40 protein-coding genes and 2 pseudogenes (1 of these 42 running past the window's edge) are annotated in these 57,671 nt (G+C 41.9%); 25 read left to right on the forward strand and 17 right to left on the reverse strand.

What is annotated here, in order from left to right:
- Positions 1–1,078: 1,078 nt before the first annotated feature.
- Complete coding sequence (locus tag ACE1AT_RS17155; RefSeq protein WP_374870414.1) at positions 1,079–1,204, reverse strand: hypothetical protein; 126 nt, start codon at positions 1,202–1,204, stop codon at positions 1,079–1,081.
- Positions 1,205–1,889: 685 nt separating this feature from the next.
- Here ACE1AT_RS17155 and ACE1AT_RS17160 point away from each other — a divergent pair.
- Both ACE1AT_RS17160 and ACE1AT_RS17165 read left to right on the forward strand, forming a co-directional pair.
- Positions 1,890–2,738, forward strand: coding sequence for a hypothetical protein (locus tag ACE1AT_RS17160; RefSeq protein ID WP_374870416.1), 849 nt, complete (start codon positions 1,890–1,892; stop codon positions 2,736–2,738).
- A 90-nt stretch (positions 2,739–2,828) separates the two neighbouring features.
- A complete protein-coding gene (locus tag ACE1AT_RS17165; RefSeq protein ID WP_374870418.1) occupies positions 2,829–3,098 on the forward strand; it encodes a hypothetical protein in 270 nt (89 codons plus the stop codon).
- A 413-nt stretch (positions 3,099–3,511) separates the two neighbouring features.
- On the opposite strand, the gene ACE1AT_RS17170 is transcribed toward ACE1AT_RS17165, so the two are convergent.
- The 15 genes and pseudogenes from ACE1AT_RS17170 to ACE1AT_RS17240 form a co-directional block, all read right to left on the reverse strand.
- Complete coding sequence (locus ACE1AT_RS17170) at positions 3,512–7,093, reverse strand: NB-ARC domain-containing protein (protein ID WP_374870420.1); 3,582 nt, start codon at positions 7,091–7,093, stop codon at positions 3,512–3,514.
- Positions 7,094–8,099: 1,006 nt separating this feature from the next.
- Positions 8,100–8,444: a hypothetical protein gene (locus tag ACE1AT_RS17175; protein WP_374870422.1), complete on the reverse strand. Its 345-nt coding sequence runs from the start codon at positions 8,442–8,444 to the stop codon at positions 8,100–8,102.
- Between the two features lie 295 nt (positions 8,445–8,739).
- Positions 8,740–9,930, reverse strand: coding sequence for an MFS transporter (locus ACE1AT_RS17180; protein WP_374870424.1), 1,191 nt, complete (start codon positions 9,928–9,930; stop codon positions 8,740–8,742).
- Positions 9,931–10,031: 101 nt separating this feature from the next.
- The gene (locus tag ACE1AT_RS17185) at positions 10,032–12,725 is read right to left on the reverse strand and encodes a glucosidase (RefSeq protein ID WP_374870426.1); all 2,694 of its coding nucleotides are present in this window, start codon (positions 12,723–12,725) and stop codon (positions 10,032–10,034) included.
- Positions 12,726–12,852: 127 nt separating this feature from the next.
- Positions 12,853–13,620, reverse strand: a complete 768-nt coding sequence (locus ACE1AT_RS17190; protein ID WP_374870428.1) for a glucose 1-dehydrogenase — start codon at positions 13,618–13,620, stop codon at positions 12,853–12,855.
- Between the two features lie 301 nt (positions 13,621–13,921).
- Entirely contained in the window at positions 13,922–14,503 is a 582-nt protein-coding gene (locus tag ACE1AT_RS17195) for a flavodoxin domain-containing protein (protein ID WP_374870430.1), read from the reverse strand.
- 34 nt (positions 14,504–14,537) lie between these two features.
- A complete protein-coding gene (locus tag ACE1AT_RS17200; protein WP_374870432.1) occupies positions 14,538–15,458 on the reverse strand; it encodes a class I fructose-bisphosphate aldolase in 921 nt (306 codons plus the stop codon).
- Positions 15,458–16,387 carry a Cof-type HAD-IIB family hydrolase gene (locus ACE1AT_RS17205; protein ID WP_374870434.1) on the reverse strand — a complete coding sequence of 310 codons (930 nt, stop codon included), beginning with the start codon at positions 16,385–16,387 and terminating at the stop codon, positions 15,458–15,460. Before ACE1AT_RS17205 ends, ACE1AT_RS17200 begins: the two co-directional genes overlap by 1 nt.
- Before the next feature lie 61 nt (positions 16,388–16,448).
- Positions 16,449–17,966 carry a glucose-6-phosphate dehydrogenase gene (gene zwf / locus ACE1AT_RS17210; RefSeq protein ID WP_374870512.1) on the reverse strand — a complete coding sequence of 506 codons (1,518 nt, stop codon included), beginning with the start codon at positions 17,964–17,966 and terminating at the stop codon, positions 16,449–16,451.
- A 254-nt stretch (positions 17,967–18,220) separates the two neighbouring features.
- Positions 18,221–19,204 (reverse strand): phosphogluconate dehydrogenase (NAD(+)-dependent, decarboxylating), encoded by a 984-nt coding sequence (gnd, locus tag ACE1AT_RS17215; RefSeq protein ID WP_374870436.1) that lies wholly within the window; start codon positions 19,202–19,204, stop codon positions 18,221–18,223.
- Positions 19,205–19,228: 24 nt separating this feature from the next.
- Positions 19,229–22,084 carry a bifunctional transaldolase/phosoglucose isomerase gene (locus ACE1AT_RS17220; protein ID WP_374870438.1) on the reverse strand — a complete coding sequence of 952 codons (2,856 nt, stop codon included), beginning with the start codon at positions 22,082–22,084 and terminating at the stop codon, positions 19,229–19,231.
- A 258-nt stretch (positions 22,085–22,342) separates the two neighbouring features.
- Positions 22,343–23,383, reverse strand: coding sequence for a hypothetical protein (locus ACE1AT_RS17225; protein ID WP_374870440.1), 1,041 nt, complete (start codon positions 23,381–23,383; stop codon positions 22,343–22,345).
- Positions 23,384–23,441: 58 nt separating this feature from the next.
- Positions 23,442–24,272 (reverse strand): multicopper oxidase domain-containing protein, encoded by an 831-nt coding sequence (locus tag ACE1AT_RS17230; protein ID WP_374870514.1) that lies wholly within the window; start codon positions 24,270–24,272, stop codon positions 23,442–23,444.
- Positions 24,273–24,602: 330 nt separating this feature from the next.
- A pseudogene (locus ACE1AT_RS17235) lies at positions 24,603–25,166 on the reverse strand (multicopper oxidase domain-containing protein); the annotation flags it as partial.
- Between the two features lie 50 nt (positions 25,167–25,216).
- Positions 25,217–25,498 (reverse strand): hypothetical protein, encoded by a 282-nt coding sequence (locus ACE1AT_RS17240; RefSeq protein ID WP_374870442.1) that lies wholly within the window; start codon positions 25,496–25,498, stop codon positions 25,217–25,219.
- A 1,523-nt stretch (positions 25,499–27,021) separates the two neighbouring features.
- Here ACE1AT_RS17240 and ACE1AT_RS17245 point away from each other — a divergent pair.
- The 14 genes and pseudogenes from ACE1AT_RS17245 (at position 27,022) to ACE1AT_RS17310 (ending at position 45,026) form a co-directional block, all read left to right on the forward strand.
- On the forward strand, positions 27,022–27,414 hold the full coding sequence (locus ACE1AT_RS17245) for a carboxymuconolactone decarboxylase family protein (RefSeq protein ID WP_374870444.1): 393 nt from the start codon (positions 27,022–27,024) through the stop codon (positions 27,412–27,414).
- 313 nt (positions 27,415–27,727) lie between these two features.
- Positions 27,728–28,294, forward strand: coding sequence for a hypothetical protein (locus tag ACE1AT_RS17250; RefSeq protein WP_374870446.1), 567 nt, complete (start codon positions 27,728–27,730; stop codon positions 28,292–28,294).
- 69 nt (positions 28,295–28,363) lie between these two features.
- Entirely contained in the window at positions 28,364–28,993 is a 630-nt protein-coding gene (locus ACE1AT_RS17255; protein WP_374870448.1) for a DJ-1/PfpI family protein, read from the forward strand.
- A 133-nt stretch (positions 28,994–29,126) separates the two neighbouring features.
- Positions 29,127–29,378, forward strand: a pseudogene (locus ACE1AT_RS17260) (DUF1830 domain-containing protein); the annotation flags it as partial.
- Between the two features lie 87 nt (positions 29,379–29,465).
- Entirely contained in the window at positions 29,466–31,586 is a 2,121-nt protein-coding gene (gene glgX, locus ACE1AT_RS17265) for a glycogen debranching protein GlgX (RefSeq protein ID WP_374870450.1), read from the forward strand.
- A gap of 37 nt (positions 31,587–31,623) precedes the next feature.
- Positions 31,624–33,795, forward strand: coding sequence for an AGE family epimerase/isomerase (locus ACE1AT_RS17270; RefSeq protein WP_374870452.1), 2,172 nt, complete (start codon positions 31,624–31,626; stop codon positions 33,793–33,795).
- Between the two features lie 385 nt (positions 33,796–34,180).
- A complete protein-coding gene (locus tag ACE1AT_RS17275) occupies positions 34,181–35,839 on the forward strand; it encodes an FAD-dependent oxidoreductase (RefSeq protein ID WP_374870454.1) in 1,659 nt (552 codons plus the stop codon).
- A 20-nt stretch (positions 35,840–35,859) separates the two neighbouring features.
- Positions 35,860–37,284, forward strand: coding sequence for an ATP-binding protein (locus ACE1AT_RS17280; protein ID WP_374870456.1), 1,425 nt, complete (start codon positions 35,860–35,862; stop codon positions 37,282–37,284).
- Positions 37,285–37,306: 22 nt separating this feature from the next.
- The gene (locus ACE1AT_RS17285; protein WP_374870458.1) at positions 37,307–37,594 is read left to right on the forward strand and encodes a ubiquitin carboxyl-terminal hydrolase 14; all 288 of its coding nucleotides are present in this window, start codon (positions 37,307–37,309) and stop codon (positions 37,592–37,594) included.
- Positions 37,595–37,636: 42 nt separating this feature from the next.
- Entirely contained in the window at positions 37,637–38,803 is a 1,167-nt protein-coding gene (locus ACE1AT_RS17290) for a low temperature requirement protein A (RefSeq protein WP_374870460.1), read from the forward strand.
- A gap of 60 nt (positions 38,804–38,863) precedes the next feature.
- Positions 38,864–39,460 (forward strand): 6-phospho-3-hexuloisomerase, encoded by a 597-nt coding sequence (gene hxlB, locus ACE1AT_RS17295; RefSeq protein ID WP_374870462.1) that lies wholly within the window; start codon positions 38,864–38,866, stop codon positions 39,458–39,460.
- A gap of 55 nt (positions 39,461–39,515) precedes the next feature.
- On the forward strand, positions 39,516–40,184 hold the full coding sequence (hxlA, locus tag ACE1AT_RS17300) for a 3-hexulose-6-phosphate synthase (protein WP_374870464.1): 669 nt from the start codon (positions 39,516–39,518) through the stop codon (positions 40,182–40,184).
- 195 nt (positions 40,185–40,379) lie between these two features.
- Positions 40,380–44,291 carry an amino acid adenylation domain-containing protein gene (locus ACE1AT_RS17305; protein WP_374870466.1) on the forward strand — a complete coding sequence of 1,304 codons (3,912 nt, stop codon included), beginning with the start codon at positions 40,380–40,382 and terminating at the stop codon, positions 44,289–44,291.
- 276 nt (positions 44,292–44,567) lie between these two features.
- Positions 44,568–45,026 (forward strand): DMT family transporter, encoded by a 459-nt coding sequence (locus ACE1AT_RS17310; protein ID WP_374870468.1) that lies wholly within the window; start codon positions 44,568–44,570, stop codon positions 45,024–45,026.
- A 481-nt stretch (positions 45,027–45,507) separates the two neighbouring features.
- On the opposite strand, the gene ACE1AT_RS17315 is transcribed toward ACE1AT_RS17310, so the two are convergent.
- A complete protein-coding gene (locus ACE1AT_RS17315) occupies positions 45,508–47,577 on the reverse strand; it encodes a cytochrome-c peroxidase (protein WP_374870470.1) in 2,070 nt (689 codons plus the stop codon).
- Positions 47,578–49,096: 1,519 nt separating this feature from the next.
- Between ACE1AT_RS17315 and ACE1AT_RS17320 the strand changes: the two genes are divergently transcribed.
- From ACE1AT_RS17320 to ACE1AT_RS17360, 9 genes are all read left to right on the forward strand, one after another.
- Complete coding sequence (locus tag ACE1AT_RS17320) at positions 49,097–50,014, forward strand: helix-turn-helix domain-containing protein (RefSeq protein WP_374870472.1); 918 nt, start codon at positions 49,097–49,099, stop codon at positions 50,012–50,014.
- 315 nt (positions 50,015–50,329) lie between these two features.
- Positions 50,330–50,416: a hypothetical protein gene (locus ACE1AT_RS17325; protein WP_374870516.1), complete on the forward strand. Its 87-nt coding sequence runs from the start codon at positions 50,330–50,332 to the stop codon at positions 50,414–50,416.
- Entirely contained in the window at positions 50,417–50,551 is a 135-nt protein-coding gene (locus ACE1AT_RS17330; protein ID WP_374870474.1) for a hypothetical protein, read from the forward strand.
- Between the two features lie 56 nt (positions 50,552–50,607).
- The gene (locus tag ACE1AT_RS17335; RefSeq protein WP_374870476.1) at positions 50,608–52,806 is read left to right on the forward strand and encodes an anthranilate synthase; all 2,199 of its coding nucleotides are present in this window, start codon (positions 50,608–50,610) and stop codon (positions 52,804–52,806) included.
- 45 nt (positions 52,807–52,851) lie between these two features.
- A complete protein-coding gene (gene trpC / locus ACE1AT_RS17340) occupies positions 52,852–53,742 on the forward strand; it encodes an indole-3-glycerol phosphate synthase TrpC (RefSeq protein WP_374870478.1) in 891 nt (296 codons plus the stop codon).
- A 95-nt stretch (positions 53,743–53,837) separates the two neighbouring features.
- Positions 53,838–54,662, forward strand: a complete 825-nt coding sequence (trpA, locus tag ACE1AT_RS17345; RefSeq protein ID WP_374870480.1) for a tryptophan synthase subunit alpha — start codon at positions 53,838–53,840, stop codon at positions 54,660–54,662.
- Positions 54,663–54,813: 151 nt separating this feature from the next.
- Positions 54,814–56,085, forward strand: a complete 1,272-nt coding sequence (gene trpB / locus ACE1AT_RS17350; protein ID WP_374870482.1) for a tryptophan synthase subunit beta — start codon at positions 54,814–54,816, stop codon at positions 56,083–56,085.
- A gap of 85 nt (positions 56,086–56,170) precedes the next feature.
- A complete protein-coding gene (gene trpD / locus ACE1AT_RS17355; protein ID WP_374870484.1) occupies positions 56,171–57,274 on the forward strand; it encodes an anthranilate phosphoribosyltransferase in 1,104 nt (367 codons plus the stop codon).
- Positions 57,275–57,325: 51 nt separating this feature from the next.
- Positions 57,326–57,671: the 5' portion of a flavin monoamine oxidase family protein gene (locus tag ACE1AT_RS17360; RefSeq protein WP_374870486.1), read on the forward strand. 1,259 nt of this gene lie beyond the right edge of the window; only the first 346 of its 1,605 coding nucleotides appear in the window; its start codon is at positions 57,326–57,328; its stop codon lies beyond the right edge, outside the window.

Consider the following 57,671-nt stretch of genomic DNA (forward strand, 5'->3'; position numbering starts at 1 on the left):
ATTGTGGATTGTTACTTTCTGATAGAGCTTTCTGTAAACTTTCTTTCTGTGATTGATTCAAGTATCCTTGAGCAGGCATAGTAGTAGCTTCACGAGTTTATCCAGTTTACATTTTATGCAAATTAGGTGTGGAACAGCTTACCAATTCTCTGTAAAAATGAGCTTAGTAATTACAGTAAGTGTTTGGTGTTGATCTCACTCGAAGATAGAGAGTACAGCATCTGTGACAAGTTAGAACCCCGTGTTACCAATCGCACAGATAGGGAATGAGAATACTAATCCTCATATACCCTTAAACCCTTGAATCTCTACACCCAGACATATAGTTTCTGATATAGTTCACTAACTTTGTGCTTAAGTTATCGATCTTAATTAGACAATTTTTCATTGATTCTTAGAGAATCATTTATGACAGTAAGTCCAAACTAACTAAATTAACCAAGTTAGTTGCCATGTATTCAAGAGTTATTGTCAAACTATCTCTAAAAGCACTTTGGTTTGATTTCAACAACTTCCAACTTGACACTATGAGTTATCTAGCCAGATACATCTCACTTGTCTAAACTTTTTCTATCTCCCATTATATTTGCATTTCCGTGACTTGAATCTACTCTAGTCTAAGATAGTTTACAAATTAAAATACTTTTTTAATTTGTAATTCTAAATATAAATTGATTTGACAGGAGTGATACTCATCTGAAGAGTTAACTCTTGTACAAAAAATCTGGAACAAGAACGAACGATGCGTATCAATATTACGTATCTTCTGGTCAAAATGCTCGAAAATTGCATTTCTAATCCAATTTTCCGCAATATTTCCAGTACTATTGCTTCTTGAGCAATGCTACATGACCTGAATCTCTGACAAATGGTAGATGTCAAAATCGGAAAAGTTGCTGAATATAAATTTAATTAATATTAAGCAACAAAACGCAAAATAGTGTAATATTAGTTATAAATAGATGAAAAACACAATACTTAACACAGTTTTTCATTCTATTTCCCTAGCTACCTTCTTTTTTGGTTAGTTTACTTTAACTCTGGTTAGCTTATGAAGCATCTGTTATGCGTGTATCAATCAACGGTTAGCAAAACAATTAAATAAGGTAGTAGCTGTTGAACTAATAGTACCTGCTCCAGTCATCCGATTGTAGATATTAGATTTTGGATTGGTGTCATGAATCAACATAGGGGCTTGTACCATGAGGAATTATCGCTAAAAGTAATCCTTGATACAAAGACAACGCTGACAGATATAATACCAAATCGGTTCTACTACCAAAACTTTAGAACCCAATATGCATGAGAGCATTGGCTAAATGCAGTTTTGAGAGCATTGGCTAAAACTTTAAGAATTTATTAGCAAACTCTTACGGGTTGTGACACACCCTAATGAGTAATAATCGACTCTTAATAAGTGCTTTGGTACTTTTAGACTAATAGACTTTAGTAAAAAAGTTCTTTGGTACTTATAGACTAATAAATCTTAAATGCATATATCCAAGTACAGCGTTGCTAGTAGTCCGCCACACCAACTTTGCAGTGTTCGTAGTGAGCGCTTAAGCGCTCATAAAGGACTAAAGTCCTCACTACAAACCCTTTAAAGTTAGCTTGCCAAATCACTAGGAATAAATTGCATATAGAATTTGGGAGCAAAACATTAGCGAAGACCACTTTACTTTCCAAGTTGCTATGAACACACAACATACAGTTGACAAGATACGCCGCTTTTGGGATTTGAGACAGAAATCTTTGGGAATAACGCACAGATCCCAAGGTATGAGGTGTTTGATGTGACTATGCATGATGGTAGTTATCTCAGCCTAGCTACAGGTGGAGTTGAGTAATCAACTTATGAGCAACAAATTTATTAGCAATGGAAGTAAATTATGAAGTTTTCAATGAATCCTATTGCACCTTTTTTAACTGATATTAAATCAGCGCAGATTGCACCTGAGAAGGTAGATATTGCAATTACCAAACCTATTCCCGACGCTGATCCCCATGCGGGAAACTTGGTTAGTGCAGATAGCATAGCTCAAACTCAGAAGTTTTTAGATAGGGCAATAGTATTAGCCTGGAAGCATGTAAAGTCGAACCGCAGACCACCAGCCCTGACCCGCACACGTTGGGTATGGCGACTTGCAGGTGCATACCATTCCAGCCGCCATACCACACGACTGATGGAAGAAGCCGCTCGACGCTTTGCTGCATCTGGTCGTAATATTTTAGCACAGTGGGCTGCACAGAAAGCTAGAGAGGAAGCAGGTCACGACCGACTCGCTCTGCTTGATATTCAATCAATGGGATATGACGCAGAGGCTGTGGTAAAAGCGCTTGTTCCATCTCCTATACAGGCTTTGATAGATTACTTTATCCAAACTGTCCAGACGAGCTATCCAATTGCTTGTGTTGGTTTTTTCTATACAGCCGAACGCTTAGGGACATTTATAGGGGAAGAGTACATCCAGAATGTAGAGGCTTTGCTACCGTCTGGTACTCATGCCACACGGTGGCTACGGATACACAGTGGTGTTGGTGCTGAAGTCAAGCACGTAGAGGAGACAGTAGAGGTTGTTGCAATGCTTACTCATCAGGAACGTAACCGTGTAGCGAGAGCTTGTTATGAAACTTCATTGTTGCGTTTTACTCCACCCAAAGAGGAGTATATATCAGACGAGGAGCTTCAGAGTATATTGAAACCGCTAGAGTTGAATACTTGCTACGAGTGTAACTGATTTTCAGAAGCTCAATCAATGACTTGGTAAGCAAGAAGAGCTTTTTTCTGACAGTCTTAACTGTAATTTTTATTCTACAAGGAGATAAAAATGCTATTTCGCATCTTAGATTTTGCATTTTCGATTTTAGTATCGCTAGGGTCGGGTTTCGCCAATGAAGCTGTTTCTTCAAAGATCCTTCCTAATGGAATGACGACTGCAACTATCGAACAGCAGTCTTTGGAGGAGGATCTGACCAGCAACCTCCTTGAGATCAGTTTCGATGTATTGAATGACATTGAACTTGATGATTTAAAAAGTATCGTGACCAATGAGTTCGCGCAAGGATTACCAAGCGATACCGAATTTAGTACTATGTAATTCGGCTTATAAAGCAATACGGTTCAGATAAACCCACAATCCTTTGTGAAGACGCAAAATTTCGCGTCTTTACAGATCAATTTCTCCTAAAAAAAATCCTTAACCTGAAGTTCCCCTTAGCAAAAAGCACTGATACTTACGTAGAGCGGCTTTCAAAAATTTTTTGTTCTGCTTTGGTGGGTACAAATTGTCAAAGGGGCTTGCGTTGGTGCAGCGTATCGCTTTGCGACTCAGCGAGTTTGAGGTATTAAACCCCGCTCTTCTAGTGTACCACAGATATGCAACTAAATCGATATTATACATGGGTACAGCAGTTGAAATTAAAAGCCTGGATTTATTGTACAGCAAAGCCTACAAGCTTTTTTAGTACAAATACATGGGGGAACTTCAGGTTAGTGAAACATCTACCAGTTTCACATAGCTGCTTGCGGAGGCTGTTTTTCTGTAACAATTGCCCCCAAAACTTTCAGATCAGCAATAGTTGCTGTAGTTAAACCTATAACTCCCATAATGTTCATCCGTTCATAGGGTTTCTCTGCTTTCAAAATTTTTAAGCATTTACCTATTGTAAGATCCCACAGTCTAATTGTCTCATCTTCACCGCTGCTTGCCAAAGTTTGATTATCCGGACAAAAGGTAACTGACCTGATCCAACCCCCTTCATGTCCTTCCAAGACTTTGAAGCATTTACCAGTCCTAACATCCCACAATCGAACTGTATGATCTTGACAACTACTCGCTAGTATTTGGTTGTCTGGACTAAAGGCAACTGAAAGTAACCACCCCGTATCTACCTGCAAAAGTCTAAGACATTCACCATTGCTGATACTCCATAACCTTAACGTTCTATCTGTACTGCTACTCGCCAACAGATCACCATCTGGACTAAAAGCAATTGACCAAACCCAATTTGTATGCCCCTCTAGGGTCTTAAGGCACTCACCAGTGTTGACATCCCACAACCTGATTGTTTCTTCTAATGCGCTACTTGCTAGCATCATCCCTTTAGAACTAAAGGCAACTGACCAAACCTGATTTCTATGTCCCTGGCAAGTTCTCAAAGCTTTACCCGTGTTGACATCCCACAACTTCACCGTTCGATCTTCACTGCCACTTGCTAAAATATGACCGTCAGGACTAAAAGCTACTGATCTAATCGCAGCACGGTGTCCCTGGAACATTTTGAGGCATTGGCCCGTGTTGACATCCCACAACTTCACCGTTCGATCTTCACTGCCACTTGCTAAAATATGACCGTCAGGACTAAAGGCTACTGACTGGATCGCAGCACAATGTCCTTGGAACGTTTTCAGGCATTGACCTGTACCGACATTCCACAATCTCACCAAAGAATCGTGACTGCCACTTGCCAATGTCTGCTCATCCGGACTAAAGGCGAGTGAAAGTACCTGATGAGTATATCCCTGAAAACTTTTCAGACATTCACCAGTCCTAACACTCCACAGTCGTACCGTCTGATCGTAACTGCCACTAGCTACTAGATCCCCTCGTGGACTAAAGACAACGGAATATACCCAACTGAAATGTCCATAGAACATTTTGAGACATTCACCAGTGTTAATACTCCATAGTCTTACTGTCTGATCAAAACTGCCACTGGCTAGAATATCACCTTGTGGGTTGAAGGTAAGTGAATATATTTCACTGGAATGTCCTCGGAACATTTTGAGGCATTGACCAGTACTGACATCCCATAACTTTATCGTCCAGTCTTCACTGCCACTCGCCAGCATTTGACCATCAGGACTGACAGTTATTGTTCGTATTCCATCACGGTGTCCTCGGAACATTTTGAGGCATTGACCAGTACTGACATCCCACATCCCAACTGTATGGTCATCACTGCCACTAAAAAGCGTTTGCCCATCCGGACTAAAAGCAACGGAACATACCCAACTTGTGTGTCCTTGAAATGTTTTGAGACATTGACCTGTGCGAATACTCCATAACTTTATTGTGTAGTCATCACTACTACTTGCTAGCGTATCACCATCCGAGCTAAAAGTAACTGACCAAACCTCATCATCATGTCCTTGTAAGTCTTGCAGGCATTGACCAGTACTGATATTCCAAAGTTTTACAGTAGAGTCAATACTCCCGCTAGCAAGGGTTTTGCCATCAGGACTAAAGGCTATTGATGTTACCCAGTTAGAATGACCTTTACAGATTAGAAGTTGTTTCCAATCCGAAACTTGGTACAAGCGAATCTCCCCATTCGTATCACCCAAAGCCAAAAGTTTGCCATCAGGACTAAAGGCTACTGATATCACACCACCAAAAGTTTCAGTAAAAACAGACTTAGCTAAATTAGCATTTTGAAAATTCACATCGTGTAATTTTACATTCCGCAAGTCCGCTTGCCAAACACTCAAATTAGAAAAATCATAGCTGCTTATATCTACTTGTAGTTGACAAAGCAAATTGAGAATGTTACCAGCCGTATATGCTGGTTCTAGCGGAGATTCTTCCCGCTGCTTTGCGAGAATTTGAGTTAATTGATTTACGAGGTTTTTTTTGCTTCTAAAGACAGTGAGCAGTCCATCAATTACTGGTTTAAGGATAAGACGAATTTGACTTTCTATCACATAGTCTTTCGCTGTCGCCTTCATCAAAGCATGGCATCTGAAAAGGCCAATATTCCCAGTTTCAATCTCTTCACAAACCTGATCTATCAATCGATTAGTTACATATTCCATAACTACAGGTTGTAGTGTGAAGACGGCTGCACTTTTCTCAAAAATCGTAGGTGTAGCCTTCTCGATCAAAGATCGTCGTGCTAAAGACTCTAGTGCTTCTAGTATTTTTTTTGACGGGATTGACGAAACAATATCTTCTTGCAATTCTAATAGCGAAACTGGCTCACGATTAATTGCCAGCCAATACATAATATCTATTTCTAAATTTGATAAACGCTCAAATTGCTGCTCTAAGAGATCGTTAATATCGCCAAAAACGGCTGCTTCTTGTTGCAAAAATTCTGCAATATTACCATCAAATAAATCTTGAATGGTTGTAGCAACTACCTTCAAAGCTAAAACATTACCTGCATAACGTTCGATGATTTTTTTAAATTCTAACTCGGAAGCAGATATTCCTTTGATTTTAAAAATTTCTTCGCCATCTACCGATTGTAGACCTCTGACCACGAATGAGCGGACAGGTAATGCTTCCCCTTCTAGTGACACAACATCTTTAGGTTTTTCTCTACTTGTCACGATCAAGCAGCTTTGGTGATCTATTTCTCCTACCCGTTTAAGTAGCTCCCCATACCCCTCGTATCCTTCTTGATAAGTTCCAGCTCGACGACCACTGCATAGAATCGACTCCATATTATCTAGTATCAGCAAACATCGTTGCTGACGCAGATAATCAATCAACCGTGATATTCTGTCGCCTACAGTCTCTGGTAAAAAGGCTTCCGTTTCTTGACCGTCAGATAAAAACCCAATCAAGTTAGCCAGAATAGCGTTCACAGGTGGAGCTTCTCGGAGCGATCGCCAAATCACATACTCAAAATGTTCTTTAATCTTTTCTGCAAATTTTACGGATAAGGCAGTTTTACCAATTCCCCCCATTCCTAATACTGCCACTAATCGACAGTGTTCCTCAAGGACTAATTGCTCTAAGGTCGCAATTTCTTCTGTACGTCCATAAAAAGCTGATACACAAAGTGCTTCTCCCCAATCTTGGCGCTGGGATGGGTCTGAGTTTGTATAGCAAGTTTTATCAAGTTCTATGTTGAAAGCCTGAAAAAAAAGCTCAAGTGTCCGTTTGTCAACCCCTCCTTCTCGACCTAGAACTTTGGAAATTGTAGCAGTGTTTATTCCAATCCGTTCACTTAAGTCTTCGAGAGTGTACCTATTTCCGAAATTATCGTTTGACTCAGATGCAAGCTTGGCATATTGGAGCTTTTGCAATCCCTCTGGAGTCAGGATCAGACCGCGTTTGCGCTTCTGCTTTGGCTGTTTGATCACAATTACCTACTGCTCAGATGTAATTTTTACTACTCTAAATTGCTAATTTCTACTTGCTAACCCTTAGTTTTCAATACATCCAAAGGAATAATTCTAAAATCGCAAAAATTAGTTTGTATTTGGAGGAACACCAAATATGGACATACCTATTATTTGGATAAACTTCGTAGTTTACGTCTTTCAAGTCATGTCACTATCTTCCTATGTATGGATGAGTCTGCTATATTTTTTAATTAAGTATAAATATTTCATTAAATATTATGGTAACATAGTAACACAAAAAGTCTTTACTCACCTAAGCACTTTATTTTGTTGAAAGAAAGGTTTAATAAGTTTGTATGGACTTTACCAAATTAAGACGAGAAGCACTAAGTTCCGTATCTTCAGCCAGCAAAGGTAGCGAAAACAGCCATTTTAATTCCGCAATATTATCTATTTATCTTGTGCGAGAATAATGGTATAAATGATTTTGAAAGAGTCAACAACATAGTCATTTACGACATCAAAGTCAATAAATTAATAAAGAGTACTGTGCAATCGATAAAGCTATTCGCATATCCTAATTAATTCAGAATAAGTTTTTTCATGACTGCATGGATCACAAGGATATAGGTTAAGTTATGATTCAATAAGTGTTGTACATTTCTGGCAGTTGAATTCTACTTTGCTTAGGAACTCGACTCAATTTCCAAGAGTTGGGTAAAGAATCTACGATCTAACTAATATCAATACCTAACCCTGATTGGTCAACTTTCTGGCAATCCTTACAGTATTTTGCTTAATCCAAAAATTAATGAGCGTTCCGTCTGAAGGACGAAACATGAGCGCTGAATATTTTCTTAATAGAAGGGGCTTTATGAATACAACAAATTAGCACAGTTCTTCTAAAAGAAAATCGCTAGCTTAGAAATTGTGTTTTTTACCCCGATGTCGTCAGGGTTTTAGACAATATTGCTTATTAATAAAATATTTATGATACTAAATACCGATGCTTTTAACAAAGCATTTAAGTTTTACATCCACATTGTCGTAAAACTGTGTCCACCCATTCCTGGATGAGTGCATACAGAACAAAACGTATTTTGAGTCGTTTGTGCGTGCAAAGAATTTTGAATCTAAGTTTTAAAGATTTTGAAATATATCCCTTAATATCCTCAGATTCTTCGTTAAGCAAATCATCATAAAATTCAGGAATAGGCGCTCCTGCTTGTATCCATTGTCTGATCAAATCTTCCAGCACGGCACTCATTTGTAATTCTTTTTGTACGCAAAGAACTTTGAACTGAAGCTTGAGACTTTTGGGAATAGCTCCTTTAACAACAGCAAGTTCCTGATTATTTTTATTAGCCACAACTTCACAGACTTTCTTTTAAAAAAGTTGATATGCACACAAGCAAAGCGTAGAATGCAAGTCTGACAAAACAGGAGAGCTTTTAGATAAAAAATATACTTTTAAATGGTTGTTGTACACATTTGTAATGCTAACTGATAAGCATTTACAAAAGAATTTACAGCAACATGAAAGCTCTTGCCGTAATGGAGTGACAAGAGGGCTAAAAAAAGAATACTGCTTATCCAATTGCTATTGATGAACTGAAAGAGAAAGAACACTTGCCCAAGGAATATGAATTGCGGTATACTCGATACTACCGCCAACGCAAGAATAGAACTAAAGCGACTCCGGTTAAGATGAGCATCAACCCGGAAGCTAAACCATATGTTGCACCAAGACCTACGGAATAACTAAGAGGTTGACTCAGCAGAGGTGATAGAAATTGTCCTAGAAAGAAAAATGTAGTGATACCGCTCAGAACCCTGCCTCGAAAAGCATCAGGAGTTACAGAGGTTAAGCAAAGATTCATATTAGGCATGAGTAGCCCTAATCCTAAGCCCGCGATCGCTAACCCGATCAGTACTACAGTATAGCTAATCGCCCAGCTGATCAATCCATAACCAAGAGCAATATTAATAAAAGCAATACCATAAATAGCATTAAACCCTAAACGAGCCTTGAATTGGCGATAGAGAATAGAGCTAATCGCTGAAAATAGGGTTGATATAGCAATCGCCAAACCACTTTGGGAAGGGCTTGCATTAGCAATTTGCTTCAAATAAAACGGCAACTGGGTGGGAATGAGGTAGAACACTATCTGTGTAATTAGAGCAATACCATAGGTAAGCACCACAAGATTGGTAGGAAATTGCTGTGGTGTGTTGGTAGCATTGCTTGCTGTTTTGGGTTGGTTCCGTTGTGGTTCTGGTAGAAAAACTGCTGTGAAAGGTATAAAAACTAATGCCATCAAGTAAATCAAAAATGGCGATCGCCAATTCTCATCGGCTAGAAAGCCACCTACAGAAAGGAATAGGACTCCTCCCAAACCCATGAATCCTGCTTGTAAACCCAGGAATTGCGCTCGTGCAGGTCCACTGTAATAGTCAGCAATTAAAGTGGTTGCTGTTGTCATAATTCCTGCAACACTAATACCCAAGAAAGCTCGACCGACCAAAATTGATTCCAGATTGCTCAGTACAAATCCCGAACTCCCTGCAATCCCGTAAAGAAGTAATGCGAATAGAAGCAAAGGTTTACGCCCTAGTCGGTCAATTGCAATCCCAACAAAAGGAGCACCCAGAGCAATAAACAAAGCCGGGAGAGTCAGCGCCAATCTTACCAAGTAGTCTGCATTGGGAACTGCTGTAAAGTACTCCCGCATCGCTGGTAGAGAGGGAGCAATCGTTGCTCCCGCCATCACGGTAAGCGTACTGATCAATAGCAAAGTGAGCTTTACAGGTAACAAGCTTGTTTGTTCCTGAATTGTTTTTGCCAGTCTCGCCATATTTGAAATCCTGATGGATGATTAGGTTTATAGAGTATGATGCACTTTGACAATTTTTACCAGTAAAGTTCTTTAAGTTAAGGCACAATTTACTGACATTTTTAGGAAGTTCTATCTCCGCTATATTCTGCGTACTGCTGAATAAGTTTTGCCACTAAGCCCGTCCAGCCGGTTTGGTGGCTGGCACCAATTCCAGCACCGTTATCACCATGAAAATACTCATTGAAAAGAATCAGATTGCGCCAATGAGAATTTGTTTGGAACGTTTCTGTACCGCCATAAGCAGGTCGGCGACCAGATGCTTCCGGCAAGAAAATCTGAATTAGCCTTTGAGATAACTCAGCTGCTACCTGCCAAAGCGTCATCATTTGACCAGAACCAGTCGGACACTCCACTTTGAAATCGTCGCCCAAGTAATAGTGGAACTTTTGCAGAGATTCAATAATCAGATAATTTATGGGGAACCAAATTGGCCCACGCCAGTTAGAATTGCCACCAAATAAACTCGTGCTAGACTCAGCAGGTTCGTAATCCACCCGGTACTCTTGACCATCTATTGCCAGGATGTAAGGATGAGATGCATGAAATTTAGAAACAGCACGGATACCATAGAGACTTAAAAATTCTGTCTCATCCAGCATTTTTTCCAGTATGCGGCGGAGTTTATCTTGATAGGCGATCGCTAGCAGTCTTCTAGCACCAACACCAGGTGTTTGCATACAAGCAACATTTCGGCTCAAATCAGGACGATTGCGAATAAACCACTCCAGACGTCGTTTAAAACCTGGGAACATCTGCAAATCTTCTGGTTCCAAGGTAGCAACGGCAAAAAGTGGAGATAACCCTACTACTGAGCGTACCTTCATGCGACAATGATGACCGTCGGGCAAATGCAGCGCATCGTAGTAAAAACCATCAGCCTCATCCCATAAAGCGATTTCTTCCTTGCCAATGCCATCGATCGCATCAGCAATATATAGGAAATGTTCAAAAAACTTGCTGGCGATATCTTCATAGATTGAATTATCTTTTGCTAATTCTAGGGCGATCGTCAGCATATTCAGACAATACATCCCCATCCAGCTAGTGCCATCTGCTTGATTAATGTGTCCACCTGTAGGAAGTTCAGCACTTCTGTCAAAAACACCGATATTATCTAATCCCAAGAAGCCACCCTGAAAAACATTCTTTCCTTCTACATCCTTTCTATTTACCCACCAAGTAAAGTTGAGCAGCAACTTTTGAAACACACGTTCCAAAAATTGTTGATCAGTGCGGCCATATATTTTTCTTTCTATCTGATAAATACGCATGGCAGCCCAAGCGTGAACAGGTGGGTTGACATCACCAAAAGCCCATTCATACGCCGGAATTTGACCATTAGGGTGCATGTACCATTCCCGCGTCAATATATCCAATTGGTACTTGGCAAAATCTGGGTCAATCATTGCCAATGGAAGCAAATGAAATGCCAAATCCCAAGCCGCAAACCAGGGATATTCCCACTTGTCCGGCATAGAAAGAATGTCATCGTTAAATAGATGAATCCACTCATGATTTCTGCCACGCTTGCGTTCGGGTGGTGGTGACGGATTTTCTGGATCGCCTTTAAGCCATTCCTCAACTACGTAGTAATAGAACTGCTTACTCCACAACATACCAGCAAATGCCTGTCGTTGCACGCTCCGCATATCTTCAGATAATTGGAAAGGACAAATGCGGTGATAAAATTCATCTGCTTGGGAGATCCGATTTTGAAAAATTTCCTCAAACTCATTACCGAACGGTTCTACACCTTCTTCTTGATAAGGACGCGATGGAGAGATGTCACTCAACCGCAATCGCACTATTTTGGTTTCGCCTGCACCGATTGACAATTTATAATCAGCTGAGGTTTTAGTGCCGATCAAATTGGGATTGACAGCTTCTTTTTGACCATGTACTACATAGTCGTTAATTCCATCTTTGACGTAGGGAGAAGCATTACTCACGCCAAATAATCTTTCATGATTAGTTTCATTTTCGGTAAAAAGTAATTGGGTTGTACCCTCACAGTACAGCCATCTATCTCCTAGCGTTGGATGGGAAGCTTCTATGATGCTGAAGTCAGTGTCAGATTTGAAAACTTTTAGAAAAGGTTTTGCTGGCTTTTCTTTACTGGAGTTCCAAGACCAGGTATTCCGAAACCAGAGAGTTGGCAAAAAATCCAGCGTTTTTGCTTCTGGCCCTCTATTGGTGATACTAACTTTAATTAAGATATCTTCAGGTGAATTCTTCGCGTATTCTACAATTACATCAAAGTAGCGGTCATCAGCAAATACACCTGTGTCGAGCAATTCAAATTCTGGGTGATTGCGACTTCTGTGGCGATTTTCTTCGACTAATTGGGCATAGGGGAAAGCGGCTTGGGGATACTTATAAAGACATTTCATGTAAGAGTGTGTGGGAGTGTTGTCTAAATAGAAGTAGTATTCTTTGACATCTTCCCCATGATTGCCTTCAGTTCCAGTTAAACCAAACATTCTCTCTTTAAGAATAGTATCTTCACCATTCCAAAGAGCGATCGCAAAACAAAGTCGTTGATGATTATCCGAAATTCCAGCAATCCCATCTTCTCCCCATCGATAAGCACGGGAGCGAGCTTGATCATGGGTGAAGTAGTCCCAGGCTTCCCCAGTGGTGCTGTAATCTTCTCGCACTGTTCCCCACTGGCGTTCACTTAAATAAGGACCCCACCGCCTCCAGTATGCCGTGCGATCGCGTTGGGCTGCCAACCTTGCTTCTTCTTGAGTCATTCGATTTTAGATTTTAGATTTTAGATTTTAGAATTTACTGCACTTAGATCATCTGGGAGCTTTATTTGTAGCAACTTACTTAATTGCTTATTTTACCTACTTCTGCACTAAAGAGAATTAAAACTGACTACTGCTCCTGATAATTCCAGAGCAGTCCGCCATCTACAAAGAAAGTTGCCCCTGTCACATAATCAGCATCATTAGAGGCTAGAAAAGCGACCACTGAAGCCACATCTTGTGGCTTACCTAAGCGACCCAAGGGAATGTTCTTGAGTACGGCATCCAACTTCTGTGGGTCATTCAAAAGCTTAGTATTAATAGGGGTCTCAATAGCTCCTGGTGCAACGGAGTTGATTGTGATTCCCAAAGGCCCCAACTCAATCGCTAAGTTACGTGTCATCATTTTGACGCCACCTTTGCTAGCACAATAAGAAGTAAAATGTGGGAACGGGAGTTCTTCATGCACTGAACTGATGTTAATAATCTTTCCAGTCCGTTTAGTCTCAATCAGGTGCTGGACAAAGGCTTGAGTTGCAAAAAACACACCTTTGAGGTTGACATTAAGCACTGCATCATAATCTGTTTCTGATACTGACCAAAAATCAGCGCTCTTTTCAATGCCAGCGTTATTAACTAAAATATCTAGCTTGCCGAAGTGTTGAATACCCGACTTAATCAACTGATGGACTTCGCTGACTACACCTAAGTCTGCCTGAATAATCAAGCCAGAGCTTCCTGTGGCTTGTACTTTAGTTAGAGTTTCCTCAGCACCTTGGCGATGGCTGCGGTAGTCGATCACGATATCTGCGCCTTCTTGAGCAAGACGCACTGCAATAGCTTGACCAATTCCTTGACTGCTACCAGTTACCAAAGCTACTTTACCTTCAAGCTTCATCTCTATATTTCCTTTTAAAACAGGGTGATATCTGTTCAGATTCTCAGTAAAAGAAGGTTATAGATTGGAATCACTAATACTCCACCAACTCAAAATTACTCGCTCATTCTTGTTTGTAGTAAGCGTTACCTTATGGGAACGCTACGCGTACAGCGCTTAAAAAGGACTAAAGTCCTTACTACAAACTATGCAAAGTTGGCGTGACAGAGTATTAATGCAAATCTACAACCTTCTTTTATCTGTTAGTCTTTAACGCTCTACATTGTTTATTGCAGTTACATCTTCTTGCGTTGTTGTCGATTTAAACTGAAACTGGAGTTGGCTTGGCAAACAAATCCTGACCTTTAAGGACAGAAGCGATTCTAGATACATTTGCTCCGTGGTATCTTGCAACTTCGAGTCTCTCTTCGGTCACACCGGTTTGCTCCATCTTCTCACCAGCTGATCGTCCGTAAGGTCCCCACTGTAGTCCTGCTAAATGGTAGCCTGGGGTATTTTTGGGAAGAGGCACTATAACCATCCCCATCTGAGCAAGGTTATTTAGCAGAGCCACCATGGTGAGTTCACACCCACCTCCAGCATTTCCATAGCCACCGCCGGTAGTAAATATTGCTCCAACTTTGCCAATCATGCTATCTTTCATCCAAACTCGGCCGCACACTGTATCGATAAATTTTTTCACCCGCCAATCTGGACTTCCCATGTGAACAGGTGTTCCAACAATAAGTGCATCAGTGGCGATTAAGTCATCTGTTGTGGCTTCTTCTGCTAACTTGATTGAAACTTGAGTTCCGGGAACTGACATCGCACCTGAAGCGATCGCATCAGCCATCTTCTGTGTATTGCCGTAGTCTGTTGCGTACACTATTAATACATTAGTCATTTTGATCTCCTTAGTTTTGTTGAGAGGTGAAAAATTAAGCAACTTCTTTGTAAATCTCTATGATGGCGTTGAGCAGCTGCAACGCATCAGACTTGGAGCGCTGAAAGGAGTTGCGTCCGATAATCGAGCCAAACCCGCCACCATAGTGGATAGAGCGGATTTCATCAAGTATTACTTCATCGCTTTCGGTTGGACCACCAGAGAAGATAACAATACGTCGGCCATTGAAAGTACACTGTACTACATGACGTACTCGCTCAGTCAGTGTCCCAATCGGAATTTGCTCTTTTTCGTAGACTTTGCGTGCTGCCTCTTGCTCGATATGTGCAGTCGGCAATTTGACCTTGATGATATGTGCGCCGAGTTGAGCAGCTATTTGTGCAGAATAACCGATGACATCAATAGCAGTTTCACCCTTTTTGCTCAAACCAGACCCACGAGCGTAAGCCCAAATCACCACTACCAAACCACAGCGCTTGGCTTCTTCGGCGTAGGCGCGGATTTGTTGATACATTTCCATTCGATGTGTTGAGCCAGGGTAGATAGTAAAGCCAATGCCCACACACCCCAAGCGCAGTGCATCTGCCACGCTGCCAGTCAGAGCCTGTTTAGGGTCTTGCTCATCGAGCAGAACATCATGGTCGTTGACTTTGAGAATTAGGGGGATCTCGCCAGCAAATTCCCGCGCTCCTGCTTCCAAAAAACCCAAGGGAGCAGCATAGGCATTACAGCCAGCTTTGATCGCTAGCTCAAAGTGATAGTGAGGGTCATAAGCAAGTGGGTTAGGGCCAAAACTACGTGCTGGCCCATGCTCAAAACCTTGATCTACCGGCAGGATAACCAGTTTACCAGTACCCCCAAGCTTGCCGTGATTCAGCAGTCGGGACAAATTGGTTAGTGTTCCTGGATTATCGCTACCATACCAGTTCAGGATTTCTTGTACCGATTTGTTCATTATGTTTCTGCTCCCATCTGATAGAGTTCTTTGGGGGTGTAAGTTGAACTCTGGCTATTTAAGATGTAGCGTTCTACTGCGTTGGCGAAGCCTTCATCTTCATTGGAGGTCGTCACATGTTTGGCGGCACACTGCACCTCAACACTGGCATTACCCATGGCGATGCTCAGACCGCTTTTCGAGAACATTGGCACATCGTTGGGCATATCCCCGATAGTTGCAATCTCTTGAGTAGGAATTGCCAACATCTGTGAGAGGCGCTCGATGACAAACCCTTTATTAGCACGTGGATGAGTTACGTCCAGATAATAAGGTTGCGAGCGAGCAGCAGAGACTTGCTCTGCACCATCTGAACTTGCGCCAGTTTCGCAACACACCTGTTCTCTAAATTCTCGCTGGGTTTCAGCTTCACACCGTGCTACTGCCTCTAGATCGTCGCTAACACCGACAATCTTTGCTACGTTTTCAAGTAAATGATCAAATCTTGGCACTACCGTTGGTGGGAACTTGATCGTCCATGCTTCGCGATCAACGTGGGGGGCGTGGCGATCGCGTACAAACCAGTCGCGATCGCTGTAGATCCAAACGTCTAGACCATGGGAATCAATAATCTCGACAACGCGCTTGGCGATCGGCGCACTCAGAAGATTTTGCTCAATAATTGAGAAATCTGGTCGCAGAAAAATTGCACCATTGAAAGCCGCAATGGGTGCTGTCAAGGCCAGATCGTCGATGAGTGTTTTCATACCGAGGGGCGGACGCCCGCTTGTGATTGTAAAGGTGATATCCGCCACACGCAACTTAGATACCGCATTTTGAGCAGGCTCGGTAAGCACTTTTTCTTTCGTGACCAGCGTACCGTCTACGTCGGCAACCAAAAGAGAAATTTTAGGTTTTATTAGCCATAAATCGTCATTTTTTGTACTCATGAATGATTTTTTCTACAGCTGATAAATTTGTTGATGTGACTACAATTATTTGCTACTAGAATCATGGTTCAACCTTCCGCCACTGCCGACCGTCACGCTCTAACAAGTCGAAAGCTTCTTGAGGACCCCAAGTACCTGCCGCATAATTTGGAAAACTACGAGGGGGTAACGCTTTCCAGACATCTAGGATTGGTGTCACCACATTCCACCCAATTTCAACATTGTCAGCTCGCTGGAATAGGGTGGCGTCGCCAATCATACAGTCGTAAAGCAGTGTTTCATAGCCAGTACTTGGCTGAGTGCCAAAGTAGTCAGCATATTCAAAATTCATCTCTACCGTACCCATACGTACACTAGGGCCGGGAACCTTAGCGCCAAACTGCAAACTGATACCTTCGTTGGGATGAATACGTAAAACTAGGAAATTGGGTGTTAGTTGCTCGATGGGCGTCTGACGAAACAGTAGAAACGGGACGTGCTTGAACTGAATTGCAATTTCAGTCACTCGTTCCGGTAGAGCTTTACCTGTCCGCAGGTAAAAGGGTACATCAGCCCAGCGCCAATTGTCAAGCATCAGCTTCAGCGCTACAAAAGTTTCAGTACCAGAATTATGAGCGACGCGCGGCTCGGTACGGTAAGCAGGCACTGACAAACCTTTCACCGTACCCGCACCATACTGTCCGCGTACTGTTTGGGTAAGGACTTCTTCCGGACTAAGTGGTTGGATTGCCCGCAGCAATTTAGACTTTTCATCCCGTACTGCGTCGGCTTCAAACGAAAGTGGCGGCTCCATCGCCATGAGTGCCAGCAACTGGAACATATGGTTTTGCACCATGTCCCGCAATGCACCTGCTCCTTCATAGTAACCGCCTCTGCCCTCTACACCAACACTTTCGGCAACCGTAATTTGCACGTGGTCGATGTAACGGTGGTTCCAGACTGGCTCAAATAGACCATTACCAAATCGAAAAACCAGAATGTTCTGTACTGTTTCCTTGCCGAGGTAGTGATCGATACGGTAAACTTGGCTTTCTTGCAGGACACTACTGATATTTTTATTCAGAGCGCGAGCCGAATCAAAATCATTTCCAAAGGGCTTCTCAATAATTACTCGCCGCCAAAGACCTTCTTCTTCACGAACTAGTCCACCAGTTCCTAGTTGCCACACAATATCGTTAAAGAAATTAGGTGCTGTCGCTAGATAGTATAGGTAATTGCCACGTGTACCGCATTCCTGATCTACAGTCGCTAGCAGTTCCTGTAACTGCTCATAAGTACTAGGATCTTGAAACTCACCTGACAGATAGTATAAACGCTTTTCAAACGAATCCCAAAGCTGTGTATCTACTGAGCTGGTCGCAAACTCATGAATGTCCCGACTTATTTTTTGGCGGAAGTCATCGGTACTCATCTGAGCGCGAGCCACTCCCACGACGGCAAATTCCTTGGGTAACAGGTTACTTTGTGCTAAGTTGTACAGAGCTGGAATCAACTTACGCTTAGTCAAATCTCCAGCAGCACCGAAGATTACCATTACGCAGGGATCACCGGGTCGATCTACTAGCCATTTATCAGTCATGTTCATTGTTTTTGTGCCTTGTCATGATTTTAGGGAACGCCACAAAATAAATGATCCAACTCGTGGCCTTGTCTGTTGTCTGTTGCAATTGAATATTTTTGGGTTTGGAAGTCCCTGCTTTCTCTCAATGCCTAGTGCTAACATACTTTTCATTGGCTTTTAAGTACCATTACAAAATTAATTACACATTCTTCAAGCCGTTCCCTATTCTCTGTTCCCTTCCTTCACGAATGAATTTAATTTTGCTTAACTACTTATGACCTTGCATTTTGCTCTATGTGTCCACCGAATTTGTATCGCATTGCTGACAGTAACTTCTCGGCAAAAGTATGCTCCTGTCGTGAGCGGAAGCGTGTGTAAAGTGATGCCGATAGCACATCAGCAGGTACGGCTGACTCTATGGCTGCCATAATCGTCCAGCGTCCTTCGCCAGAGTCCTGCACAAAACCTGTATACTCAGAAAGTGTTGGGTTTTCAACCAAAGCCATCGCCGCTAAGTCTAGTAGCCACGAACCCACAACACTGCCTCGACGCCAAACTTCAGCAATGTCTGCTACATTAAGGTCATAGCGATAAGCCTCGGACAGTTCTGGGGAGTTGGCATTACGGAAGATATCAAAGCCTTCAGCGTAAGCTTGCATCAGGGCATACTCGATGCCGTTGTGAACCATCTTGACAAAATGTCCGGCACCATTTGGACCACAGTGCAAGTAGCCGTCTTCAGCTGTGCTACTCAGTTTTTCCCGTCCTGGCGTACGGGAAATGTCACCTCGTCCAGGAGCAATAGTTTTAAAAATTGGGTTTAGATGTTTAACTATTTCTTGTTCGCCGCCGATCATTAGGCAGTAGCCTCGCTCTAATCCCCACACTCCACCACTAGTTCCCACATCTACGTAGTTGATGCCTAGATTTTGCAAAACCTTAGCACGGCGCACATCGTCTTTGTAGTAGGAATTGCCACCGTCGATGATGATGTCACCCGGTGCCATTTTCTGTGCTAGTTCCATGACCATCTGCTCTGTTGCCTCACCGGCTGGCACCATTACCCAAGCAACACGAGGTTTAGTCAATTGATTGACGAAATTGTCAAGGGAAGTAGTTCCTATTGCCCCTTCACTTTCTAGCTGCTTTACTTTGTCGGGGGTCCGATTGTAGACGACACACTCGTGTCCGTCTTTTAGCAGACGTCGGACTATATTTGCACCCATACGTCCTAGACCAATCATGCCCAGTTGCATATAATTCTCCTTGAGTTTGCTGATTCAGAACAAGACTTGCTTGATTGCCGTTTGTAGGGTGGTTAAACCTGCTTGCACATCTGAACCTAAATGCACTCGCAAAGCTCGTCGCGATCGCTCTGCTAATACCTGAAAGTCACCCCGTGCTTGAGCCGCTTTGACTACACCAAAACTATACTTATGTCCAGGTACAGGTAAATCAACACTTGCATCGCAGGTAATTTGTAAAAACACACCGGTATTCGGTCCACCCTTATAAGCTTGCCCCGTGGAGTGTAAGAAGCGTGGACCAAAGCCTAAACAAGTTGCTACCTGCTTGGCATCGCGAACAGCTTGCCGAATTGCTTGTAGTTGTGTTTGGTGTAACTCGTTCATCTCAACATAAGCCAGCAGAGCAAAATAATCACCGACTTGGATGCGGTCTAGGTGCGCCCGCAGATAGCCAACCAAGGAGCGATCACTTGTTGCTTCAAAAAGTGCAGCCGCATTTTTTTGGTCAGTGAACAACTGGATGCGGTTTTCTGTTAGTATTGGCGTCTCTGGTGGGAGCGCACCCGTTTGTTCATACTTGGATGTCAATTGTCGCGTGGCAATTTTGCTCGCTTCTACATCCGGCTGATTAAAGGCGTTAATCCCAATAATTGAACCTGCAACGGCGGTGGCAAATTCCCAACGGAAAAATTCCTGACCTAGTTGATAGGCATCTCGTATTAAAATACGTACTACAGGCTGTCCTGCTTGTTCTAAAGCATCGACTATTGTATCTTGCTCTGGATTGGAGTTAGTCTCCAGCTTAATATAGACAAACAGGCGATCGCTGCCGTAAATATCTGGTGTTCCCAAAGGTTCCTGGTCAATAGGAATCAATCCTTTGCCGTTTTTACCTGTTGATTCAGCAAGTAACTGCTCTAACCACGCACCCAAATCCGAAATAGCCGATGAGATAATTAAGGTAACTTTATCTCGACCTTGGTTGGCAAGCACTCCTAGAATTGTTCCCAATACTACACCAGGGTTGTCTGTGGCTGGAACAGTCGCAGCACAAGAGTGTACCATTTCTTCGGCATAGTCGAGGAATTTCGCGACATCAACGCCCATAATTGCCGCAGGTACCATGCCAAAATTTGACAGAGCCGAGTACCTGCCACCGATACTGGGTAAGCCGAAGAAAATGTTACGGAAGCCGTCACTTTGTGCCACTTGCTGGAGTTTCGAGCCGGGGTCGGTGATTGCAATGAAGCGTCTACCTGCTTCTTCTGCACCCAAAGCCTGCTGTACCCGCTCGAAGAAATACTGCTTAAAGATGTTCGGCTCCAAAGTACCGCCCGACTTACTGGATACAATGAACAGAGTGTTGGTCAGATCCACTTTATCTTCAACTGCTTTGATCTGGGCTGGATCTGTTGAATCCAACACGTGTAATTCAGGGTAGCCCAGCACTTTGCCAAAGGTAAGCTTCATCACTTCAGGACACAGGCTAGAGCCGCCCATTCCTAGTACTACTGCATCCTTAAAACCTGTACTCTTAACTTCTTCGGCGAGTTTTTTGAGGTGGTCAATATGTGCCAATTGGTCTTCAGTGATCCCAAGCCAGCCTAGCCAACGGCTCTCATCCTCATTTGTCCAGAGCAACGCATCTCGCGCCCACAACCGTCGTACTTTGTTGTTGGTGAGCCAATCTTTAAGAGATGCTTCCACGCTTTTGGCTAGAGCATCAGGCAGATAGTAACTTTGCCGATCTAGGGCTGTACCTAGCACCGCTTCACGCTTTTTCTCGACAACACTTAACAATTTGTCAAACGCTTCAATGAATAACTGTACCCCCTCTGTTAATAGCTGTTGTGTGATCTCCTGTATTGAGATGTTGACCTGAGAGAGGGCTTCCATTATGTCATGCGCTTCTTCTAGATGCTCTTTCAAGCTGCCACGACGTGGTTGTCCATGATCGCGAAACGCCTCAAATGTTGCTGGAGGAATGGTGTTTACTGTGTCTAAACCGATGAGTTCCTCTACGTAAAGTACGTCGCGATACAGGGGGTTTTTGGTGCTAGTGCTAGCCCATAGGAGTCGTTGCGTTTGTGCGCCCCGATTGGCTAATGATTGCCACTGATCGCTCTGATAGATTTCTTGGTAGCGTTGATAAGTCAGTTTAGCATTGGCAATAGCAACTTTACCCATAAGGCTTCGCAAGGATGCCTGTTCGCTGGGACTGGTAGCTGTCTTGATGCGATTGGTGGCGATCGCATCAATGGCAGTATCAATGCGGCTGATGAAGAAGCTGGCGACGCTGGCTACCTTACTTACGTCCCCGCCTTGCGCTGCCAACACTTCTAAACCACTGATATAAGCATCTGCGACTAAATTATAGGTTTCCTGAGAAAATAGGAGTGTAACGTTAACATTGATACCCTTACTAATCAATTGTTTGATTGCAGGGATACCAGCAGGTGTTGCAGGAACCTTAATCATCACATTCTCACGTCCAACTGCTTGCCAGAGTCGTTGCGCCTCGGCGATTGTGCCTTGTGTGTCGTGAGCGAGGTAAGGTGATACTTCCAAACTAACGTAGCCGTCACGCTTTTTCGTTTGTTTGTAGACAGACTGCAAAACATCAGCAGCATTTTGAATATCGCTAATCGCCAATTGCTCATAGAGCGACATGGCGTCCATGTCTTGTTGCTGCTCAAGTGCAATCAGTGGATCATTATAGTCGGTGCTGCCAGCAATGGCTTTCTCGAAAATAGTAGGGTTAGACGTGACACCACATAATCCATCCTCATCTACTAAACGTTGTAATTCGCCACTGGTAATCAAGCTGCGGCGAATGTAGTCTAACCAGACAGACTGTCCGTAATTCCGCAGAGTTTGCAGAGAATTCATAAATTGCGTTTCCAAAAGTATTAATTAACTTTATAGATTCGGGCAGTACTGGGGAGAAGCACTCTGTATTAAAGTTTCCACTTAAAAAATTTTTTGACCAGTCAAGATCGCCAAATTAAGGACAAACTTACTGAGGGATAGATATGTAAAAAATAAAATGCCCAATTAGGTTGATAGGTTATTCCTGGCTACAGGCAAGCTGGATCTGCAAAAAATATGAGTTTTCCTACACCCTCATATGCTCACACCTATTCGCAACTAACACCAACAATTAGAGCCTGCTGAGACTCCATAGTTACAAACAGAGGTGAGTGTAACATTATCAACCAATAATCCAGAATCAATAGTGTTATCTCCCACATCTACTACTCCGAGTCCCAAAGTGTATGTCCCGGCAGTTGGTATTGTAAAGGAAAAAGTTTGAAAGCCAGTCTCTGCAAAAAATTCTGTTGTCGAAGAAGTCACCAATGATGAAAACGTCGTGTCAGCTAGTTCTGATTCGGAACTGATTGAAACGAAGGAAAAATCGTTATTAGAGAACACTTGTGCGCTCTCATTCGTAAGGAAATTCCAATCGAAAGTTAAAATGTCTCCAGCGTTGGCTGTGAATGTTTGTCGAATAGCTGAACCTTGAGTAACATCTCCATTGCCAAAATTATCCAGGCTTCCAGTTTCTAAACCCAGGAATGTTTCTATAATTGTGTCAGAAAATGTGACTCCCCCAGTTGACAATAAAGCCTGAGAAGTCCCCTCACTCGGACCACTATTAAACGCTGGTGTTTCAATAGTGGTTGCACCTAGTGTTGTCCATCCAGTAAAATCACTGCTTTCAAAGCTACTGTTGATAACCGTTGGGTTGGGATAGGGTTCGGGAAGAGTAAACGTGTTGAATGACAGTGTATAGCAACCAGATTCAAAGTGATCACCTGTAAGGCTAGTGTCCCTCAAGCCAGTTACTGCAAAATTCAGACTGCCATCTGTTGGTACTATTCCGGTTAGTACAGATAGAACACTATCATCAGCTTGGTCATCATTGATTGCGAGGATATTACCGGAATTATCAACCAACCCCAGAAGTGGATCAACAAACTCTGAAGTTATTTCTGCGGTAAACAAACTTCCAGCAATAAGGCCTGAGATAGTAAAAAAGTCAATGTCACTATAACTAAGTTGCCCATATATAGCACTGGTATCAGATGATAGAGATTGTCTGGTATTGAAAGAGTTATTAGGTTCACTCTCAATTACTATTGTTTGTTGAAGTTCTTCAAATTGAGATAAAGAGGAATTTTTTGTCATAATATTTAAGGATTTGTGTGCAAACAACCTAATTTCTGATAAAAGCTTCTGGTAAGAGCTACGATACTACCTCAAAGGGCAGCATCATCTCGTTGTCCTCATGTTCAAGCATATGGCAGTGCCACACGTAGCGCCCAGTAAACGAGTTGCCAAAAGGTAGATTCTCCGCAGCTTGAGCACCAAATGGAACGATAAGACGGGTAATTTCGCCTGGATTGACTAGCACTGTATCCTTCCACCCGGCTTCATTTGGTGCTGGCGGTCTCGCCGGACCAATGACAAAGGGGGTTGGATCGGGCGGTGGGTAGCCAGCTGGCACTGTTGGCCCACCAGGTGCGTGGTGTGTGAGTACTGTGCGAGAACCAGTGGCAAAGTATGCCTTCGTGTACTGGGTTGTGTTAATTTTCTGTCGATTAAGGATCTGGAAGAAGACCAGATGCAAGTGCATCGGGTGAGCGACAGGTTGAAGATTAATAATATTCCACTGCTCCACAGTATCTACCTTTGGACGCTCCATCAGCATTTCAGGGTAGTTCTCGGCCTCATCCCAGTACACGTAGTTGAGCAGCACCACAAGTGGCCCAGTTGGACTAGGGATCTCTACCAGTGTCAAAAATCGCTGTTGCACTGGCGTAGTAGCAATCGGTTTAATGAGTGGTTTATGCAATCGCAGTGTCTGGGGAATGACTTTAGGAGCAGGAGCAACTGTGTTGACGGTGAATTGCATGATTTCTGGTAATAGGAAATTACCTAGTACCATGTTGGCTCTACCTTCAGGATACGGTGCGATCGCCTCATTTTCCAAAACGATTTTGTCTCCTGGCAGGTTTTTAGAGAAGTCAATTAGCACATCTGCTCGTTCACCGGAAGACAGCAGCAGTCTAGACAATGGTACTGGAGCATTCAGAAATCCTCCGTCAGTACCGATTTGAATAATTGGCTGGTTCGACGACAGCTTAAGGTTGTAGGTTCGGGAGCTTGAGCCGTTGATGATCCGGAATCGATATAAAGTGCGGTCAACATTAAGGTTTGGCCACGCCTTGCCGTTAACGGTAGCTACGTCGCCAAGAAACTCCACTTCCCATAATTCGGGGTGATATATTGATCCATCAGGGTTGAATACCCGATCCTGCAAGACGAGTGGTATTTCATAAGGAGATCCTGAGGGGAGACCAAGCGGTCCATTGCCTCCAGCAGGATCGTCAATGTCTCTGAGCAAATAGAACCCAGCGAGTCCAGCCATCACATTTTGACCAGTGATACCAAGCGCATGGTCGTGATACCACAACGTCGCCGCTTCCTGATTGTTGTTGAAGTTGTATACGTAAGACTGTCCTGGCGTGAATGTATCCGTCGGATAACCGTCACTTTGTGGTTCTGTATTGCTGCCATGCAGATGCAACGATATCCGTGGACTAGTTTTGTCAGATTCCAGTACACCGTGCAACCTTGTGTCAAGTGGCAACGGGTGAGGCCCAAGTTCATTGTTTACGGTGAGTCTAAGCGGTGTACCTCTGGTGACTTCGATAGTCGGTCCAAGGTACTCAGCCCCGCCGTAGCCCCATGTGGGACCTGCTCCTAAGTTTTTATGGAACGAGTGAGAGCTAGATGCTACTGTCAAATTAGTAGGTGCTCCACTAGGAAAAGGTATAGGTAGAGTCTCTGTAAATTTCGATATCTGCGGCGAAGCTGCGATGCTTCTCTTCGCCCTAAGCATTGCAGGAACGAGAAATGCTGCTCCCAATCCTGCACTTGTCATCATAAATTGCCTTCTAGTAACCATTCTTTCTTATCTATAGTGTCTATTGAAAGTTTGTTTTAATTATTGGAGCATCATTTTTTCTCCAAAATAAATCTTTTTTTATCTGATTTAATAGTTGTAACAGAGGTGGAGAATGAGTTATGAATTTCTAAATTCGGCAACGGCATTTCTTGCCAGCAATTTCGGCAGAACCAGTATACACGGTTATTACGAATATGCTGTAACAGTCGATGGGAACAGCAAAGACAATTTTTCACTTGAACGGTTGGTTTAAAGCAAACCCCTGATTGCTGGCTGCCTTTAGCCTGAATCAACGACTCGCGATCGCTCCAAGTGGTTACTATCCAATGCATTAGTAAACCATTCCTATTTCATGAATTATTATCAATATATCCTCTAAATTTATACCGCATAGTAAACGGTAATTCCTAAGCAAAAATAGCTTGGTTAAGCGCAAATAAGAAAACGATATTAGTTAAGAAAAAAGAGAAAAGATGAAAAGATAAAAAAGTAGCTTTCCACCTTTTTCCTTGATTGTGGCAATGGTATTAAAGAATAGAGAAAGTATACTTAATTATATTGAAATCCAACCCTTTTTCACTACTTAAGATACACATTTTAAAGGAAAACTTATTGCTAGTGGTAAGTTTTAAGAGATGACTTATAAATTATCTTAAATTTGTAGGGATGAAGCGTTACGGTAAAAAATACAAAAGTAAATACGTCTGAAATTATTACCAATACAATAACAAAGGTCTAATGGCGACCCCTAATAAAATCAACTTTATTTATGCCTATCTAGCTTGAAAAATGGGTGTAATAAGAGTCATATTTTTCTTCACCCTGGTGTACACAGTTCATGACGGCTACTAGCTTAAAAATAGAGCAAGAGAAATAGAATTTCCATCCATGCTGGTGTAGCAGTTCGGCTTCGGCTACTTATTTTGTAAATGAAATCTAATTTGCAGAAACAATTAATATTTGAAGTCATAACATAGTTTTTCAGCTACGTAGAATTTTGTCTATTGAAGATCGATAACTTAAGGAGGAAGTTAATTGCAATAGGAATTTGCTAAAGCACTAAATTTATCCTGATAATTTCCGCCTAATAATAGTCACAACTGCTTTGTGCGACTTTGGCATAGGCATCAATCGAAGCGATAATTTACGATTGCTTATTGCTTGGATATATAAGGTGTGACTTTGCTTTATCGTTGATTTTTGATGAAAACGTCTTTACGTTAAGTATCTCACTCATAAAAACTCTGTATCCAATTCCTTAATATTGTTTTTATTAAAGGAAACCTCCGCAGGGAAAATTTTAGGGTGTTGGTACAAGATATAAACGTCACACAAAGTGGAAGTCAAAAGTATGAAACCTCTCTCTCAATAAATTAAGAAACGCATTTTTTGGGATTTATAAAACTCTTACTGTATCGAGATTATAAAATCTGGTCTTAGGAGTTATTCAAAAAAAATCAAATTATAGTGAAACGGCTTATGTTGTTCCTTAACCTAAAGATTTTCTCTGGCTAAAACTTTCCAGCCTTGAAAAACTAAAAGACGAAAAGTGTTTCATCTTTGAAAAGATGCAGTCAAAATAGCATGATAAAAAACTCTGCATCTTTCACTCGTGATATAAATCTATAGCAATTTTAATCTATTGGTGAGAAGAGCCGCAGATAAAAACCCTTATTTCATAGGCATTACAGACTTTATTCATTCTTACGTATCATTTAGGATTGCTATAGTTCAAGTTCGCTATCAAAGTTTTTAGGCTAACTACACAAGCAAAGTTCACTGAGTAACTTTGTATATTTCAAAACAATCTTCGCAGTAGAATAGCAAAACTTATGTAATTAAGTGGAGAGAAACTATGAATCAGAACGATTCTGTGACATTGGTTCAAGACTACAAAGCAACACCATACAAAAATGCTGTTTTAGATGATAAAAATCTTCAAAATGCTTTAAAAAGTATCAATTCTAAGTTTGGAGATTTTTGCACCCGCGTAGCAGGTGAAGCATGGGGTCTTCCATTAATTGACCAAAAAACCAAGGCTTTAATCACAATTGCTGTTGATGTTGTAAATCAGGATCAAACCGGAAATGGTAGTCCTTTTGAAGCACACGTAACAATGGCTATGCAACAAGGAGCTACACGTGAAGAAATCGAAGAACTCCTTTTATTTATGTGCGTTTATGCGGGATTCAATAAGGCAGCAGGATGCTTTGGTATCCTTAATGATATTCTCGGCCCTTCAGCATGATCTTCTAAAAGATCATGAAATTGATAAATAACAGAATAATGGCGTTGCATAATTGCAGGATGATTTTGGAATTTGCATGACTCAATAATCACCATGTTTCTGTGTCTTTGTGTCTCCACGTCAGCCTCAATCATCCCATTATTCAGTAACACCAGAATAATTTAGTGTGGAACTGTGGAACCAGGTGTGCTTGAATACCAATTGATTCTTTGTATTCAGTGATTAATTGTAATTCTGCACTATCCAACTACAGTCAATCAATAAAGTTTACAGCCGAGTACTGCAATTTTGACTACCATCACAGAGGTTTCAGATGAAAAAGCAAACTAACTGCTACCAAGAACTGTCTGCAGATTATTCAAAACCAGGTCTAGTTGATAGTGTGTTAGCAAACAAATTAATCAACGATGCTGAGACATATGTTTCTCTTCGTGAAGAAACTTTACCGGAAATTACTCCTGAGTATAACTTAACGCAAATAGAAAAGGAAAACAGGGATTGGTGGCCAACCCACTGTGAAGCACTGCGACAAGGAAGGGGAGATATTTTAGCAGGTGAATACACCAATAACCTTGTTTATCTGTGCGTTGATGGGCCTTTTTACGGTAAAACCGCCGGGACAGAGAGAGAGGCTAATTGGTGGGCCATTATTGCTCAACCAGGTGTAACAATGACTTGGCCCATTGTTATGTTTCATGGTGAGGTCGTTTACTTTGAATGGAACTGTATGGATGACGAAACGAATGAAGTAATTGCCAAAGGAAACGTAACCTGGCTCCGACGTGGACACAGAGGCGCGTGCTATTTAAAATGCGAGCAACTCACCTTTTATCGCAATGTTTTTGCACCAGCTGAATTACTGCAATTGATCAAGCGCTAATGGGTAATGTAGTAAGTTACCAAGCAGCAAACTGAAAATTTATTTAGCCACAATTATGAGGGAGACAACATGGCAACTACAACTTTTAAGAGTAAGGGAAAAATAGGTGTACTCATTGAGGAGCACTTTGACGAAATTGAGTTTCGCGCATTTAACAAATTCTTCCCTGCAAATGGATATGAACTAGAGTACATATCCCATCTTTGGAACCAAGAAGAATTGACGTTTAAGGGTATTGACTTAACAGAAGAAGTCACAGTTAGAGTAGAAGTGAATAACGTTGAACCTACTGATTATGAAGGTATCATTCTCATCGGTGCATATGCGATGGATCGCCTTCGTTATGAAGAGCATCATCAAGAAGGTCAACCCAACCAAGCTCCCGCCGTCAAATTTCTCCGAAAAGCTGTAAAGGCTATGGATAGTGGCAGATTAAGGATTGGAACAATCTGCCATAGTCTTTGGCTATTTTGTGCTGATCCAGAACTCCTTAACAATCGTGAGGTCACATGCGCCCATAACATTATTTGTGATGTCCAAAACGCCGGAGGTATCGTTATTTTCGATGGCAATAGAACCAAGAATTTACATATTCATGGCAATCTAATCACAGCTAAACATCCTAATGTCGTTGCTGAATTCATGGACATTTTTTTAAAGGCAATCAACGAGCAGCAATTGCAGATAGTGACCAAATAGAAAATCACAACTAAGGAATTGAGCTTTTTAGGTGCGAAAAAGACTATTCACTTGGTTTCACTTAAAAATCTGAGTTAACGATCTTATTCTAGAGTGGCTAATTAGCAGAAGATTCAGGATGAAACCTGTTGTTATGACTCAAATACTGGATTCTTTACCTTCCGAGCAACCCAACAAAATTCTCTGCCGCTATATTAATGCCACTAGCCAGATTCAAATTGCTCGGATCGCAAACATTCCCAATTGGTACTTTGAGCGAGTTATTATTCCTGGACAGTATCTTTTGTTTGAAGCCCCGGTGGATGGTCAATTGGAAATTCATACAGCTACGGAGGTCTGTGCAATTTTATCAGATAAGATATTTTGCAAGCATCTACGCATCAACTAAAGAATGAAATATCGGGGATCTATGAGATACCCAATTACCTTTTGTTTTGTTTCCAAAATACTTAGGAGTTAAACAAGGAGCACAATGACTGTAACACCAGCTAAATTACAGACAAAACAAGTTACAAAAGAGTACCAAGTAGAAGTGGGACGCACGCATCCATTGGGTGCAACACCTTATAAAGACGGAGTAAACTTCTCAATCTTTGCAGAACATGCAGCATCTATCGAACTCTTATTGTTTGAACAGCCTAATGACCCAGAACCCATTCAGATTATTAAATTAGACTCAAGGAAAAATAAAACTTTTCACTTTTGGCATATTTATGTCAAAGGATTAAAACCTGGAACTGGTTACGCCTATCGAATTGACGGTCCTCAAGATTTACAGCAAGTAGGACATCGTTTTAACAAAAATAAGGTACTGCTCGATCCTTATTCTAAGGGAAATGCTAACGCTCTTTGGAACCGTATTGATGCTTTGGGTTCAAAAGACAATCTAACCACCTCAATGCGTAGTGTAGTCATCGATATATCGGATTACGATTGGGAAGGCGATCGCCCTCTCAATCGACCAATGAGTGATACTATCATTTATGAGTTACATGTTGGCGGATTTACCAAGTCACCTTCCTCTGGCTGCCAATATAAAAATACTTTCTCTGGAGTCATTGAGAAGATTCCTTACTTGAAAAAACTAGGTATAACAGCTGTTGAACTCTTGCCAATATTTGATTTTGATGAAAAGGAAGTTGTTCGAGAAGTTAATGGTATACCCTTGAAAGACTACTGGGGATACAATCCCCACAGTTTCTTTGCACCTGAAGTTTCTTATTGTTATTCTCCTAAGGAGAAAAACCCGATTAACGAGTTTCGGGATATGGTTAAGGCATTGCATAAAGCTGGAATTGAGGTCATTTTAGATGTAGTCTTTAACCACACCAGCGAAGGTAATCATCAGGGTCCAACTATTAACTTTAAAGGTATAGGAAATAGTACTTACTATCACCTCGTACCTTGGGATAAGCAGTACTACATGGATTACTCCGGGTGCGGAAATACATTCAACTGCAATCACCCAATTGCAGAAAAGTTAATTGTAGAGTGTCTAGAATTTTGGGTGAAAGAAATGCATGTGGATGGTTTTCGGTTTGATGAAGGATCTATTTTATCCCGTGGGCAGGATGGAGTCCCTATGGTTCATCCGCCAGTTGTCTGGCACATTGAAACATCTGCTACCTTAGCCGAAACCAAAATCATTGCTGAGGCTTGGGATGCTGGTGGACTTTATCAAATTGGTTACTTTCCTGGTTATCGCTGGGCAGAATGGAATGGCCGCTTCCGCGATGATATTCGGCGATTTGTCAAAGGAGATCCAGGACTGGTTGGGGCAGTTGCTGCACGCCTTGCTGGAAGTGCTGATCTGTATCAAGAAACAGGTCATTTACCGATTAATAGCATTAATTTTATAACTTGTCATGATGGGTTTACCCTTAATGATTTAGTCTCGTATAACGATAAACACAATGAAGCTAATGGTGAAAATAACCAAGATGGCATCAGTGACAATTTGAGTTGGAACTGTGGCGTTGAAGGAGAGATTGACGACCCAATCATTGATACATTGCGACGGAAACAGATTAAGAACTTTGCAACTATGCTTTTGCTTTCTCAAGGCGTTCCAATGATCTTGGCTGGTGACGAAGTCAGACGCACTCAAAAGGGAAACAATAATGCCTATTGCCAAGATAACGAGATTAGTTGGTTTGACTGGAATCTTGTAGAGAAGAACGCAGATATCTTCAGATTCTTCAAATTGATGATTGACTTTCGTCGGTGCTACTGCCATCCTGGCTTACGTCGTAGTTATTTCTTTACTGGTGAAGTTAATGAACGTGGTCTAGCAGATATTTCTTGGCATAGTTGTAAGTTATTTAGCCCCGGTTGGAACGACCCTGATGCGAGAGTACTTGCATATACTCTAGGTGGCTTTGAAGGAAATGCAGATATTCACGTCATGTTTAATATGTACTGGGAAGATATGGAATTTGAAATTCCCTTTCTTGAATATAGGCAATGGTACAAAGTTGTGGATACTGCTCTTGTTTCTCCTTTAGATATTGTAGAAAGAGGAAAAGAGACTCTGGTGTCAGGTGATGTATGTACTGTCAAAAATCGCAGTGTAGTCGTTCTAATTTCACAATAATTTCAATTAATTGACTTCACTTTTAGGAGCAAATTTAATGAATAACATAGATTTTTCATTTTCAGATATGGTTGCTGGGTATGTTACTGATTTTGACCCACATCAAGGAGCTTTTGGCACTTTTACTCTCAAGACCTCAGATGGACGGCTCTTTGAAGTAGCATTGACTTCAACTACCTATGCCGAACTAGTACGCAATCTGGGAGAACCTTACTACGATTGCACTAGCCAGATGAAAACAATGCTTGTCTCAGATCGATATCTTTTTGTATATGGCATTTTTTATCATGAGGCAGGCGAACACAAATTAGAAGCCAAACATATAGTTTTTCTGGGCAGAACAGAAAATGAATATATATTTGAGAAGCAAGACTGGTGGATCAATCAGATAGGAAGTCTTGCCAATTTTTACCTAAAAGCCCAGTTTGAAGATGGCGAAATTGATTATCGAAAATACCGCACTGGTATCGGCTTAGTTGGTTCCAAGGAAGACAGTAATCGCCAAGAAACTGACACCATTTCTCGCTTAGTTTATGGTTTTGCCACAGCTTATATGATGACTGGGGATGAACGCTACCTAGAGGCTGCGGAAAAAGGCACTGAATACCTGCGTCAACATATGCGTTTTCTGGATGAAGGTGAAGGAATTTGCTATTGGTATCATGCTATTGACGTAAAGCCTGATGGCAGTGAACAGAAAATATTTTCCTCAGAATTTGGAGATGATTACGATGCTATTCCAGCTTACGAGCAGATTTATGCGCTAGCTGGCCCTACTCAAACCTATCGAATAACTGGCGATCCTCGTATCATGAATGATATCGAGTTGACCGTTAATCTTTTTAACAAGTATTTCCTGGATACAACGGATAAAGGAGGATTTTTCTCACACATTGACCCAATTACTCTTAGTCCTCACTCTCAGTCTTTAGGTCATAACCGCGCCAAAAAGAACTGGAACTCGGTAGGTGATCATGCACCCGCCTATTTGATCAATCTTTGGCTAGCAACTGGTGAGGAAAAATATGCTGATTTCCTTGAGTACACCTTTGATACGATTGAAAAGCATTTTCCGGATTACGACCATAGTCCATTTGTTCAAGAACGTTTTTATGAAAATTGGGATCACGATACGGCTTGGGGATGGCAACAGAATCGGGCTGTTGTAGGTCACAACCTCAAAATTGCCTGGAACTTGATGCGGATGAACCACCTGAAACAAAAAGAAAAGTATGTAACTCTAGCTGAAAAGATTGCAGAAATTATGCCCGCAGTTGGCAGTGATCAGCAGCGTGGTGGGTGGTACGACGTATTAGAGCGTATCTTAGAACCGGATCAAAAAATACACCGTTTTGTCTGGCATGACCGCAAAGCATGGTGGCAGCAGGAACAAGCTATTTTGGCTTATCTAATTTTGACTGGTTCACTTGAGAATCCTGAATATCGACGGTTGGCGCGTGAATCATCAGCTTTCTATAATGCTTGGTTCCTTGACTACCAAGCTGGGGGTGTCTACTTCAATGTTTTGGCCAATGGACTTCCTTATCTACTAGGAACAGAGCGAGGTAAAGGTAGCCATTCCATGAGTGGCTACCACTCTTTTGAATTAGCCTACTTAGCTACAGTTTATACAAACTTATTGATTACAAAGCAGCCAATGGATTTGTTCTTTAAGCCAAAACCAGGTGGGTTTAAGGACAATGTTCTCCGGGTTGCACCAGATATTCTGCCACCTGGTAGTGTGCGTATTAGCGAAGTATGGATAAATGGGCAAAAGCATTCTGACTTTGATGCTGAAAGCCTAACAGTTAAACTGCCATCCTCTCAAGAAGAATTAAAAGTTCGAGTGAGACTTCTTCCCACACAAGTATTCTTTGACGCAACACACTTGGAAAGCGCTAATGGTATTGCCAAGATATCCTTAAGCGGATTACTGGATGCAGATGGTGTGAAACGTCTTCAAGAAGAGTTTGCTAAAGCAACAGAAAAGCCACTCAAACGCCTTGTCTTACTGCTGCAAGATTTAGAATGTATAACTACTGCTGGTATGCGAGCTCTCATTTTCATCAAGCAAAAACTAGGTCCTGATGTGGAATTGTATGTGGTTGGCGCACAAGTGCAGGTAGAGCATTTCCTGAGAATGAGTGCATTCTGTGAAGGTATTAAACTGGTGGATGAGTACGAAGCTATCGAACTAGCCAGCGTATAGTTTAGGTCAATAGCCTGCACAAAAGGATAGTGATTTCCATATACTGGCATCCGAACTATATGGGTCAACATTAGACCTGTCTTGAAAATAGGTGTAGGGGTGTAAGCGTGTAGAAAAAATTATATTTTCATGCCCTAGTTGTGTAATTTATCACATGACTGTCTAGCTTGAAAATGGGTGTAGGAAGAGTATATTTTCATGCCCTAGTTGTGTGATTTATTACATGACCTTCTCGCTTGAAAATAGAGTAAAGATAAAAGGGCAAGGGGAAGAACTATTTTCATTCCCTCGTTGTGGGCGCGACTCTTCATCAGAAGGAGCTACGCTAAAGCCCCTGGGGTTCTATCTTGAAAATAGGGGAAAGGTTAACAAATGAGGGAATATCATGGCTAAGCCTGTTCTAATTACAATAGATGACGACCCAGAAGTTTTACGGGCGATAGAGCGTGATTTGCGCCGTGAATACGGCGAAAACTTTCGGGTACTACGTGCTGAATCTGGTCAGATGGCTTTAGAGACACTGAAAAAACTGAAACTACGCAACCATCCAGTAGCTCTGTTGTTAGTGGATCAGCGGATGCCAAACATGACCGGTGTGGAATTTCTGGAACAGGCTATGGAAATCTTCCCAGATGCCAAACGTGCCTTACTTACGGCGTATGCTGACACTGATGAGGCTATTCGTGCTATCAATAAGGCTAAGATTGATTACTACTTGATGAAGCCGTGGACTCCTCCGGAGCAAGGTTTGTTCCCGGTACTTAACGATTTACTTGAGATTTGGAAAAAAACCTTTCTCCCATCGTTTGAAGGTGTTCGCGTGATTGGCGATCGATGGTCAGCCAAAACACATCAAGTCAAAGATTTTTTGGCACGTAATCATATTCCTTATCAATGGTTGGACATTGAGTCAGAGGAAGGGCGCAAGTTGACAACAGATGTTTACCTAAGTGAACTAAAATTACCACTGCTACTCTTTCCTGACGGCTCACATCTTTTACAGCCAACAAACATCGAAATAGCTAAGAAAGTTGGGCTGAAAATGCGTGCCGAAATGCCATTTTATGATGTGATCATTGTAGGTGGTGGTCCGGCTGGTTTAGCAGCAGCAGTGTATGCTGCTTCTGAAGGATTACGCACCGTCATGGTTGAAAAAGAAGCTCCAGGCGGACAAGCGGGAACTAGTTCTAGAATTGAGAATTATCTCGGTTTTCCAGTAGGACTATCTGGAGGGGATTTGGCTAGGCGTGCTGTCGCACAGGCTCAGAAGTTCGGAGCAGAAATTCTTACACCACAGGAAGTAACTGGTCTTCGCGTAGATGGTCAATATCGATATATAACCCTAGTAGATGGCTCAGAACTAAGCAGTCACACAGTAATTATTGCAACTGGTGTATCGTATCGTAGGCTTAACGTGCCTGGTAGCGAGAAGCTAACTGGTGCTGGGGTGTACTATGGAGCTGCAATGACTGAAGCAATGGCGTATCAGGGTGAAGACGTATTTATTGTTGGGGCAGGTAATTCGGCTGGACAGGCTGCTATGCATCTTTCTAGATACGCCCGTTCAGTTACCCTTTTAGTGCGTGGGGACTCACTCAAGAAAAGTATGTCTAAATATCTAATCGATCAGATCGAAGAGACAAATAACATCGTGGTCAAAGTGTTCACCGAAATTACTGAAATATTCGGTAAAGATAAACTTGAGGCAATAACTATTAGCAACTCATTAACTAATGAGGTTGAAACTGTCTGTGCTTGCGCCCTTTTCACTTTTATCGGTGCAACACCACGTACCAGCTGGTTACAAGATATTGTAGAGAGAGATTCAAAGGGATACATTCTGACTGGTCCTGATGTTTTGCATGGTGAGATGTATCCCAGAGGATGGACACTAACTCGATCGCCATATCTTCTCGAAACTAATATACCGGGAATTTTAGCAGTAGGTGATGTGCGCTATCAGTCAGTGAAACGAGTTGCTTCAGCAGTGGGTGAAGGGTCGATCGCTATTCAATTCATACATCAATATCTCTCATCCTTGTAAAAACACTGTAGATTTTTGTCATGCTTGAGTTGTTACAAACAATACCCCTGTTCAAAAACCTGACCGAGAATCAGTTGATGTGTTTGATGAACGGCAGCAATATCCGGCTGAATCCAGGAGACTTACTCTTTAAGCAAGGGGAACCTGCAAAATGCTTTTATGTGGTATTTGAAGGAGCAATCCGCCTGACACGAGAGATTAGTAACCAAGAAGTTATTTTAGCTACATATGAAGCTGGTACATTTTTTGGTGAAGTTCCGCTGCTTGCAGGCACACTTCATCTTGCAAGTGGACAAGCCGTTGGTCAGTGTCATATATATTGTTTGCACGAGGAAGAGTTCTGGCAGATGCTCATGTTCTGCCCCTCGGTGAGAAAAGCTGTTCTCGGTTTCATGGCAAGCCGAATGCAAGAGTTACAGATGTTATCTCAGCAACACGATAAACTCATTTCCTTAGGTACACTAGCAGCAGGTCTGGCCCATGAACTGGGTAATCCAACAGCAGCAGTACGTCGGGCAGCAGGACAGTTGCACGATATGGTAAACGTCTTACACAACCTCTCGCTTGAGTCTACTGAGCAACATCTCACCCCTGTTCAATTAGAGTACCTCTTGGATCTTAAGAGTCAGGCCATTGAGCGGGTGATTCAAACTTGCGACTTTGATCCCTTAACTCAGCTCGATTTGGAAGATGAACTAACTGACTGGTTAGAATCACATGGTGTTGATGATGGATGGAAATTTGTTCCTACCCTAGTTGCGGCAGGAATTAAGGCTCAACAGTTAGAAGTGATTGGCGAACATGTAAGTGTCAATACACTCAGTAGTGCATTGACTTGGTTAGAAGCAACGCTGGCTATGGCAAGTGTACTAAATGTCCTCGACCAAGGCGTTACTCGCATCTCGGATCTTGTCAATGCTGTCAAAGCCTACTCTTATATGGATCAGTCTCCACTCAAGGAGATAACTATTCATGAAGGGATAGAGAATACGCTGACTATTTTGAGCTACAAGCTCAGAAAGCATCGTACCCAAGTGGTACGTGAATACGAGCAAAATCTACCGACTATCGAAGCATATGGAAGCGCACTAAATCAAGTATGGACAAATTTGATTGACAATGCGATCGACGCCTTGGGTGAAGGAGGTACAATCTGGATACGTACTTTTAGCGCCCAAGATTGCATTACAGTGGAAATTGCGGATAACGGACCTGGTATTCCCCCTGAAATTCAATCCCGAATCTTCGATCCGTTTTTCACAACGAAGGGTATCGGTGTAGGAACTGGACTAGGTCTAGAGATTGCTTATCGAATTGTAGTTGGTCAGCATAACGGACATATTCGCTGTTTCTCAAAGCCAGGTGACACACGCTTTCAAGTTACTTTACCCCTCCACTCATTCCAAGAAATTAACAGAGCTAAAAGTGAAGCAATTCTTGCTTGAGAGAAAACATAAAGGAGAATTAATGACTATGGGGTATACAGATTTTAATCAGTTACAAGTAGTCAGACCCAGAACTAATGGCTGTGAGGAATGCATGGCAAGTGGAGACACCTGGGTACACTTGCGGGTTTGTCTCATATGCGGACATGTTGGTTGTTGTGACTCCTCTAAAAATAAGCACGCTACCAAGCATTTCCATAGCACTGGTCATCCTTTGATAAAGTCCTTTGAGCCTGGTGAGAACTGGGCTTGGTCTTATACCGACAAAACCTTTGTGCATTTACCAGCAACTGATAAAGCTGATACTTGAGTTTAATATCGTGTCCGCTTGAAAAAACATGAGGGTTTAGACGTGAAAACCTGGTTCCAACCTCCTCGTCTGCGTATTAGTGCAGAAAGCGAAGAAAAAAATGGTCATGCTACTTGGCTGGAACTTTTCTATGATTTAGTGTTTGTAGTTGCGGTATCACAAGTTGCTCACAATCTCAGCGAAGATGTCTCCCTATCAGGATTTTTTAAGTTTGTATTTCTGTTCATCCCAATTTGGTGGGCATGGATTGGTACAACATTTTATACGAATCGATTTGATATTGATGACATAGGTCATCGCTTACTGATTGGTGGGCAAATGGTAGCGATCGCCACCTTAGCAGTGAATACACATTACGGCTTGGGGGAAAGTTCTACTGGCTTTGCTCTTTCCTATGCTGCCGGAAGAGCTATGCTTGTCATTGAATATCTGCGTGCTGCCAAGCATATTCCTGTAGCACGTCCACTAGCAATTCGTTACGCACAGGGTTTTGCGATCGCTGCGGCTCTCTGGCTGATCTCAGCATTTGTACCCATCCCATTACGTTTTGGTTTTTGGGCATCGGGGCTAATTGCAGATTTCGCCACACCTCTGACAGCTAAACACTTACAGTTAGGACTAAGCCACCATGTCGAACACTTGCCAGAGCGTTTCGGGCTATTTACCATCATTGTTCTAGGCGAAGCGATTATAGGCGTGGTCGATGGTCTTTCTAATCAGAAGTGGGATGCTAAAAGCGCACTTGCTGCAATCTTCGGCTTTAGTATCGCTTTTAGCTTGTGGTGGGTCTATTTCGAGAATATTGGTAACTCAGCTTTGCGTTCTGCTAATGCAACTGGTCAAATTGGCGTTTATCAAATTTGGCTTTACGGTCATTTACCGTTGGTTATTGGACTCACTGCTACGGGAGTTGGCGTCAAACACATTATATTAAGTGAGCCTAGTGTAGCATTGCCTGCACCAGAGCGCGTACTTCTCTGTGGTACGGTAGCATTATGCTTACTAGCTCTAGCTCTTTTGCATCGTACTGGAGTTATACGCTATTGTAAAATTCGTTCTAGGTTTCGCCTTTATTCTGCATTTATCCTTCTCATACTTGCCATACTTGGCAAAAGTTTGTTGCCCGTTGTGGTAATCGGGCTTGTAGCTATAGTCTGTGCTATTCAAGTAATTCAAGATTTGTACCAAAGTCGTCTCTTAGTCTTTTAAGAAGCAGCGTGTAAATCTCACTTGAAGTTCTACATTACTATTAGAAAGGAAATAATTATCATGGCTAATGTTTCTCAAAATCTCATTAATAGAGACATCAATACCGAGTTTAGTAAAGTCGTTGAATTGGTGCTAATCGAAAACAAACAAGTTTTAGAAAAAATCAATTATTCATCAGTTATCCAACTTGGGCAAGCAATTATGAATACCCAAAGAATCTTTGTAGCTGGTGAAGGTCGTAGTGGCCTCGTGATTCGGATGTTTGCTATGCGGCTGATGCATTTGGGACGGCAGGTCTACGTTGTTGGTGAAACAATTACTCCAGCAATCCAACAAGGTGATTTACTCATAGATTTCTCTGGTTCAGGCACCACGGAACATGTTTTAGAAATTGCGTCCAAAGCAAAAGAAATTGGTGCATATATTGCTAGTATCACAACTCAAATAGATTCTCCTTTAGCCAAGATAGCTGACTTTTTAATTCATATAGAAGCTGCTGCTAAACAAGATCATAGTCATCAATATTCACAACAATTTAGTGGCTCTTTATTCGAGCAATCTTCTTTGTTGATATTTGATGCTTTATTTCATTTTTTATCTCACACTATCAATAAAAGTTCTGAGAATCTTTGGGCGTTGCACGCTAATCTTGAGTAACTAATACTAGCAAGTAATTCTCAAGAATAACTAACACAAAATCAAAGTAAACTATTTGAACAAAAAAGAGGTTTTTTTAATGAAATTACAAGTTTCTGTAGATTTGTTGTCATTAGAGCAAGCAATCAAATTGCTTAAAGATGTTGTTGATTATGTAGATATCATCGAAGCCGGTACTCCTTTGATTAAGCAAGAGGGATTGAAGGTTGTTGAAACCTTTAAACAATCTTTTCCAGATAAACTCATTTTTGCAGATATGAAGACGATGGATGCTGGAGGCTTAGAAGCTGAAATGGCATTCAAAGCGGGGGCAGACTTCACTACAATTCTAGCTGTATCAAATGACAGCACTATTAAAGGAGCTGTGACAGCTGCTCGTAAGTATGGGAGATATGTTACTGCTGATATGATTTCCGTTTCAGATCGTGTACAACGTGCGCGCGACTTAGAAAAGCTAGGAGTTAATTACTTGGAACTGCACTGCGGATTAGATGAGCAAGCTAATCACTTGTGTGCTTCAACTGCAAACGAACTTGCGGCGCTACGAGGTGCAGTTTCAATATCTCTCTCGGCTGCGGGGGGTATCAATGAGAATACGATTCAGGAAGTAGAAGCAGCAGGAGCTGATGTAGCAGCAGTTGGTGCTGCTATTTACAATGCTAAGTCTCCTGTCGAATCTGCACGTCGTTTACGGGAGAAGATTAATTCAAAACCTCTAAAGTAACAAAAATCACTGTAGGAGAGCCAATGCGTTGCGGGGGTTTCCCCCTAACCTCACAGAGAACTTCAAAGCCCTCGTTGTAGCACCTCGCGTTGTTTTAGGCGCTCACATCTCATTTTTCACGAAAAAATATGATGTGAGCGCCTAACGCACCCTACTTTTTTCGGACATGTTTAAAGATGAGATTGGAGATCAGCTATGCAAACAGAAGATTTGCTTATCAAAAAGCTAGATAATAGAGAGTCAGAAGATTCGATTGCAAAGTCTCTTCTTGATTTGTTTATAGAGCAAGTGCAAGCTCAACCTAATAGAGAAGCAGTTATCTGTGATCATTGTGATCATGAATGTCTAACTTACCAAGAACTCGCCGAAATCAGTTCACGTTTGGGTTCCTATCTTCAGCATCTTGGTGCAACTGTCGATCAATGTGTAGGTATTTTCCTTGAGCCGTCGCTTGAGTTGATAGTTGGGATTTGGGGTATTTTGTTCTCAGGCAGCGCTTATTTGCCATTATCACCAGAATATCCCGAAGACCGATTGAGATATATGGTCGAGGATGCAGGCGTCAAAATTGTTTTTTCACAGGAAAAGCTGCGCGCCAGGTTGGCGGATCTGGTGCCTCCAGGTACGCAAATTGTTACACTCGAAGAGGCCGAGAAGTCTGAGATTCCATCCAGTATAAATGGACAGAATGGACTCTGCAAGCGTCCGCGTTCTGACAACTTAGCTTATGTCATTTATACCTCTGGAAGTACGGGAAAGCCGAAGGGCGTGATGATTGAACACCGCAGTATCGTCAACCAGATGAATTGGATGCGAACTGTTTGTAATTTGGATCAGAATAAAGTTGTTCTGCAAAAAACACCGATGAGTTTTGACGCAGCACAATGGGAGATTCTTGCGTCCTGTTGTGGCAGTAAAATTATTATGAGCCGCCCCGGAACCTATAAAGATCCAGAACAGTTAATTGAGACTACTATCCGACATGATGTGACGACTCTGCAATGCGTTCCAACTCTGTTACAAGCGCTTCTTGACACCGACATATTTCACAATTGTAAATCACTCACACAAATATTTAGTGGCGGCGAAATTCTGTCAAAAAAACTTGCGCTACAATGCATCGAAGTGCTGCCAAAATGTGACTTAATTAATGTTTATGGCCCGAGTGAATGCACCATCAATGCTTCCGCCTTTAAGGTTGATAAAAATGCGATCGCTCATTACCCTGAGGCGATCCCCATCGGCACTCCCGTTCACAATACTCAGTTTTACATTCTCAACAGCGATCAATCGCTAGCATCGGTTGGAGAAAATGGTGAGCTATACATCGGTGGTGTTCAGCTGGCGCGCGGATACATTAATCGACCAGACTTGACTAAGGAAAGGTTTGTCAACGACCGATTTTCGACGAATTCTGGAGATGCTAAACTGTACAAGACTGGCGACTTAGTCTGTTGGAATGCAGATGGTACTGTTCAGTTTGTTGGTCGGGTAGACAATCAGGTAAAACTTAGAGGATTTCGGATTGAGCTTGACGAAGTAAAGGTGGCAATTGAGAAACATGACTGGGTTAAGAACGCAGCTGTTATAGTTAAGAAAAATTCTCGTACCGGATACTCTGATTTGATTGCATGTATTGAATTGAGTCCTAAGCAAGCTGCTGTGATGGATCAGGGTGTTCATGGAGAACACCATCTGTCAAAGCAAAACAAGCTTCAAGTCAAAGCTCAATTATCGAATCTCGGATATAGGGATATCGACGAAGAAAATTGTGTGCCTGGCCAGATAGAGATCGATCTTCCAGGTAAAACACCGACTGAAGAACAGCGGCGATTGGCGTTTACTCGAAAATCCTACCGTTTATTCGAGGGTGGTGCTGTCCAGAAAGCTGATATTATGCAGTTGCTGGATCGACAAATTACTGGCGACCAGACCTACAACTTCTCTGATTCTCGTGGCTTGGATGCGTTGAGCTTCACAGAATTAGGTCAGATTTTGAGATATTTCGGGCCGTTTCACAGTGATGAGCGTCTATTACCCAAGTACGGTTACGCATCACCTGGTGCATTGTATGCAACGCAAATGTATCTCGAATTAGTTAACATAGCAGGTTTGAAGTCTGGTTACTACTATTATCATCCGGGACGCCATCAATTAGTTCTATTAAATGAAATAGATAGTACAGAAAAAACACGAATAAAAATACACTTCATTGGAAAGAGAAAAGCTATCGAGCTAGTTTATAAGAATAATATTCAAGAGGTACTCGAAATAGAAACAGGCCACATGTTGGGTCTGTTTGACAAGATTCTTCCGGCATATAAGCTTAGTATTGGAGATGCTAATTATATGCCGGAAGTAAAGGAGAAAGTCGTATGTTCAGATGAGTACTATTATTATCTAGGCACTTTTGATCTAGTGCCTCAGGTCAGACCACTGTTGATCGAACCAGTTGATATCTATGTGCAAAGTCATCCTGAAAAGATCGCTGATCTACCTGCGGGTTTATACAAATACAAAGACGGCTCCTTGGAAAAAATCTCAGACGATATCATTCTCAAGAGACATGTAATAGCTATCAATCAGCTAACCTACGAACAGGGAAGTTTTGGAATCGCAATGATTGGTAGAAGCAGCTGTAAATGGGCGAATTATTTTGCGATGGGCAGGAAGCTTCAACATCTACAAATGAATGATCTAAATCTTGGTCTATTGTCCTCCGGATACAGCTCCGAGACTGGTAATGATCTTCCTTCGGCAAAGCAGATAACAAGGATACTCAGCGCTAGTCATGAAGAACCAGGGCCTTCTTACTTCTGTATTGGTGGTTGCGTGAGTCATGACCAGTTAATTAGCGAGGGGATGAAGGAAGACGCCGTCCAGATGAAAGGCCCCGCAGAGTTGATCAAAGAGGATCTACGCAACTTTTTGCCTGATTACATGATGCCTAACAAGATCATAGTAATGGACAAGTTACCGCTTACCGCCAATGGTAAAATCGACGTTAAAGCACTGGAAGCGTCGGACAAAGTGAACGTCGAAATGGCCCAAAGGCCTATCATTATGCCTCGTACAAATACTGAGCAGCGAATAGGCGAGATTTGGAAGAAGGCGATGAAGTGGGATTCTGTCTCGATCTGTGACGATTTTTTTGAATCCGGCGGAAACTCACTTATTGCTGTGAGAATCATCAACGCTATCAACAAAGAGTTTTATTGTACTTTGCCTTTGCATACTCTTTTTGAAGCTCCAACCATCGAGAAGCTCGCTCGTAAGGTTGATAGTGATGAAGTTGAACTTTCCTCGCGCCTAGTACGTCTATCATCTACGGGAGTAGAGAATCCCATCTATTGCTGGCCTGGACTTGGCGGCTACCCAATGAACTTGAGATTGCTGGCAGAGAAAATAAATATCAATCGACCCTTTTACGGTATTCAGGCGTATGGAATCAACCAAGGCGAGAAGCCATTTTCCTCCATTAGTGAGATGGCTGTAGAAGACATTAAGGAAATAAAACGTATTCAACCAGCTGGTCCCTATACGCTGTGGGGATATTCCTTCGGCGCACGGGTGGCCTTTGAAGTTGCTTATCAGCTTGAGCAGTCCGGTGAGCATGTGGAAAATCTCTTTTTGATTGCTCCAGGATCACCAAAGGTTCGTACTGAGAACGAAGCTATTCATGGCAATCAACCTATATTCACCAACAAAGCCTATGTGACAATTCTTTTCTCGGTTTTTGCAAGCACTATCACCGGCCCTGCACTGGAGGAGTGTTTGCAGGTCGCAAAGGATGAAGACAGCTTCGCGTCATTCATTTCAAGATATAAGAAGCTTGATTTGGATCTGGTGGAACGAATAATTAGAATTGTACAGCAAACATATGAAGCCAAGTACACATTCCGCGAACTGACTCAGAGGCAGATGATTGCGCCTATAACTATTTTTAAGGCCGATGGTGATGATTACTCGTTCATCGAGAGCCACAGTGGATACTCCCAAAAGACTCCGACGGTCATAAACCTCAAAGTTGATCACTACAGCCTGCTCAAAATTACAGGCATTTGCGAATTGGTGAGCGCGATTCACGGATATCTTGAGAGTGCTTAATGGTGGAGTAAACCTTCAATGGTCGTGGCTAGTTGAGCATTGTTATCAGCACAGCGATCGTTAAGATTAGCAAGTTTACAATACGGTTTAGTTAAGACCATAATCCTTTGTAGAGACCGTAAATTTACGGTCTCTACATACAGTTTTTTTGTATTAAAAATTTTTAACTGAACCGTATTGATACATTTTGTTAAAATTTTTAGTGGTTTTTATCTAACCACATCCTGCTGGATGCTCGCTACAAAATTTTCTGTTTAGTTTTCGGAGTGATATCTTATGAGTCCTAGAACCATTTATTTGATAGCAGCACTGATCGGTGGTGCTATTTTACCCGTTCAGGTTGCTCTTAATACTCTTTTAAAAAGTTATGTTGGTCAGCCAATGCAAGTTACATTTATTTCATATCTTGCTGGCACTATCACATCACTTATTATTTGTTTCTTTGCCCACTATCCACTTCCTACTTTAACTTCACTTTCTCAAACATCATGGTGGATGTGGATAGGAGGCTGTTTGGGAACTTTGTATGTCTGGTCAACTATTTTTGCCACGCCTAAGATTGGGGCAGCATTGACATTAGCACTCACAATTGCAGGTCAGATGATTGCGGCACTTTTTTTAGATCATTTTGGTCTCATCGGGCTTAACAAATACCCAGCGACTTCACTACGCATAACAGGAACCTTGTTCGTCATTATTGGGGTTTCTTTGGTTGCTGCTCAAAAAGGAAGATGATGCTTGATTCTTGACAGGGTAAGGTCATAAACAATTTGTCAATAAGCGGCTACACAAACAGCACTAGAATCTATTTTCCCTCAAATAGTCGTGTCTCTTCTTTTACTTATAATATTGAACGATTAGCTCCCCTTGTACGTAGTTTTGGTTTTGACATCCGTGTTTCCAGGTGCAAGATTTAAGTTACAGGTTCTAAACTACACTATGCCACTAGTTGAGAGCGATCGCTTCAGATAAGGGATATCCAAAAATTTTGCCGACCATTGGTCGGCAAATTCTGATGCCGACCAACTCACCTCAGCTGCACTCATTAACGAAAGCGGACTTTTCTCCTTTTGTGCTGTGCGAAGGCTTGGCAGTAGGCAGTAGAAGAAATTGATGGTAAAGTTTCTTCTGGTCGCATAGTCAAAGACATTCAGTAGACCTAAAATTTCTGCGATCGCTCTATTGATTATGGAATAATTTCCTAAAAGCTAACCACTTACTTCTCCAGAAAATTAGGATGACCCTTGCTACCGTTGCGACCAACAGCAGGAAGTTCCAGAAAAGTATCTGTCGCTTTTCCTGTACCATCGTCTGTAACAGAGTTTTGATCGCCTGGATGTCCATTGGGAATGAACAGTTGCGGATGGTCAAAAGGTGCTTTCTCAAAGCGGACTCGCTCATCGGTCAAACTCTTGAGAAAGGCAACTATATCCTGTTTATCCTGGACACTCAGGTTAAGCACTGGCAGGACACCAGGAAAGTTTCCCTCGCGAAAGTCTCCGCCACGACTATAGAAATCTAGCACTTGTTCCAGAGTCAATTGTCCACCATTGTGGAAGTAAGGAGCAGTCAACTCTACATTGCGTAGCGTGGGTGTTTTGAAGGCTCCCTCTACTCCCAAGTTGTCTTCACCAGTAGGAATAACTGGTGGGTCTTCACCGAGTAGTTGATTAAATGTACCGTTCAGGGCTAGCCGAGATTCTGCAAGCGGATTGCCAAAAGGATCGTTACCACCAACACCACGGTCTTCCGTCGTAGGCCTGATACCGTTATTAAGGAAGCCAACGTCTTCAATCGGTTGTTGACCGAATAGTGCAGGTGCAATGCGTCCTTGAGTTTTTACGTGGCTAATTGAAGCAATGGTAAACTCTGCACCTATATGACAACCGATACACCCTTGATCTTGGAAAGCCTGCAATCCCCGCTGTTGCTGTTCGGTGAGGGCAGTGTTATTTCCTTCCACAAAGCGATCAAAAGGTGTATCGTCGGAGATGAGTGTGGATTCGTACATCTGAATGGCTAACCCGAAGAATAACGGGAAGTTGTACTCCATCAGCTTGTACTCTTTCGTCTCTGAGGAGTCATCAGACTTTTCAACTATAGTTCGTGAACCGTCAGCATTAATTTGAACCAACTTCTGAGACCTCCACCACTCTGGCTTAAAGGCATCTTTTATCAATTGATCGTAGGTTCTAGTTCTAAGACCTGGCTGAGGGTATCTGCTATCATCACCCAGAAGACTATCCTCTGGATGTACAATTTGCTTGCCTAATGGTCGAAGTGGAAGTAACTTTCTACCTAGTTGTCGAGGTAGCTTTCTACCCCTTTCCAAGGTATCTAATTCAAATCCCTTGTTGATTTGCCTAAACTGATCAACTCGTCCTAATTTGTCACCAATTTCTTGGAAGGTGCGACCATCAGCTGACATTTCAAAGGAACTGATTGGTGGAGCTAGCGCCTGGGAAGCTAAAGATGAATTCTTCAGGCTGACTTTGACAAGTTCTAGCTGATTAGGATCGGTGGCCTTGCCAACAAAGGCATTGGGATCTCTTAAACCCCAGGGATTTACACCATTGAAGATGTTCTGCGCTCTTCCATCCCAAAAATTACGGAAGTTGAATACTGCATCGATAACTGTTGGGGCATTCCGGGGTTCGACTCGCCGTACTTTCGTGCCTTTTACGTTAAATATCGGATCGTCTTTTTGATTTACCTTGTCTTCCGCCTGACCAGGAACAACATCAACAAACTCCGTATTGAATACCGCATTGGATGAAACGATATCGTTACTGTCAGACAAGACTGTACTATTGACATCATCTGGGTTCGATAGTTTGTGGAATGGAAAATCTTCTGGCTTGAGTTGGTAGTTTGGCGCACCGCCTACTTGGAAAGTTGCATCCAGAACTATGGGATCGTCAATATTTGCACGCTCAACGCCAGGATTGATCTGATTTTTGGATCTGTTGTCTGCACCGGCATGGAAATGACAACTAGCACAGGTCATCACGCCATCGCTGCCAAGTTGCATATCCCAGAACAAGGATTTTCCTAACTTAATCGCGGCTGTCTTGTCTCTGATGAAGTCTCCAAGATTATCAGGTTGTGGAACTGGTATGGTTTTTAGGGAAGCAAGAGTTGGTGCTGGTGTTACTTGTGCCGACACAGTATGTCCACATATAACAGCTACGGTTACTAATACCGCAATTGTTATGATCTTTGAGTACTTTGATATTAGCCATTGGATAGGGTTGGCAAAAACCAAACCCCACTTTCTCCCGAACATTGAACTGTTGTCACGGGAAAATGTTCGTCGTAGTATGCCCATTGTCAAAATATAAAAATTGGGGTTGCTTGCAAACTCAAAGAATTAACAACAAAAAACCTCAATATAGCTATAGCTCCTTGAGTGGTTAATATTGCTTTTTTGAACTCTTATTTGTCATCTGTCATCATAATTTATATTCAGTCGGAGAAAGACTCGGAGCTAGAAGCAATCCCAAACACTTGCGATCGCTACTCCACCCCAAAAGTAACGCCTTACAGCGTGCGAGAAGTTACATTGCGTACCTTTACGCTCTACTTTGTTGTACTTGCAGTAACTTGTGATAACTAAAATTTACCGGACTAGATATAAATTACGTCTAATGTGAATTATAAATAATGTGAATTAGAAAGGATTATTATCCTAACAGGGTTTCTAGGCTGACTCAAAATCATTAGCATTTCAAATGCTAATTCACATTTAACGTATATTTCAACAAATGACGAATAAAAATCCACATCCAAACATCTCACAATTTGATTCTGATTACTATATAGATAAGAAATATTTATCACTGTAGCTGGGGAAATATTAAACGCATAAAACATAGTTTTTAGGAGGATTTTGAATGAAATTTCTACTCTTAGGTGAATTGGGAATATAACAACATACAACCCTTGCTAGAAGAGACTTTGATGATTTTTTAAAAATTAAATTATAAGTAATGATCAGTATAAATTTAAATTATTTAGATAAAAGTAGCCAGCTTGCTAGTCCAGAAAATTTTAAAAACAGTCATTGGTTAGATGAAACTTCAAACATCTGTCTATAGGTATATTTTTCAAAAAATAATCCTTGCACCTTATTTATTTACAACAAAAAGTCCAGAATTTAGTAATTCCTGGACGCGAGTATTTTCATTTATACCACAAATAAACATGTATAAAAATTGCGAAATTTAACTTTTCGATAAATAACAAAAAATCAGAGATAAATAAAAAATCTTGCTAAGTAAGCTTTCTTAGGTATAATTAGCATCCAAATCAGCAAGTATTAATGTGACAACTATACAATTTTATCCTTTGCCCCATAGATAACTGTCTAAATATTGGGAAATTAAGGTGTGGTAATTTCTACAATTACAGATCCCAGCCGTTTTCAAAGTTCCAACCGTATTTTTATTTTTTGAAGCAATGTAGCGGAATTAACAAATAATTTATTACATCTATCTATCGTATTAGCTCAAAAGGATTACGTGATTAAGACTTAAGAATGATAGTAGAAATAACTAAATACTTGTATGCTTATAAATGCTTAGTAACATAATTTCCGTTCATAACAAACTTTACTATTGTTGTATAAACTAGTAAGACAAAAGTAGTTTTAGTATCATAAATCACATAAAGCCATGTATATACACAGTTAAGTATGAGTTGAGTTTGCCTTATACACACTTAGTGTTATCGCTTAACTCAACCCTAAATCTGAAATTGCATTTACATTAAAGTCAGTTTTCAATAACTCATCAATACTCTTGCTCATGATCATTAGGCAATGGTTGAATGGGAAAAAAATCCTGCTGATTGAATCTCAATCAGAAACCCAAAACTTTGTGAAAAAATGCCTTCAAGCAGAAGGTGTCTACACCATAATTGCTGAAGATGGTTTCATTGGTGTGCAACAAGCACGGGAAAAATTACCAGATTTAATTCTAAGTGAAATTTTGATTTCTCAAATCGATGGTTACAGCATCCTAAGCGCCCTACGCCAAAACCTCGCCACAGCAATTATCCCTTTTATTTTTGTCAGTTTTAAAGACACTCGAGGTGACATCCGCAAAGGTATGGAATTGGGAGCAGATGATTTTTTAATTAAGCCGTTTACAGCAGAAGAGTTGCTAGGAGCGATCGCAGGGTGTTTGCATAAACGAGCTATTCTTGAGCAATGGTATGCTACCCAGTATCAGGCAAAGGCTGAATTGCCACTAGTTGAGACTGTAGAAGAATGTCAGACATGTATCGAGAGTATGGATAAGTGCCAGACATGCACAGAACATGCTGTCAAACTGTCAAACTTTGAGTCTTTATTTTCTTCCGATCCGTTATTAAAGGAAGTCTTTAGGTTTATTGAGACTAATTATCATCAACAAATTACCCTCAGTGATGTAGCTGTTGCAGTTGGTTACTCCTCTACTTACCTTACTAATTTAGTGCGGCGACAAACGGGACAAACCGTCCAAAACTGGATTATTGAGCGCCGCATGGTGGCAGCTCGAATGTTACTGTTGGAAACCGATGAAACAGTAGAAGCGATCGCTGCTAGAGTAGGCTATCAAACAGTAGGTCATTTCTTTCGTCAGTTTCGCCAACACCACAATTCAACTCCTCAAGCTTGGAGAAAGGAGCATCGTAGCATTTTACATAACTCGAATGATAGAACAAAGGAATTGCTATGTTAAGCAAAGGATAGGTTATTGAAATTGCTTCTTATAAGCATCTATCTTAAACAATGTAAAGACTTTTAATATTTATCTAGGTTATATGGAGGGTAATCAAACATAAAACTATAAATTTAGTCAATGAGGTTAAGGTTAATGAAATAAACTTATCAATTTAATTTTGGGCGAGCGAAGAATTCACACACTTGATCGGCACTATAAGGGCAATACATTAGACACATATGCAACTTCAGTATTGCGATCGCTGATTCATTTACCCACTATGATAAATCCCAGTCATAGTACTGTAAGGCAGAATATGTACCAACCATAGGTATGGCTGCTGTAGCTGCGGGTGCAGATTCATTGATGATTGAAGTTCATCCCAATCCTGCTAAGGCGCTCTCCGATGAGCCTCAATAAGTGACACTAGAAGAATTTGAACAATCCAAGCAAGACATCTCTTGCATGGGTAAATTCTTTGGTCGTTGGGTCGAGAATCAAAATCATACGCTAGCACTACAAGTTTCTTCCACTGTAGGCGTTTTTTTTGGTTAATCATATGTCTGCAATGAGTAGGTGCCAAGGATTTACAAAGAAATTGAGGAATTGCGATGTATTTGGATACCCATTGCTACAAAACTAAAGGTGGAATATTTGTTTCTCGATCCGTAACTAAAACTTCCATTGAGACTGCTATTGAAGAAGTATTGTTACGTCTTGATTCCCAACGGGGAGGTTTACTTAAAAGTAGCTACGAATATCCAGGAAGATATAAAAGATGGGCGATAGGTTTTGTTAATCCACCCCTAGAACTTGCCACTTGTGACAATAATTTTACACTCACAGCCCACAACGAGCGGGGTATGGTGCTGTTGGATTACTTAGCAGAGCGTCTACACAAGCTACCGCAACTTCAGGGAGTAAAATGGGAAACTAATAGTGTAACAGGCTCGGTTCGACCAACAGAACGTTTCTTTTCAGAAGAAGAAAGAAGTAAACAACCATCGGTTTTTAGCATTTTACGGGAAATTCTCAACGCTTTCGCTAGTCCAGCAGATGATCATCTCGGACTATACGGTGCATTTGGCTATGACTTGGTTTTCCAGTTTGAGCAAATGCCAAAGCATTTACAACGTGCTAAAGACCAAAGAGACTTAGTACTATATTTACCTGATGAATTGTTAATTGTTGATTACCATCAACAAAGCGCGTTTCATTTGCAATATGAATTCGTCACCAAAAATGGTAGCACTAGGGGACTACCTCGCGATGGTCAGATCATAGACTACACAGGTAAACGCCTGACTTCTACAAGTGCATCTGACCATGCACCTGGAGAATATGAACAACAGGTAGAGAAAGCACTCTTATACTTCCAGCGTGGAGATTTATTTGAGGTTGTTCCCAGCCAAAGCTTCTTTCAAGTCTGCGAACAGTCGCCAACAGAACTTTTTTGGAAACTACAACAGATCAATCCTAGTCCTTATGGATTCATCTTGAATTTAGGTGGAGAGTTTCTCATTGGTGCGTCTCCAGAAATGTTTGTGCGAACTGAAGGTAAGCGTGTGGAAACCTGCCCAATCAGTGGCACTATTAAACGAGGTCAAAATGCAATTGACGACGCAGCCCAAATCCTAAAATTACTAAACTCAGGTAAGGATGAAGCTGAGTTAACCATGTGTACTGACGTAGATCGCAACGATAAATCGAGGATCTGCGAACCTGGGTCAGTGCGAGTCATTGGTCGTCGTCAAATAGAAATGTACAGTCATCTCATCCATACAGTGGATCACGTTGAAGGTACACTGCGACCAGAGTTTGATGCTTTAGATGCATTCCTCACCCATCTTTGGGCAGTTACAGTTACAGGAGCGCCAAAGCGATGGGCAATGCAGTTTATTGAACAGCATGAGCGTAGCCCTAGACGTTGGTATGGTGGAGCAGTTGGATATTTAACCTTCCAAGGAGACTTAAATACTGGTCTAATCTTACGGACTATCCAGTTGAAAGACTCCATTGCCGAAGTACGAGTTGGTGCAACAGTTCTGTATGATTCGATTCCAGAAGCTGAAGCCCAAGAAACCATCACCAAAGCCGCTGCCTTATTCCAAACACTTTACCAAGCCAAGCATAGAAATACTGATTTCTCCATTAGCTCAGAACTTGAGCATCAGCAAATCAATGTAGAGACTGGGAAGCATGTCTTACTGATTGACTACGAAGACTCCTTTGTACACACACTTGCCAACTACATCCGTCAAACTGGTGCCACTGTCAAAACACTACGTCATGGTTTTTCAGAATTAGTCTTTGATACAGAACGTCCAGACCTTGTTGTTTTGTCTCCTGGGCCTGGTAGACCTAGTGACTTTAGTGTAGTAGAGACAATAGCAGCTTGCATTAAACGAAAAATTCCCATCTTTGGTGTTTGTCTGGGATTGCAATCCATTGTTGAAGCTTTCGGAGGTGAACTAGGAGTTTTGGGTTATCCTCAGCATGGCAAGGTATCTCGCGTTTGTGTTGTTAATCAAGACTCTGTCATTTTCAAAAATTTACCTCAATCTTTTGAAGTTGGTAGATATCATTCATTGTTTGCCCTACCTGAAAGGCTACCCAAAGAATTCAATGTCACCGCGATCTCAGATGATGGTGTAATTATGGGTATAGAGCATCAAACCCTACCCATTGTCGGCGTTCAATTCCATCCAGAATCAATCATGACCTTGGCAGGAGGAGTTGGTTTAGCGATTATTAAGAATGTAGTTAGTGCATGTACAACTAAAAAACCTTCCTCAGTTGTCGCTGCATAAGACTATTCTCAGATATACCTTAACCATTCGCCACCCCAATCTTGTATGGATGCAAGCAAGAATGCCTTAACCATAGAAATAAATGATCAAGTAGAAGCCAATAGCCCTATACCTCTAGCCTCGGCTAAATCAAGCCATATTCTTGAAGAGATTGTCTGGCATAAACAAAAAGAAGTTGCATTTTTGAACGAGCAACTTCCTCTTGCAGATTTACAAAATCAGATTCATGTTGCTCCTCCCCTACGAGATTTCCTAAATGCTCTGCGAAAAAATCCTCATAAACCTAGCTTGATTGCAGAGGTCAAGAAAGCCTCACCTAGTAGAGGAGTGATCCGTGCCGACTTCGACCCGATCGAGATTGCTCAAGCCTACGAGCGAGGCGGTGCTACTTGTCTATCAGTCTTGACAGATGAAAAATATTTTCAAGGCAGTTTTGAGAATCTACGAATCATTAGAAACAATGTAGCACTGCCCTTGTTGTGCAAGGAATTTATTATTGACCCTTATCAAATTTACCTAGCACGAATCAATGGAGCTGATGCAATATTATTGATTGCTGCAATATTATCTGATGAAAGTTTGCAAAATTATCTCCAACTGATTCAACATCTAGGCATGAGCGCCTTGGTAGAGGTACATACCCTTGCAGAACTAGATCGGGTTTTGGCGCTGGAGAGTGTGCAATTGATAGGGATTAACAACCGTAATCTTCAAGATTTTACCGTTGCTCTAGAAACCACTCAACGCCTATTAACAGAGCGCCGAGAAAAATTAAGTAATTCAGGTATCACAGTTGTAAGTGAATCTGGTTTATATACAAGTACCGACCTTGCCTTTGTAGCGGAAGCCGGAGCTGAAGCAGTCCTAGTTGGAGAATCCTTAGTCAAGCAAGTTCATTTAGAGGAGGCTGTAAAAAGGCTAAAGGATAAATTATAAACACCGTATAATTTCATACTTCATAATACTCTGCGTGAAGCTGCTCTGACTGATGCATTTTTGATGGTATAAGCCCCTCCAAAATCCAAAATCGAATGACTTCTATCTCCCAACAGTTTGAATTTTTACGATCAAATAATCAATGCGCTTTGATTCCTTTTATCACAGCTGGCGATCCTGATTTAGAAATCACAGCCGAAGCCCTACAAGTTTTAGATGCTAGCGGTGCTGATTTTATTGAATTGGGGGTTCCTTACTCAGATCCTTTGGCTGATGGGCCAGTGATTCAAGCTGCTGCAACCCGTGCCTTAAAACAGGGAACCCGGCTGATGAATGTTTTAGAGATGGCTCAAACAGTTACTCGCAGTTTGCGATCGCCAGTTATTCTCTTTACTTATTACAACCCAATTTTAAATTTGGGCAAACAGTTGTTCCTAGAACGAGCCGCTGCATCGGGAATTAAGGGGTTAGTAGTACCTGATTTACCTCTCGATGAAGCCGGCGATCTATTAGAACTAGCTGATGTTGTAGGAATTGAAGTCATTTTGTTAGTAACTCCTACAAGTTCTAAAGCAAGGATAGAAGCGATCGCTCGCCAATCTCGTGGTTTTATCTACCTCGTTAGTGTCACAGGCGTGACTGGTACTCGCTCCCATCTCCAAACTCGTGTTAAAGATGTGTTACAAGACATTCGTAGCATTACAGATAAACCCATTGCTGTTGGTTTTGGCATATCTAATCCAGAACACGCTCGTCAGATCAGAGAATGGGGTGCTGACGCTGTGATCGTGGGTAGTGCTTTTGTAGAACGTTTATCAGAAAGTACACCCTATCGAGGACTGCGAGCTATCAAAGATTTCTGTAGTGAATTGAAAGCATCTATAGAAGGTAGCTATGCAGAAGTAAATGGCAGAAAGTAAGAACACAAAAAACTAGTAGTCTATTTTAGAAAATCCAAAACCCTGCATTTCTCTGCGCTTACCTTTGCGCTCCTGTGCGTTAAAAAACATATTTCTCCGATACCAACAGATTTGATATAAGAAAACAAACTACAAAAGACGCAAAAAAAGTATGTTATTAAATACACAACAGATAGAAACCTCAACTCTACTGTCCAGTCAACAACCTGATGCAAACGGCAGATTTGGTCAATTCGGTGGTAAGTACGTACCCGAAACCTTAATGTCGGCACTGACTGAGTTGGAAACCGCATTTAAGCAATATCGTACTGATTCACTGTTCCAACAAGAACTACAAGGATTGCTGCACGATTATGTAGGACGTTCTACCCCCCTCTATTTTGCCGAACGGCTAACCGCTCACTACGCTAAACCTGATGGTACAGGACCGCATATTTACTTAAAGCGTGAAGACTTAAATCATACAGGCGCTCACAAAATTAACAATGCTCTGGCGCAAGTACTGTTAGCCAAACGTATGGACAAGCAACGTATTGTAGCAGAAACAGGAGCCGGACAGCACGGTGTTGCTACTGCTACAGTGTGCGCTCGATTTGGCTTAGAATGCGTGATTTACATGGGCATCCATGACATGGAACGGCAAGCCCTGAATGTGTTCCGGATGCGGTTGATGGGGGCAGAGGTTCGATCTGTGGAAGCGGGAACAGGAACTCTCAAAGATGCAACATCCCAAGCAATTCGCGATTGGGTGACAAACGTCGAAACAACTCACTACATTCTCGGTTCTGTGGCTGGACCTCATCCCTACCCGATGATGGTGAGAGATTTTCACGCAGTCATTGGTAAGGAAACTCGCGCTCAAGCAATTGAGAAATGGGGAGGACTACCGGATATTCTGCTTGCTTGTGTAGGAGGTGGTTCTAATGCAATTGGACTGTTTCATGAATTTGTAAATGAGGCTTCTGTGCGTTTGATTGGTGTTGAAGCAGCTGGTGAAGGTATTGATACAGAAAAACATGCAGCAACTCTGACAAAAGGACGAGTCGGAGTTCTGCACGGTGCTATGAGTTATGTACTGCAAGATGAAGATGGTCAAATTGTTGAAGCACATTCAATTAGTGCTGGGTTAGATTATCCCGGTGTTGGCCCTGAACATAGTTATTTAAAAGAAATTGGACGTGCGGAATACTATAGTGTGACAGACCAACAAGCACTACAAGCATTTCAACGTCTTTCTCAATTAGAAGGGATTATCCCAGCACTGGAAACAGCCCATGCGATCGCCTATCTAGAAACTCTTTGTCCACAACTTTCAGGTAGCCCTACAATTGTGATCAACTGTTCCGGGCGTGGTGACAAGGATGTGCAAACAGTTGCTTCTAGAGGATTGGGGATTGGGGATCAGGGATCAGGGATTAGTTAAGAATCTATTCTAGTTCCTAATTCCCAATCCCCAATCCCCGTTGCCCCTTATCCCCGATCCCCGATCCCCTTACACCTCAAAATTTATGGCTACAGCAACTATCAGTGTTGGAAAAAATTCCTCACCTTCTAATGATTCCACCAATTGGTCTGCATTATTACAGCAATTACTAGATCGTCAATCGCTGTCAGTTGCTCAAGCTTCTGATTTGATGTATGGTTGGTTGGCAGAAGTCATTCCTCCAGTGATGTCAGGTGCGATTTTAACAGCAATTCAGGTGAAAGGAGTATCAGCAGAAGAATTGCTGGGTATGATTAAGGTTCTATACTCTCAGTCATTAAAAGCAACCTTGCGCGATCGCGTTGTCGGTACATCACCACTTGTTGATACTTGCGGTACTGGTGGAGATGGAGCCTCAACATTTAATATTTCCACAGCTGTTGCTTTTGTCACTGCTGCTGCTGGAGTCAAAGTTGCCAAGCATGGTAATCGTTCAGCATCTGGTAAAACTGGCTCGGCAGATGTATTAGAAGCTTTGGGTTTAAATTTAAAGGCCAGCACCAAAAAAACCCAAGAAGCGGTAGAAGAAGTCGGCATTACTTTTCTATTTGCACCAGATTGGCATCCAGCCCTGAAAGCGATCGCACCACTGCGAAAAGCACTGAAAGTAAGAACAATTTTTAACTTACTTGGCCCATTAATCAATCCTTTGCAGCCGACAGGACAAGTGATTGGTGTTAACGATCCGAAGGTAGTTGAGACTTTTGCACAAGTTTTACATCAACTGGGAACTCGGCGAGCGATCGTACTGCACGGACGCGAAAAACTAGATGAAGCAGGGTTAGCAGACAAAACTGATTTGGCTGTTGTTTCAAATCAACAAATGCAATTGCTTGTCTTAGATCCACAGGATCTAAATATAAACCCTGCTCCCACCACTGAACTCCGAGGTGGGGATGTGCAAGAAAATGCAGAAATTCTCAAAGCAGTTCTGCAAGGTAAAGGGACTCAAGCCCAGCAAGATATAGTGGCTTTAAATGCAGCTTTAGCTCTCTATGTTGGTGAAGCAGTGCCAGAAACTGGTAATTATTTTGATACTTTTACCAATGCTATTGTTGTGGCCAGGGAAACCCTTAATAGTGGACTGGCTTGGAAAAAATTGGAACAACTTGCTCAATTTCTTCAGTAAAAGCACAACAGTGGTTCGCTGTTTTGCCACAAAATAAGGAGTATTTGGTCGATGGATATTAAAAGAATGCTAGATATGTGCAAGCTAGCCAATCGCCAAGAAGGCAAGCGCGTGACCATCTTGGGTGCTGGAATTGCAGGTTTAGTAGCAGCCTATGAACTTGAGCGTTTAGGGCATGAGGTAAATATTATAGAAGGTAGTCCACGCATTGGAGGCCGAATTTGGACTCATCGATTCGGAGATGATCCCAAACCTGCCTACGGTGAACTTGGAGCAATGCGTATCCCTAGTGAACATAAACACGTTCTCCACTATGTACATGAACTGGGGCTGACTGACAAGCTATGCAAGTTTGTCACAGTATTTGAGGAATCAAATGCTTTAATTAATATTCAGG

Origin of the sequence: Pelatocladus sp. BLCC-F211 (assembly GCF_041928655.1) — a bacterium.
Taxonomy (GTDB): domain Bacteria; phylum Cyanobacteriota; class Cyanobacteriia; order Cyanobacteriales; family Nostocaceae; genus Pelatocladus.

Bases quoted from the DNA above. Each gene is read 5' to 3' on its own strand.
- ACE1AT_RS17205 (WP_374870434.1), bottom strand. From the start codon at position 16,387: ATGAGTACAAAAAATGACGATTTATGGCTAATAAAACCTAAAATTTCT.
- ACE1AT_RS17310 (WP_374870468.1), top strand. From the start codon at position 44,568: ATGAGTCCTAGAACCATTTATTTGATAGCAGCACTGATCGGTGGTGCT.
- ACE1AT_RS17255 (WP_374870448.1), top strand. From the start codon at position 28,364: ATGGCAACTACAACTTTTAAGAGTAAGGGAAAAATAGGTGTACTCATT.
- ACE1AT_RS17195 (WP_374870430.1), bottom strand. From the start codon at position 14,503: ATGACTAATGTATTAATAGTGTACGCAACAGACTACGGCAATACACAG.
- ACE1AT_RS17180 (WP_374870424.1), bottom strand. From the start codon at position 9,930: ATGGCGAGACTGGCAAAAACAATTCAGGAACAAACAAGCTTGTTACCT.
- ACE1AT_RS17165 (WP_374870418.1), top strand. From the start codon at position 2,829: ATGCTATTTCGCATCTTAGATTTTGCATTTTCGATTTTAGTATCGCTA.
- ACE1AT_RS17190 (WP_374870428.1), bottom strand. From the start codon at position 13,620: ATGAAGCTTGAAGGTAAAGTAGCTTTGGTAACTGGTAGCAGTCAAGGA.
- ACE1AT_RS17275 (WP_374870454.1), top strand. From the start codon at position 34,181: ATGGCTAAGCCTGTTCTAATTACAATAGATGACGACCCAGAAGTTTTA.
- ACE1AT_RS17240 (WP_374870442.1), bottom strand. From the start codon at position 25,498: ATGCATTGGATAGTAACCACTTGGAGCGATCGCGAGTCGTTGATTCAG.
- ACE1AT_RS17185 (WP_374870426.1), bottom strand. From the start codon at position 12,725: ATGACTCAAGAAGAAGCAAGGTTGGCAGCCCAACGCGATCGCACGGCA.
- gnd (WP_374870436.1), bottom strand. From the start codon at position 19,204: ATGCAACTGGGCATGATTGGTCTAGGACGTATGGGTGCAAATATAGTC.
- ACE1AT_RS17155 (WP_374870414.1), bottom strand. From the start codon at position 1,204: ATGGTACAAGCCCCTATGTTGATTCATGACACCAATCCAAAATCTAAT.
- ACE1AT_RS17335 (WP_374870476.1), top strand. From the start codon at position 50,608: ATGTATTTGGATACCCATTGCTACAAAACTAAAGGTGGAATATTTGTT.
- zwf (WP_374870512.1), bottom strand. From the start codon at position 17,966: ATGACTGATAAATGGCTAGTAGATCGACCCGGTGATCCCTGCGTAATG.
- ACE1AT_RS17280 (WP_374870456.1), top strand. From the start codon at position 35,860: ATGCTTGAGTTGTTACAAACAATACCCCTGTTCAAAAACCTGACCGAG.
- ACE1AT_RS17270 (WP_374870452.1), top strand. From the start codon at position 31,624: ATGAATAACATAGATTTTTCATTTTCAGATATGGTTGCTGGGTATGTT.
- ACE1AT_RS17225 (WP_374870440.1), bottom strand. From the start codon at position 23,383: ATGACAAAAAATTCCTCTTTATCTCAATTTGAAGAACTTCAACAAACA.
- ACE1AT_RS17200 (WP_374870432.1), bottom strand. From the start codon at position 15,458: ATGAACAAATCGGTACAAGAAATCCTGAACTGGTATGGTAGCGATAAT.
- ACE1AT_RS17320 (WP_374870472.1), top strand. From the start codon at position 49,097: ATGATCATTAGGCAATGGTTGAATGGGAAAAAAATCCTGCTGATTGAA.
- ACE1AT_RS17315 (WP_374870470.1), bottom strand. From the start codon at position 47,577: ATGTTCGGGAGAAAGTGGGGTTTGGTTTTTGCCAACCCTATCCAATGG.
- hxlB (WP_374870462.1), top strand. From the start codon at position 38,864: ATGGCTAATGTTTCTCAAAATCTCATTAATAGAGACATCAATACCGAG.
- ACE1AT_RS17245 (WP_374870444.1), top strand. From the start codon at position 27,022: ATGAATCAGAACGATTCTGTGACATTGGTTCAAGACTACAAAGCAACA.
- trpD (WP_374870484.1), top strand. From the start codon at position 56,171: ATGGCTACAGCAACTATCAGTGTTGGAAAAAATTCCTCACCTTCTAAT.
- ACE1AT_RS17285 (WP_374870458.1), top strand. From the start codon at position 37,307: ATGACTATGGGGTATACAGATTTTAATCAGTTACAAGTAGTCAGACCC.
- trpA (WP_374870480.1), top strand. From the start codon at position 53,838: ATGACTTCTATCTCCCAACAGTTTGAATTTTTACGATCAAATAATCAA.
- ACE1AT_RS17160 (WP_374870416.1), top strand. From the start codon at position 1,890: ATGAAGTTTTCAATGAATCCTATTGCACCTTTTTTAACTGATATTAAA.
- ACE1AT_RS17325 (WP_374870516.1), top strand. From the start codon at position 50,330: ATGGCTGCTGTAGCTGCGGGTGCAGATTCATTGATGATTGAAGTTCAT.
- ACE1AT_RS17250 (WP_374870446.1), top strand. From the start codon at position 27,728: ATGAAAAAGCAAACTAACTGCTACCAAGAACTGTCTGCAGATTATTCA.
- ACE1AT_RS17305 (WP_374870466.1), top strand. From the start codon at position 40,380: ATGCAAACAGAAGATTTGCTTATCAAAAAGCTAGATAATAGAGAGTCA.
- trpB (WP_374870482.1), top strand. From the start codon at position 54,814: ATGTTATTAAATACACAACAGATAGAAACCTCAACTCTACTGTCCAGT.
- glgX (WP_374870450.1), top strand. From the start codon at position 29,466: ATGACTGTAACACCAGCTAAATTACAGACAAAACAAGTTACAAAAGAG.
- trpC (WP_374870478.1), top strand. From the start codon at position 52,852: ATGGATGCAAGCAAGAATGCCTTAACCATAGAAATAAATGATCAAGTA.
- ACE1AT_RS17220 (WP_374870438.1), bottom strand. From the start codon at position 22,084: ATGAATTCTCTGCAAACTCTGCGGAATTACGGACAGTCTGTCTGGTTA.